This window comes from Duganella sp. Leaf61, assembly GCF_001421905.1.
Taxonomy (GTDB): Bacteria; Pseudomonadota; Gammaproteobacteria; order Burkholderiales; family Burkholderiaceae_D; genus Rugamonas; species Rugamonas zoogloeoides.
The window spans coordinates 1-56,317 of the sequence record NZ_LMLM01000004.1 but is presented as its reverse complement, the minus strand read 5'-3'; the positions used below and the strand labels follow the sequence as shown (position 1 = coordinate 56,317).

Sequence of the window (56,317 nt, the reverse complement as noted above, 5' to 3'; positions counted from 1 at the left end):
CCAAGAACGTGCTCGGGCTCGATGCCAGGCGACTGACGCCGGCGCAACGCCTCAATGACGGCCTCGACTACGTCCCCACCAACAAGAACGTGCTGTTCGGTCACCACTTTGCCGCCATTGCCGGCGCCGGTCCGCTGGTTGGTCCGGTACTGGCCGCGCAGATGGGCTACCTGCCCGGCATGCTGTGGATCCTGGCGGGTGTGGTGTTTGCCGGCGCGGTGCAGGATTTTATTGTCCTGTTCATTTCCATGCGCCGCGACGGCCGCTCGCTGGGCGACCTGATCAAATCCGAACTGGGACAAATTCCCGGCATGATCGCCCTGCTCGGCACCTTCATGATCATGGTGATCATTCTGGCCGTGCTGGCGCTGATCGTCGTAAAAGCGCTCACCCATTCGCCGTGGGGCAGCTTCACGGTAATTGCCACCATCCCGATCGCGCTGTTCATGGGCGTGTACTCGCGCTTTATCCGCGTGGGCCGCATCGGCGAAGTGTCGATCATCGGTTTTGTGCTGCTGATGGCAGCCATCTTCGGCGGCCAGTACGTGCAGGAACATCCTGCCCTGGCGCCGATGTTCGACTTCACCGGCACCGAGCTGACCTGGATGCTGATCGGCTACGGCTTCGTGGCGTCGGTGCTGCCGGTGTGGCTGCTGCTCGCGCCACGTGACTACCTGTCCACCTTCCTCAAGATCGGCACCATTGTCGGCCTTGCAGTAGGCATTATCGTGGTGGCTCCTTACCTGAAAATGCCGGCCATGACCAAGTTCATCGACGGCACCGGACCGGTCTGGTCGGGTACTTTATTCCCGTTCCTGTTCATCACCATCGCTTGCGGCGCCGTGTCCGGCTTCCACGCGCTGATCGCTTCGGGCACCACGCCCAAGATGATCGAAAACGAAACCCACGCCCGCTACATCGGCTACGGCGCCATGCTGATGGAATCGTTCGTGGCCATCATGGCGCTGGTCGCCGCCTCAACTATCGAGCCCGGCATCTACTTCGCCATGAACAGCCCGGCCGCGCTGATCGGCACTACGCCCGAGTCCGCCGCTGCCGCCATTTCGCAATGGGGCTTCTACGTGACGCCGGAAATGCTGGTGCAAACCGCCAAGGACGTTGGCGAGCACAGCATCATTTCGCGTGCCGGTGGCGCGCCGACCCTGGCGGTGGGCATGGCCCACATCCTGTCGAGCGTGATCGGCGGCCAGGCCATGATGGCGTTCTGGTACCACTTCGCGATCCTGTTCGAGGCGTTGTTCATCCTCACCGCCGTCGATGCCGGCACCCGCGCCGGCCGCTTCATGCTGCAAGACTTGATGGGTGCATTCGTGCCGGCCATGAAACAAACCGAAAACACGTTTGCCAACCTGGTCGCCACCGGCCTCTGCGTAGCAGCGTGGGGCTACTTCCTGTACCAGGGCGTGGTCGATCCGCTGGGCGGCATCAACACCTTGTGGCCGCTGTTCGGTATCGCCAACCAGATGCTGGCGGCCATCGCGCTGATGCTCGGTACCTGCGTGCTGTTCAAGATGAAGCGCGGCAAATACGCATGGGTGACCATCGTGCCGACCATCTGGCTGCTGCTGTGCACGCTGACCGCAGGCTGGCAGAAAATGTTCCATGCCGATCCGAAAATCGGTTTCCTGGCGCATGCGGCCAAGTACCAGGCAGCGATTGACGAAGGCAAGATCCTGGCCCCGGCCAAGTCGCTGGCGCAGATGCAGCAAGTGGTCTTCAACGATTACCTCGATGCGGGCCTGGCTGGCTTCTTCGTGATCGTCGTGCTGAGCGTGCTGGTGTTCGGCATCCGCACCGTGATGAAGGCGCGCGCCAACAACTTGCCGACGGTGAACGAAAGTCCACTCGTCCTGGCCAAGGTGTAACCATGCTGGGCGACATCGCCAAGGCCGGCCGTTACCTCGGGCAGAGCATGCGCCTGATGATGGGCCTGCCTGATTACGACACGTATGTCAGCCACCGGGAGGTGACCCATCCGGGCGAGCCGGTGATGACGTACGAGGAGTTTTTCAAGGAGCGGCAGGAAGCCCGCTACGGCGGGGCCGGCAAGCGCGGCGGTTGTTGCTAGGCGCTGCGGCATCAATCAAAACGGCATTGTTCGCAATGCCGTTTTTTTTTCGTTTCCCCGGGAACTTTTTGGCGCGTGCGTCGTCAAATAAGCTCAGCCACACAGATGGCTACTTCCGGGAGACACATGACATCCTCATTTTCCTATGACAATGCCTTTGCCCGTAACATCGGCTGGGTGACCCATGCCGAGCAATCGGTGTTGCGCGACAAGCGCGTGGCGATAGCCGGGCTCGGCGGTGTTGGCGGCGTGCATTTGCTCACGCTGGCGCGCCTGGGCATCGGCAATTTTCACGTGGCCGATTTCGATACCTTCGATGTCGCCAATTTCAATCGCCAGGTGGGCGCTACCGTCTCCACGCTGGGCCAGCCAAAGGCCGAGGTGCTGGTGCGCATGGCGCGCGATATCAATCCCGAGCTCAACATCGTCAGCTTTACCGACGGCGTCAACGAAGACAACCTGCTCAAGTTTTTGCTGGGCGTGGACCTGTATGTCGATGGCCTCGATTTCTTTGCCTTTGCGGCGCGCCAGGCCACCTTTGCTGCCTGCGCGGCGCGCCACATTCCCGCCATTACCGCCGCCCCGCTGGGCATGGGTACCGCTGTGCTCAACTTTTTGCCGGGCCAGATGACGTTCGAGGAATATTTTTGCTGGGGTGACCTGTCCGAGCGCGAAAAGGCGCTGCGCTTCCTGATCGGCCTGGCGCCGGCCGGCTTGCATGGCGACTACCTGGTCGATCCGTCCACCATCAACCTGGCGGAACAGCGCGGCCCATCGACCATCATGGGATGCGAGCTGTGCGCCGGTGCGGCCGCCACCGAGGCGTTGAAAATCCTGCTCAACCGGGGCGAAGTGCTGGCCGCGCCGTACGGTTACCAGTTCGACGCCTACCGCAACAAGCTCACCCGCACCTACCGCCCCGGCGGCAACCGCCATCCGTTGCAGCGTATTGCCATGATGCTGGCGCGCCGGCGCATGGCTGAGGCGACCTCATGAAGCCGCCGCACCAGCTTGATCCGACGCTGGAAAAAATCCTCGACCTGGCGCGCTGGGCGCCCAGCGGCGACAACACCCAGCCGTGGCGTTTTGAGATACTCGATGCGCGCCGGCTGGTCGTGCACGGCCACGACACGCGCGACCATTGCGTGTATGACCTCGACGGCCACCCGAGCCAGATCTCGATCGGCGCCCTGCTCGAGACCATGGCGATTGCCGCCAGCACATTCGGCTTGGCCACCCGCATCGTTCCCCACCTGGACGCGCCGGCCCACCGCCCCACGCTCACCGTCGAATTCAACGACCATGCGGCACTGGCGCCCGATCCGCTGGCCGCGCACATCCTGGCGCGCAGCGTACAGCGGCTGCCGCTGAGCCGGCGCGCGCTCACGGCCAGCGAGAAGGCAGCACTGACCGCCACGCTGCCGGGCGGCTACGAGGTCATCTGGCTGGAGGGAAAGCAGCGCACGGCCGCGGCCGGCTTGATGTTTCGCAATGCCAAGCTGCGGCTGACCATGCCCGAGGCGCACCAGGTACACCTGGCCGTGATCGAGTGGAATGCGCGCCACAGCGCCGATCGCATGCCCGACCGCGCGCTTGGCGTCGATCCCTTCACGGCAAAAATGATGCGCTGGGTGATGCACGACTGGCGCCGTGTCGAGTTTTTTAACACTTGGCTGGCGGGCACGGTGGCGCCGCGGTTGCAGATGGATCTGATCCCCGGCCAGGCCTGCGCCGCCCACTTCGTGCTGGCGGGGCTCCATCACCCGCACCGGACTGCCGACTACCTTGCTGCCGGGCGCGCCATGCAGCGTTTCTGGCTTACGGCCACGTCGCTGGGCCTGCAGTTGCAACCGGAACTGACGCCCCTGATTTTCTCGCGATACGTGCGCGACGGCCGGGTATTTTCCGGCACGCGCGGCATGCAGCAGCGGGCCGCCACGCTGTCGCGCGAGGCCGAGCAGCTGGTGGGCAAGCCCGTGTGGGAACGCGCCGTCTTCATGGGGCGCATCGGCGCAGGGCCGCCGGCCCAGGCGCGCTCGCTGCGCCGGCCGCTGGCCGAGCTGATCATCGCGCCGTAACCAGCGACACCGGTTCTTCACCCGGCAAGCAACGAGCAATCGCTAGCGCGCCACCATCATCAAGTTGTCATCGAGCAGACCACCATGCGAGCGATTCCTTCTCATCATGTCGTTGTGTTCCTGTGCCTGTTGTGTGCAAGCCTGGCGCTGGCGGTCACCAGTGCGGCGGGGTTGGCGCTGCTGCCGCTGGGCGACTTTCGCGGCGTGCTGGTCGTGTTGGCGGGCGTGCTACTGCTGTACCTGTATGCCTTCGTGGTGTACCGCCTGTTCTTGCGATTGCTGCCGCTGCGCGAAGGCGACGTGGCGCCGGGATCGCAACACGAGCTCATCGCCAACGTCAACATGCTGTTCTACCTGCTGCTGTTCAACTCGCTGGTACGGTCGCACGTGGTGCCGGTGCCGCTGATGCGGCTGGTGTACCTGGCGCTGGGCGCGCGGCTGGGCACGAACACCTATAGCGCCGGCGCGCTGCTCGACCCGCCGCTCACGCGCATCGGCAGCAACACCATCATCGGCCATGACGCCGTGATCTTCGCCCACGTGATCGAAGGCGAACGGCTCGAACTCAAGGCCGTGGTCATCGGCAATACCGTCACCATCGGCGCCACCGCAGTCATCATGGCCGGGGTGCATATCGGCGACCATGCCATCGTCTCGGCCGGTGCGGTGGTCACCAAGGATACCCGGATCGGCGCCGGCGAGGTGTGGGGCGGCATGCCGGCGCGGCGCCTCAAGGCTGCACCTGCCGCGCAGGTTGAAGCGTGACGGAATTTTTTACACTTCATCGTATTAAAACGCGCCGCGCGCGCGCAAGTACTTGATTCCACGGCGATCCCAAGCACTGGCAAGGCTTTTGCTCAAGAGCTGGCATGGTCCCGATTTCCGGGTGCCACCTACCTCTGGGAGCAACCATGAAAACATGCAAAACCGCGCTGGCCGCCGCAACGATCGCGGCCGCACTGGCCGCCCCGCTCACCGCCAGCGCCGGCCCGGTAGTCGGGTTCGATCCGACCGGCACCGGCAACTACAGCGTCTATGCCGACCTGTGGACCAACGTCACCGATACCGGCCTGGCTACCGGCTTCATTCCCGGCCTCACGGTCGGTCCCGGCGGCGCTGCGCCGTACCTGACCGAGCTGCGTTCGCAGATGGTGGTTGGCACCATGTCCAACAGTAATATCCCGGCCATCGTCACACCGCCCGGCCTCAACCAGTCGTTTGAAATCAGCAAGGTCGTGCGTTTCCAGGAGCTGGTCGATTTGCAGACGCCCACCAGCGCGCACTTCACCCTGCCGCCATCGCAATCGGCCGCCATGGACGTCGATCCGCTGCGTGCCGGCGTACAAAATCTGGCCATCTATTTCGACCAGATCACGCCCGGCGCCGGCAGCAGTAAATCCGTGCCCGGCAATGGCGTGGGCTCCGTAGCCTGCTATGGCACCGGCTCCACCTCGGCCGGCTGCGGCACGGCGCCTGGCGACCCGGACGGCGACGGCATCATCATCCTGTCCGGCCACCTGGTGTTCAACGACGCCAGCTTCACGGCCACCGGCGCCGTCGGCACCGGGTCGTTCGATGCCCGCTTCGTGATCGACTACGTCGATGCCAACTACCTCGACATCGTCACCGGCTCGATCTTCCAGGACAAGACCACCGGCACCACCAACGTGCCATCGTTCTTCACCCCCACCATGATGTGGGACGGCAGCACGCCCACCACGGTACCGTTCCTGAAGGTCGATTCGTCGCAAACCTTTGCCGCGCTGGCCGTGCCCGAACCGGCCACGCTGGCCATCATGGGCCTCGGCTTTGCCGGACTGGCGCTGACGCGCCGTAAGTCCGGCGCCAAAGACGCGACGATGGCCGGTGGCGCCGGCCTGTGCCCAGCATAGTTTCAAGCCGTGCCAGCGGCTGCGTTGGGCGGATCGGGCGCCAGCCTGATCCGCCCTTTTTTTATGGGACTCGCAACCGGTCCAGCAACGACGCCAGTTGCCTGCCTGCGTCGTAGCCGGCGAAGTGTCCCGCCAGCCGCAACGCTGCCGCACGCGGCTCGACCTGGCTCAGCAGCGCCAGCGCAGCCTCGCGCACGGCCGCTTCGCTCAGGCGGTCGGAACGCAGCAAGCGCCCGGCGCCGCAGGCCAGCACGCCCGCCATGTTCAGGTACTGGTCGAGATTGCCGGCGATCCCCAGCACCGGCACGCCTGCCACCAGCGCCTGCTGACACGTGGGACTGCCGCCGTTGCACACCACCAGTTGCGCGCGCCGCGCCGCTGCCGCGCCTGGCAGGTACGGCGCCACCCGCGCATTGGCCGGCACCGACTGCGGGCTGGCGCCGCCGGCTGTAGCGGCAATCACCGTCACCGGCAACGACGCCAGCGCCTGCATCACAAGCGGCAACACCTGGCCCGCGCCCGAACTGCCCAGCGTCACGTACACGACCGGAGGCCCGGCATCGAGTTCGTTCCACCACGCCGGCAGCGGCGTGGGTGGCGACCAGGTGACCGCCCCCATGTAAGCGTGAGAGGACGGCAAATCACTCGAGTGAAACATCTGCGGAATATCGGCATACAGCACGTGGTCGGCGTCGGTGTACACGCGCCGCAAATCCGTCCCCAGCGACGGCAGCCCGTGTGTGCGCCGCACCCGGTTGAGCGGCCGGCTGTGCAAGGCGAACGCCAGCGGCTGTACCAGCCGGAACAGGCGATCAGCGAGTGCGATGGGCAGCACGCGCGCGAACGGCAGCGCCGGCACCTGGTAATGCTGGCGCACGTAGGGGCTCCAGTAGGCGTTGATCAGGCTGATGTACGGGATGCCGGCCAGTCTTGCGCTCACCGACAGCGACAACCTGAAATCGCCGACTACCACCTGCGGCTGCACCTCCCCCAGCACGCGCAGATCATCGGCCACGTACTGTTGCAAAGTGGCCGCATCGTACACAGGTTTTCCCGCCGCCAGCGCGGCCAGAAAGCGCTCGCTGGAAATGCTGTGCAGACGCAGGGGATCGATATTGCTGCCCTTGAAAAACATGTCATAGCCGGACGCGCACGCCACGTCAACCGCGTAGCGGGCGGAGTCCAGTGCTTGCGCCAGCGCCAGCGGGCGGCCCACGTGCGCCAGGGTTACGGCCTCGGCCATGAACAGGATTTTTTGTCGTTCCATCGTCATCAGCTTGCGTTGCCTTTGCCTGTGTTGTTTGAGATAGCGCAAACGTGCCCTGTTTAGATATAGATCAATATCGTTCTGACCTCAAGCCTATATTTTTCCTACTGGCACTAGTGATGAGCCCGCCCGTGCCGACGATTTCGGCGTCCACCGTTGGAGGGTTCCACCGCGATGTCCAACTACGAACGTTCCGGCCTGAGCCAGCGGCTGACCATCCTTTCCATGCTCTCGACCGGCAGCGCGCTGCTGCTGGTGTTCTTCACGTTTGCCGCCACCTCGGTGCTGCACGGCCAGGAAGTCGAGCGCGACCGACTGGCCACGCTGGCGGCGGTGATTGGCTCCAGCGGCGATGGCGCAGTCAGGCACGTCAACAGCAAGCAGCTCGCGCACCAATTGCAGGCGCTGGGCCACGATCACGATATGTTGCAAGCAGCCGTGTACGACCGCAACGGGTCGCTGCTGGCGCGCTACAGCTCGCCACGTTTGCGGCCGGACCAGGCCGCGCCGGACGTGATGCCGGCCGACGTACTGTCCGCTCATCTCGCCGTTGCCGTCGAGGCTGCTACAGCGACGCCTGATGAGCCTGCGCGCGCCGGCGCGGCATCGGCTGCCACGTTGCCGGCAACCGCTACCGTCACGCCGGACGACAGCCGCGGCAGCAGCCCGCTCTGGCAACCGGTCAACCGCGTGATGTGGCCGTTTGTCATCCGGGGCGAGCCGGCCGGCGTGATCCTGCTCGAACGCAGCGCCTTGCCGATGTGGTTCGAGATCCTGAAAAGCCTGGGCGCCGCCTGCGTTGCTGCCGTGCTCGCTTTTATGACAGCGCTGCTGGTCGCGGCCCGTTCGCGTGGCAGCGTGACCGAGCCGGTGGCGCGCCTGATCGCGGCCGCCCAGCAGGTCAGCCGCGGCCAGCCCACATTGCGCATCGTGCACCAGCGCGGCGACGACCTCGGCGCGCTGATCGACAGTTTCAACGACATGCTGGCCCAGGTGGAGGCGCGCGACGGCGCCCTGGCCCAGTACCGCGACCAGCTCGAACGCCAGGTGGGCGTGCGCACCGAGCAACTGGAAAAAGCCAAGAATGCGGCCGAGGCCGCCAGCCAGGCGAAGAGCGCCTTCCTGGCCACCATGAGCCACGAGATCCGCACGCCGATGAACGGTGTGCTGGGCATGACGGAACTGCTGCTGGCCACGCGCCTGTCCGAGCAACAGCGCCACTACACCAGCATGGTCAAGCGCTCGGGCGAGCACCTGCTGGTGATCATCAACGACATTCTCGACTTTTCCAAGATCGAGGCCGGCAAGCTGACGGTCGAATACATCCAGTTCAATTTCCGCGACCTGCTCGACGATATCGAGCACGTGTTCTCGCCCCAGGCTCAGGCCAAGGGCTTGCGGCTGGAACTGAACGTGGCCTGCGACATTCCGGTTGCCATCAGCGGCGACCCCAACCGGCTGCGCCAGGTGCTGTTCAATTTGCTGGGCAATGCTGTCAAATTTACCGACAGCGGCGAGATCGTGGTCAAGGTGGCGGTAGCGGCCGAGGACGCCCAGCGCGTGACCTTGCGCTTCGAGGTGCACGACACCGGCATCGGCGTCTCCAACGAGGCGCGCGGACGCATCTTCGATTCGTTCTCGCAGGCCGATGGCTCGACCACGCGCAAGCACGGCGGTACCGGCCTGGGCCTGGCAATCTCGAAGCAGCTGGTGGAATTAATGGGGGGCACGATAGGCGTCGATCATGCGTTGACGCAAGGTTCGATCTTCTGGTTCGCCGTACATTTCGACAAGCCGCGCGTCGATACCGACGATCCCATCCATACCTCCCACGGAATCCGCACCTTGATCGTCGATGACAACCCCACCAGCAGAGGCGAGCTGGAACGCCTGCTGGCGACCTGGCGCGTCCCTGCCGCCGCCAGCACCGCCACCGACTCCCTGCCCCGCCTGCGCCAGGCGGCAGCCGACGGCCAGCCCTACAACGTCGTGCTGCTCGACATGGCGCTGCCGCGCACCAGCGGCCTGGCGCTGGCGGCGGCAATCCACGCCGAACCGGACCTGGCCGGCCTGCGGATCATGCTGCTGAGTACAGAGCGCGATGCCGCCGACCGCGTCCAGCAACGCGCTGCCGGGGTCGCCTTCCAGCTGATCAAGCCACCGCGCGAATGCGATTTGCATTACTGCCTGCTTGCCCGTGCCGGCGCGTATGCCTGCCGGTATGCCCACACCCAGGCCGGCGCCTGCGCCCGTACAGACACCTGCGCATACACCTGCGCATGGCCCCGCGCATGCGTCCGTGAATTTGCTCGTAAATGCGCCCGCCGATTTGCCCACCTATTCGCCAGCCAATTCGCCCGCGAACTTGCACGCCATGCTGCCGCCGCTGGCTGCGGCCGTGGCGCCTGCAGCGCCGCCGGTGACGGCATTGAGCACTTCCGGCTCGCCGCCGCGCGCGCGCCGGGGCCGCAAGGTCTTGCTGGCCGAAGACAATCCGGTCAACGTCGAGGTAGCTAGCGCCATGCTCGAGAGCCTGGGCCTGGAAGTAAGCCGCGCCTGCAACGGCCAGGAGGCATTGCACAGCTTGCAGTCGGACGACTTCGACCTGGTGCTGATGGATTGCCAGATGCCGGTCATGGACGGCTTTGCCGCCACCACCGAAATTCGCCGCCTCGAACAGCAGCACGGCTACGCCCGCACCTTGCCCATTATTGCGATTACCGCCAACGCCCTGCAAGGCGACCGCGAGGCCTGCCTGGCTGCCGGCATGGACGACTACCTGAGCAAGCCGTTCACCCAGCAGGCGCTGGGCCAGACCATCGCCCGCTGGATCAACCTGCCACGCCTGGCGCCAGGTCTGCTGGCGGCGCAGGAGGCTGACGTCCGATCATTCCAGCCGGCCTCGCTGCCGCTTGCCGTTCCTGCGCCACTGCCAATGCCGGCCCTGGCCCCGCACGAGGTTTCTTTGACGGTGCCCATGCCGGCCAGCCCTGCCAAAGACAACGCGATCAATACCCAGGCGCTGGCCAATATCCGCGCGCTGAGCGCCAGCAACGGCGAAGCCCTGCTCGAACGCGTGCTGCACGCCTACCTGGCCGACACCCCACCCCACCTGCAAGCGCTGCACACCGCGATTGCCGCCGGCAACACCGACCAGTTGCGCAAGACCGCGCACACGCTTAAAAGCAGCAGCGCCAATGTCGGCGCGCTGGCCCTGTCGCAACGCTGCAAGGACCTGGAGCAACTGGGCCGCAACAACACCACCGCCGGCGCCGCCGAGCTGCTGGCGGACATGGAACGATCTTTCCAGGCCGTGCGGCAGGCATTGGGCGCTTTGCTGGAAAAGGAAACCTGATATGGCTACTCCCCCACCCCGTGCGCGCGGCCTGGTCCTGGTGGCTGACGACGATCCCGTGATGCGCCTGCTGATGCTGGAAATGCTGGCCCAGGTGGACCTGGACGCGGTGGAAGCCGTGGACGGCTTGCAGGCGCTGGCGCGCTACCAGGAACTGGCGCCCGACCTGGTGCTGCTCGACGTGGAAATGCCCGGCATGGACGGCTTTACGGTCTGCCGCGAAATCCGCCGCCTGGATACCCACCCGGTCGCACCCATCATCATGGTGACCGGCGGCGACGAGCTCGAATCGGTCACCAGGGCCTATGAAGCGGGGGCCACCGATTTCGTCTCCAAGCCGATCAACTGGCCCATCCTCGGCCACCGCGTGCTGTACGTGCTGCGCGCGTCCGACGCGATCACCCGGCTGCGCATTGCCGACGCCCAGCACCGGGCCGTACTGGCCGCCATCCCCGACACCTTTTTCCGCATGAACAAGGACGGCTACTACCTCGACTACGAACAGGGCCACGAGGCCAGCGACGTCTTCTCCAGCGACCTGTGCGTGGGCCGCCACCTGAACGACGTGCTGCCGCCCGACATCGCCCGCCGCATGCTGGACAAGGTACGCGTCGTGCTCGACACCCAGCGCATCAGCTCGCTCGACTACGAGCTGCCCGTCACCGGCAGCGCCGCACCGCTACGCGCGCGCCACGGCGAACACGCGGTGCCGCCGCCAGTGCGCCACTTCGAGGCGCGGCTGGTGGCCACCGGCCCCAGCGAAGTGCTGGGCCTGGTGCGCGATATCAGCGAGCGCAAGCGCACCGAAGAGCAGATCCGCCGCCTGGCCTATTGCGACAGCCTCACCGGCATTCCCAACCGCCAGGCTTTCCTGGAAACGCTGGAGGCCGAACTGGTACGCTCGCGCAAGGGCAACAAGAAGTTCGCGGTGCTGTTCATGGACCTCGACGCCTTCAAGCGCATCAATGACACGCTGGGCCACGACGTCGGTGACCACCTGTTGATGGCGGTCTCGGAGCGGCTGCGCGAAACTACCCGGCCCAGCGATTTGGTCTCACGCACCGAGGTCGGCATCAACAACCTGGCGCGCCTGGGTGGCGACGAATTCACTATCCTGATCCCGGATCTCGAGCGCGTGGAAAACGCCCTCAACGTCGCGCATCGCGTGAAGGAAGCCATGCGGCGGCCGTTCCAGATCGACGACCACGAGATTTTTGTCACTGCCAGCATCGGGATTTCGCTGTACCCGGAAGATGGCGAGGATTGCAGCTCGCTGCTCAAGTTCGCCGACACCGCGATGTACCACGCCAAGAGCTGCGGCAAAAACAACGCCAAGCTCTACAGCTCGTCGCTGACGATGCAGATCATGAGCCACGTGCAGCTCGAAGTGGGCCTGCGCAAGGCCTTGCAGAACGACGAGCTGTACCTGCTGTACCAGCCGCAGATCGCCGTGGCCAGCACCAGCATCGTGGGCGTGGAAGCGCTGGTGCGCTGGCGCCATCCCGAGCGCGGCATCATCTCGCCCACCGAGTTCATCCCGCTGGCCGAGGAAACCGGCCTGATCGTGCCGATCGGCGAATGGGTGCTGCGCACCGCCTGCCGCCAGGCCATGGCGTGGCAGGCGCCGGGGCAGCGCACACTGCGGGTGGCAGTCAACCTGTCGGCCAAGCAGTTCAAGGACGAGAACCTGACCCAGATCGTGCTCTCGGCCCTGCACGACACGGGATTGCCGGCCCACCTGCTGGAACTGGAACTGACCGAAGGCACGCTGATGGACGACGCCCGCGCCACCATGGTCACGCTGGAGCAGTTGCGCGGCATCGGCGTGTACCTGTCGATCGACGACTTCGGCACCGGCTACTCGTCGATGAATTATCTGAAACGCTTCAATGTGCGCGCCCTGAAGATCGACAAGAGTTTCATCAGCGGCCTGCCGCAGGACTCGGAAAACGCCGCCATCACGCGCGCCATCATCGCCATGGCGCATGGTCTCAAGCTGGCCGTGGTGGCCGAGGGCGTGGAAACCGTTGAGCAATTGGTGCTGCTGGAAGAATACGGCTGCGACCTGGCGCAAGGCTACCACCTGGGCCGACCGTCGCCGCCGGAAACCATCGTCCAGATGCTGGGCGGCGGTGCCGCGCCGGACAGCGCGGCTTCGTGAACTGCGCCAGGTGTCCTGCGGTCCGGTTGACGCGACAACCGAGATCCAGTGACCTGCTGCCCCCCTGCCCTCTGCCCCCTGCCCGACGACCATCAGCGGCGCGTTTGGTTCCGCGCCGCGCATTGAGGCAGCGCAGAGGGCGGCCTGCGCCACCGCATAAGATGAGCTGATCGCCACGCCAGCCCGTCTTTTCGCTATCTTCTCGCCATCTTCTCGCCACCATGTCCGCCAACCCTGCCGCCAACTTCGCCACCGCGCTGATCGAACGCCACCGCTTCGAGGAAGCTTTTGTATTCTGGCACGCGCGCCATGCGGACGATGCGCAGGGAGCACTGGCTGCGCTCGCTTCGCTATCGCGCCAGGCCACGCGCGAGCGCCAGCATCAGCTGGCGGCCGGCTACCACGCCATGCACACGGCGCTGCGCCGCGGCAGCCGCTGGTACCCGGGCATGCTGGCCAATCGCCTGCTGCCGCTTGCCGACGTTGCCGTCAGCAGCCACCGCCTGCGCCATGATGCCGCGCAACTGGCCTATCTGCACCAGCTGGGCGTGCTGGGCGACGCCTTCCCACCGATCATTGCCCGCTACCGGCGCCTGGCGGCCCGGCTCGAATCGCACCTGGACCGCCACGACCTGCTCAGCACCGATGAACAGGACGCCATCGACGAAGCCTACGACCGCATCATCCACCTGCGCCCCACCCCGAGCGTGGCGCAAGCTTTTTCCAGCCATGCGCTGGCGGCCGCGCGCCGGCCCCCACCAGCCCACGGCATCGTTGTCATCGACGATTTTTTGTCACCACATGCATTGGACGAGCTATGGCGCTTCTGCGTGCAATCGACGATCTGGTTCGGCGAACAGGGCCATGGCCGGCTGGCCGCCACCTACGACCACGGCTTCAATTGTCCGCTGCTGGTGCAGGTGGCGCACGGCGTGTTTGGCGATGACCGGCAATTGCTGGGACTGCGGGCGGGCAAGCACCCGCCGCGCCTGCCGGGCGAATCGCTGCATGGCGCGGTGGATGGATTGAAGGTGCAGCTATGGCTCACGCCCGATACGGCCAATCTCGACCAGGCCAAGGGCGGCCTGGTGATCCGCGACCACGACGGCTGCGCGCGCCACATCCCTTACCGGCAAAACCGCGCAGTGCTGTTCGATGCGCGCCTGGCGCACGGTGCGGCCAGTTGCCACTTCCGCGATGACCATGCCAGCGCCCGCATCGAGGTGGCCATGCTGTATGCCTGGACCGGCTATTACAGCACGCCTTCCTTCCGCATGGCGGCGATCTCGTCATCGCCATAGCCGAGCGTGCGCAGCACTTCGTCGTTGTGCTGGCCCAGGGTCGGGCCGATCCACTGGGTGCGGCCCGGGGTGGCCGACAGCTTGGGCGAAATGGCGGGCAATTTGATCGGCGTGCCGTCGGCAAACTGGTGCTGCTCGAACATCTCGCGCGCAAGAAATTGCGGGTCGGTCATCATGTCGCGCACCGAGTAGATTTTCCCGGCCGGTACGTCCGCCGCCTGCAGCACGGCCAGCGCGCTGTCGATGTCGTGGGTGTCGCACCAGGCCTGGATGGCGGCGTCGATTTCTTCGGTGCGCTGCACGCGGCCGTCGTTGCGCGCCAGCTGGGCGTCGCCGGCAAGGTCGATGCGGCCCATGGCCAGCATCAGGCGCTTGAAAATCGCGTCGCCGTTGCCCGCAATGACGATGTTCTCGCCGTCGCGGGTGGTGTAGGTATTCGATGGCACGATGCCGGGCAAGGCGCCGCCGGTGCGTTCGCGTACCACGCCCGCGTGGTCGAACTCGGGCACCAGCGACTCCATCAGGTTGAACACCGATTCGTACAGCGCCACATCGACCATCTGGCCTTCGCCTTTGAGCTTGCCGCCGGTCACATCGCGGTGGCGCAGCGCCATCATGGCGCCGATCACGCCGTGCAGGGCCGCCACCGAGTCGCCGATCGATACACCCACGCGCACCGGCGGGCGGTCGGCATGGCCGCTCACGTAGCGCAGCCCGCCCATCGATTCGCCGATGGCGCCAAAGCCCGGCAAATCTTTCATGGGACCGGTCTGGCCAAAGCCCGACAGCCGCACCATGATGGTGGCGGGATTGAGCGCCTTCAGTTGCTCGTAGCCGAGCTCCCATTTTTCCAGCACGCCGGGGCGGTAGTTTTCGACGATGATGTCGGCCTCGAGCGCCAGCGCGCGCGCGATGGCGCGGCCACGCGCGTCCTTCATGTTCAGCGTCAGCGATTTCTTGTTACGCGCCTGCACCGACCACCACAGCGACGTGCCATCCTTGAGCACGCGCCACTTGCGGATCGGGTCGCCGTCGCCGGGCGCCTCGATCTTGATCACCTCGGCGCCGAACTCGGCCAGCATGCGCCCACAAAAAGGGCCCGCAATCAGCGTGCCCAGTTCCAGTACCTTGATGCCCGCCAGCGGTAATGCCGTGGCGGCCGTTTGCTTGTCACTCATGTCGTCCTTCGGTCCAGCATGGCGCGGGCGATGGTGCCGGCGTCCACGTATTCGAGTTCGCCGCCCATCGGCACGCCGCGCGCCAGCCGGCTTACCTGCAGTCCGCGCGCCTTGAGCATTTCGCTGATGTAGTGGGCGGTAGCTTCGCCTTCGTTGGTGAAATTGGTGGCCAGCACCACTTCGGTGACCAGGCCGTCCGCTGCGCGGGCGATCAGCTTTTCCAGGTGGATGTCCTTGGGGCCGATGCCGTCGAGCGGCGAGAGCCTGCCCATCAGCACGAAGTACAAGCCTTTATAGGTCAGCGTCTGCTCGATCATCAGCTGGTCGGCCGGCGTTTCCACCACGCACAGCAGGCGGCGGTCGCGCGTGTCGTCCATGCACAGGTCGCAGACGTCTTCTTCGGTAAAGGTGTTACAGAGCGCGCAGTGATGCACGGCGTTGACGGCCTGGTGCAATGCGCGCGAGAGCATGTCCGCGCCTTCGCGGTCGTGCTGCAGCAGGTGGAACGCCATCCGCTGCGCCGACTTCGGGCCGACGCCGGGTAAACGGCGCAGCGCCTCGGTCAGGAATTCCAGCGATCTGGACATGCAGGTGCTAACTTAGAAAGGCATCTTGAAGCCGGCTGGCAGGCCGGGGATGTTCATGCCGGCGGTCATGCCGCTCATTTTTTCGGCCGAGGTAGCTTCTGCCTTGCGCACGGCGTCGTTGAAGGCGGCAGCGACCAGGTCTTCCAGCATGTCCTTGTCGTCGGCCAGCAGCGACGGGTCGATCGATACGCGCTTGACGTCGTTCTTGCAGGTCATCACGATCTTGACCAGGCCGGCGCCCGACTGGCCTTCGACTTCGATATTGGCCAGCTCGTCCTGCGCCTTTTTCATATTGTCCTGCATGGCCTGGGCTTGCTTCATCAAGCCTGCGATTTGGTTCTTCATCATGATAGGTCTCTCCGTGTTGAAATAGTAAGGGGAATCAGGCAGCCGAAGCCGCTTGCGGCTGCGGCGGCACGATGGACCCGGGCACGACCCAGGCATCGAACTCGGTCAGCATGCGGTTGACCAGCGGGTCGTTGGCAATGATTTCTTCGGCGGCCCGCTGGCACGCGGCGCGGAACGCTTGTGCCTCGGCGCTGGCCGTGTACCAGACCGGGCCCAGCTCGGTATCGACACGCACCGCGCGCCGGAACCGCTCCGACAGCGCCGTGGTCAGTTTTTCGACATTGCCCGGCGTGCGCCAGGTTTCGATCGGCACGCGCAGATTGAACACCACGGCGTTGCCATCGCTGCTGCAATTGATCAGTTCGGCCTGCATGGCCAGTTGCTGCGCCACGCCGCGCAGCGGCAAGGCGGCCGCCACCGCCGGCCAGTTACCGTCCCAGTCGAGCGCAGGCACCGGTGTTACCACGTAGGCGTACGGCGCCTTGAGCGGTCCCGCCGCCGCGCGGGCCGGCATGACGATTTGCTGCTCGTCGCCGTAAGTGGACGATGCCGATGGCGCCGACGATGGCAGCGATGAGGCGTAAGCAGTCGATGGCGGCGCCATCGGCGACGACAGTGCGGCAGACATCGGCGCTGCGATGGCGCTGTCGTCGGAAAACTCGGTGACCCACGACGGCATGTCGTCGTCGCTCGACTGTTCCTCGTGGTATTGCGGCGGTGGCGACACCACGGGAGCAACTGGCGCAGCGGGCGCCACTGCCGCCTGGCGTGCCGGCGCTTCGAGTACGGCGGCGCCGCCACCGGCGTCGGCGGGCGGCATGTCTTCCCACGGCGCCGGGCGCGCCGCAGTGACCGGGCTGCCATGGCTGGCGGCCGGCGCCTGCGGCGGGACCGCTGCCGGCGCCATGGCACGCATATGCGGCGCTGGCGCTAGCGCGGCAGCCGGGGTGGCGGCCGGGACAGGAGCCGGAGCCTGTGCTGGCGCAGCTGCCGACGGTGCTGGCGCAGGCGGCTGCGCACGATTGCCACCGGGACGCGACGCGGCACGCGCTGCTTCCAGCGCGGCGTTGATCGCCGCCCGCGCCGGACTGACCGGGCCGGACGGTACCGCGGACGGTGCCGGTGCTGCGCTGGCGGCAGGCGCATGGCCAGGCGTCGGGGTTGGAGCCAGCGCTGGCGCCGGCGCCCGTACCGGCATCGCCGGGGCTGGAACCGGAACCGGGACCGGGACCGGGACCGGGACCGGCACCGACGGCGGCGCCTCGTTACGCGCCATGGCAGCCGCGCCGGCCATCACCGCCTGCGGCGTCACGCTGGCGTGGCTGGCCTGGATATTGGCAGCCGCCCGCGCCGGCGGCGTGCCGGCAGAACCAGCGCCGGCAGCAGCGCGCGCAGCCGCCACGCCGGCCGGGCGCGACATTGCCGGCGCAGCGGCAGGTTGTCCCTCGGCGCCGCCTACGCCGGGCCGAAAGGCCAGCATGCGCAGCAAGGTCATCGAGAAGCCCGCGTATTCGTCGGGCGCCAGGCCCAGTTCGTTGCGGCCGTGCACGGCGATCTGGTAATACAGCTGCACCTCTTCGGCCTCGAACTGGCCGGCCAGGCGCACGATGTCGGCGTACTCGGGCAAGTCGTCGGGCAAGGCGGCCGGCACCGTTTGCGCCAGGGCAATGCGGTGCAACAAGGTACCGAGGTCTTGCAGCGCGCCGTTGTACGACAGGCTGCGCGTGGCCATTTCGTCGGCCACGGCCAGCAGGTCGGCGCCGTCTTGCCTGGCCAGCGCGTCGAGCAGGCGGATCAAATAGGACTGGTCAAGCGCGCCAAGCATGCCCTGCACCGCTTCGAGCGTCACTTCGCCGGCCGCGTAGGCGATGGCCTGGTCGGTCAGCGACAGCGCATCGCGCATCGAACCGTGGGCGCCGGCCGCCAGCAGGCGCAGGGCCGGCTGCTCGAACGTGATCTGTTCCTGGCCAAGGATGTTTTCCAGGTGGCTGATGATGTGGCCGGGCGGCATCTGCTTGAGGTTGAACTGCAGGCAGCGCGACAGCACCGTCACCGGGATCTTTTGCGGATCGGTGGTGGCCAGGATGAACTTGACATGCTCGGGCGGCTCTTCCAGTGTCTTGAGCATGGCATTGAACGCGTGGTTGGTGAGCATGTGCACCTCATCGATCATATAGACCTTGAAGCGGGCATTGCTCGGCGCATACACAGCCTGTTCCAGCAACTGCGCCATCTCGTCCACGCCGCGATTCGATGCCGCATCCATCTCGATATAGTCAACGAAGCGGCCGGCGTCGATTGCCGTGCACGCCTCGCACACGCCGCACGGGGTGGCAGTGATGCCGCCATTACCGTCCGGGCCGATGCAGTTGAGCGACTTGGCCAGGATGCGCGAGAGCGTGGTCTTGCCAACGCCGCGGGTACCGGTGAACAGGTAGGCGTGGTGCAGGCGGCCGCTGTGCAGCGCATGCGTGAGCGCGCGCACGACGTGCTCCTGGCCGACGAGCGTTTCGAAGTTCTTGGGACGGTATTTACGGGCGAGGACTTGATAGGACATACTAAGATTTTACCGTAGATAGCGATTACTAAGCGCGAAGCGGCAATTGTAGCAACTTGGGGCCCGCTTGGGCCAGATTAGATATGGCGCCCGGCCGGCCAGCCACCGCCCCGTCGCGGTCCAATTCTCGCTTACAATTGTCCTTTCGCCCAACACAATCACCCATGAAGAAACTTGCCCTGCTGTCCCTGATGGCCTTGTCCGCCATCGTCCTGCCCTCGCACGCCGCCGAGCGCGAGTGGGCCAACTACAAATCCATGGTCGAAGGCTTGCGCATCGACCGGTTCTATTCGGTGCCGGCCGCCGAGCGCGACAAGATCAAGCTCTATATTAGTGTGAAGCCGGTCAACAAGGAGATCAAGCCGCAGGACGTGGTGCTCATCGTGGTCAACGGCGCCGAACGCCAGACCCTGCCGCCGCTCACGCCCGAGTACCGGCTCGACTTCGGCGCGCCCAATCCGCGCTGGATGGACGGCACCACGCGCATCGTCACCACCCTGCCCGCCGGCGAGAAATCGGCGATCGGCTACGAAGGCCTGGTCGTGCTGCCCGCCGGCCTGCAATGGAACTACGCCACCATCATGGGCAGCGTGGGCCAGATGAACAATGCGATCAATACCATGGCCGGCGCCATGCGCTGGTTCGCACCGAGCGTGGAAGTGGTGGTATTCAAGTTCGCCAAGCCCGCAACGCTGAAGGTCGGCGCCACCGAGTACAAGACCAATGCAAAGCACATGATCATCCTGAAGCCGGAAGCGGCCTTGATGAAGGCAAATCCGTTGATGGTGGCGTCCGAACGGCCGCTGGAGGCGGAGCTGCGCGACGAGTAGTCGGCTGCAGGCGTAAAAAAAGCTGCCCTGCGGCAGCTTAAGCACCTACAAAAAAGCTGATCGAAGGCAGCTTAAGTCCATACAAAAAAAGCTGCCCGAGGGCAGCTTTTTTGCTGAATTAGGAGGCGAGCCTGATCTGCGGCACTTATGGTTAACGGCCGTGGCTGCTTCGTTCCCGACCTGACCAGGTTAGCCATGCCACAATGCGCAGGGGCCCGCCAGCAATCATTATAACCTACAGCCCCAGCTCCTGCCAAATACCATCCACGTGCGCTTTCACCGCCGGCGTCATGGCGATGGTGGTGCCCCATTCGCGATTGGTTTCGCCGGGCCATTTATTGGTGGCGTCGATACCCATCTTGCTGCCCAGGCCGCTCACCGGCGAGGCGAAATCGAGGTAGTCGATCGGCGTGTGGTCCACCAGGGTGGTGTCGCGGGTGGGATCGACGCGGGTGGTGATCGCCCAGATCACCTCTTTCCAGTCGCGCACGTTCACATCCTCGTCCACCACCACGATGAACTTGGTGTACATGAACTGGCGCAGGAAACTCCACACCCCGAACATCACGCGCTTGGCGTGGCCTGCGTACTGTTTCTTGATCTGCACCACCGCCATGCGATAGCTGCACCCCTCGGGCGGCAGGTAGAAATCGGTGATTTCGCTGAACTGCTTTTGCAGCAGCGGAATGAACACTTCGTTCAGTGCCAGGCCCAGCACGGCCGGCTCGTCGGGCGGCTTGCCGGTGTAGGTGGAGTGGTAGATCGGATCGCGGCGCATGGTGATGCGGTCGATGGTAAACACCGGGAAGCTGTCCTGCTCGTTGTAATAGCCAGTATGGTCGCCGTACGGACCTTCGAGCGCATGTTCGTAACCGGACGGATGGTTTTCGTCCGGGTAGATATGCCCTTCGAGCACGATCTCCGCCGAGGCCGGCACCCGCAACTCGCTGCCGATCGCCTTGACCAGTTCGGTACGACTGCCGCGCAGCAAGCCCGCGAACTGGTATTCCGACAGGCTGTCGGGTACCGGCGTGACCGCCCCTAATATAGTAGCGGGATCGGCGCCGAGCGCCACGCACACGGGATACGGTTTGCCCTTGTTCTGCAAGGCGTGTTCGCGGAAGTCGAGGGCGCCGCCGCGGTGCGCCAGCCAGCGCATGATCACCTTGTTCGGTCCCAGAACTTGCTGGCGATAAATGCCGAGGTTCTGGCGCTTTTTGTTCGGTCCCTTGGTGATCACCAGGCCCCAGGTGATCAGCGGCGCGATGTCGCCGGGCCAGCAATGCTGGATCGGCAACCTGGCCAGATCAACGTCGGCCCCTTCCCACACGATGTCGTGGCACGGCGCGCCGCGCAACTCTTTCGGCGCCATGTCCCACACCGCCTTGACCAGCGAGCCCATGCCCATCAGATCCTTGAAACCTTTCGGCGGTTCCGGCTCCTTCAGGCGCGCCAGCACGTGGCCGATCTTGCGCAATTCGCTGACATCGTCGGCGCCCATGCCCAGCGCCACCCGGCGCGGGGTACCAAACAGATTTGTCAAGACCGGCATGCTGTGGCCGGTGGGATTTTTGAAGAGCAAGGCCGGTCCGCCGGCACGCAAAACCCGGTCCGAGACCTCGGTCATCTCTAAATGCGGGGAAACGGGCGTCAAAATGGACTTAATTTCGTCCATTCGTTGCAGCTGGGAAAGAAAATCGCGTAGATCGGTATATTTCATCGTTTTTTAATATTTTCTTACAATCGGGTGCACTGTTTAAAAATACAGTTCAAGTGGTTGATTTTATTGGTTTTCTAGCGCACACATGGCAAAAAGCTAGATTTAAAAGTTATAGCTTTCAATTGCGTTAGTATTGACTTGATATAATAGCGCCCCTACAATCTGCCCTACTTGAAGAGAACACCGCCTCCGGGCTCGTAGCGACCACAATGTGTCCCAACGAAGTTGTTGCTCATTCATTCACGGAGTCGGGGCTCCACATGACATTTTAAGGAGTGTTTTCAAAAGGCGTCTGCCTTACCCCCGAAAGAGGTTGTATTGCAACTGATCCACTCCCACTGCGAGGGATCAGCTCAAGCAAGCAATTACGGCGTCCATGCCCGCACCCACAGTGCGATGGACGGTGATATTTCTGATGCACGGCATGAGCACCCCAACGGGCTGCGTATTTCTTTATGTCATACGCTGGCAGGGACCCGCTTTTACGGCATTTCAGAGGGGAACTCTATGATTAATCGCTTCACCGGTGCTTCCGCATTTGCCAGCACCATCCTGGCTCGCCAGCCAGCGGCGTGGTTGTCCAACACCCGCATTTCGGCCAAGGGCGTATTGACCACCGCCCAGCACACTTTGACCATTCTTGGTGTGACCGCTCTGGTTGTTATGGCAGTACTGTTTTTCCGTCCCGACCTGGCCAAATCGCTGAGCGACAGCCTGAACCCGGTTCCTGAAGCCGAACCAATCAGCCTGGTGGCGCCACCGCTGTCGGCCCTGATGGACGCTCCAGCGCCCGCCGCAACGACTGCCGCCGTTGCTTCGTCGCAGTTATCAAGCGAAGAGAAAGCCCTGCTGGGCACCCAGAAGCAGCAACGCTGGGTGACAGACTGGCTGTCCAAGCGCTATCGCGTAGCGGGCGACGCCACCAATATGCTGGTGTCCACCGCGTACCTGACGGCCCGTGAAATCAAGCTCGACCCGCTGCTGATCCTGGCCGTGATGGCCATCGAATCGGGCCTGAACCCGTTCGCGGAAAGCCCGATGGGCGCGCAAGGCCTGATGCAGGTGATGTCCAAGGTACACCACGAACGGTTCCAGGAAATGGGCGGCCTGCAAGCGGCGCTCAACCCGGTCGCCAACATCCGTGTCGGCTCGCTGATCCTCAAGGATTACGTTACCCGTGGCGGTTCGGTGGAAGCCGGTCTGAAAAGCTACGTCGGCGCGGCCGCATTCGCCCACGACGACGGTTACGGCGCCAAGGTGCTGGCCGAGTATCAACGCCTGAAACAGGTATCGAGCGGTAAAAAGGTGCCGACCATCACCCCGGTGATGGCGCAATCGAAGCCAGCGCCAAAAGCGGAAACGCCAGCGGCACCGGCTGCCCCGGCTGCCGATACGCAAATCGCTGGTCTCTAATATATAGAGCACATAAAAAAATGGCCGGGTCCTGTGGGGGATCCGGCCATTTTTTATGGGCAAAATAATTACGGTTTGACCGCCACCAGGTTGATCAGGGTTTCCTCGCGCACCGCCTTCGGCTTGATGCGCAAGGCAGTTTCCAGCAGTCCCAGGTCTTCCCTGCTCCACCACAGGTACGGATACGACACCGCGCTGTCGGGCACCGAGAAACCGGCCGCGCGCACCAGCGCCAGGTATTCAGGCGCGGTTTTTTGCACGTCCATCGGGTGGGCGAATAGCAGGCGGATGATCCACGAGTGGATGTAACGGCGGGTGGACTCGGCAAACAGCAGCACCCCGCCCGGCTTGAGCACGCGGAAAAATTCCTCGATGGCCTTTTCCTGGTCGATCAGGTGGTGGAAGGTCTGGTGGCAAAACAGCAGGTCCACCGAATTGTCGGGCAGCGCGATATTGGAACTCGAGCAGCATATGAATTCGGCGTTGATGCCGGCGGCCGCCACTTCCTTGCTTGACGCTTCGAGCATCTCCGGCTCGATATCCATGCCGATCAGGCGCGTTGGCGCAAAGCGCTGGTGCAGCTTGGGCAGCGAGCGCCCGTAGCCGCAGCCCACGTCCGCCACCACCTCGAAGCTGCGGCGGCCGGTTGCAGCCGTGGCAGGCATCAGGCGTTCGAGATCCTGCAAGGCGCGTTCGAGCACGTGAACGGTCCAGGTCTCGGTGCGCAGAAACCATTTGCCGAATGCCGTTTCCGGCACGTGCGGGTCGCCTGGCGGCTGCATCGTTTGTAAATTGGCGCTCATACTTTCCCTGTTTGGCTGTTTTGATATTGAAATTCGCTACGCTGCCAGCCGCGTACGGCTTGCGCGTCGATCACGTACAATGGCGGTCCTTCTTTGGTCGCTCCCCCTCGTCCGTGCCAGTATTCCGCATCCGTACACTGCTTGCCTTGCCACTCCTGCTGTCACTGTCGTGCCTGGGACTGAGTGCGGCTGCGCAGAACGCTGCGGCACGAGCGACAACGATAACGACGACAACGCCGGCACCAATTCGCTTCCTGCTCACCTTTGACGATGGCCCGGCCGCCGCGTCCAGCGGCAACTCCACCGTGCGCATCCTCGAGACGCTGGCGCAGAACGGCCAGCAACCCGGCATCAAGGCGGTCTTCTTCACCCAGACCCGCGCCTGGCACGGCGGCGGCACCGACGTGGGCCGCGCCCTGATCCGGCGCGAACACGACGACGGCCACCTGGTGGCCCTGCACAGCGCCACCACCTTCCATTCCAACCACCGCTTCATGAGCGGCCAGGCACTCGATGAATCGATGCAGGACGGTGTGGCAGACCTGCTGGCCATTACCGGCGTGCCGCCGTCCCTGGTGCGCCCGCCGTTCTGGGCCTACAACGCCGACACCCTGCTCACGTATCACGCTTACGGCCTGCAGATGCTGCTCACCGACCTCAATGCCAACGACGGCAAGATCTACGGCATCAACTGGAGCTGGCACAAGCGCGCCAATATGCTCAAGCACCTGGCCGAGACGCGCGTGCGCTGGGCCGCCGGCCACATGCCGGAAGTCGATGGCGCCACGCCGGTGGTCGTGACCTTCCACGACGTCAATACCTATACCGCGCGCCACCTCGAGGAATACCTCGCGATCCTGGTGGACGTGGCGCACGAACTCGATGTACCGCTGGCGGTCAGGCCGTTTTACGACAACCGCGAAGAACTCGAACGCGCCGCATTGGCCAGCACCGTGGCCGACGCCGCATCGCGGCCGCAACTGCCGGGCTTCTGGAACTGGCTCTGGCAATAAGGCTTCACATCAGCGTCACCAGATCGATCCGGGGCGCCTCATCCAGCCTGCGCGCGCTGCACACCACCACCGACAACTGGTCATGCGCAATCGCCACGAAGTGGCCGTCGGCCCCCAGCTTGAAGCGCGCTTCCTTTTCACTCCACGAGCGATAAAAACCGTCGACGCGTTGCGCGGTGGGCAGCGCCTGCCACCGGGCGATCTCCTGCGCATCGAACGCCTGCGCAGCCAGCGCGTCGAGATCGCGGCTGGTGTCGAGCAGTTCGATATCGAGGCCCAGCCGGGTATGGGCGCTGACCGCGCAAGCAACCCAGCGGCCGCTGTGCGAAATCGAAAACCCGCCCTCGAATCCCTTGGCGGCCGGCGCAGGGGCAGCGAGCAACGGCGCACCGGCCACCTGCTCTTCCAGCACCACCGCCCGCGCCGACACGTTCAGCACCTGTCCCAACGCCATGCGCGCCAGCACCCGTCCGATGACGAACTGGCGCAGGCGCTGCGCGCGCGCAAAGCGCTGACAACGGGCCTGCTCGCCCGGCGCCAGCCATTCGCGCCAGCGCGGCAGGTCGGCGTCAGCCACGGCGTCGGCATCGACCATGAGCAAGCTGGCGGTGGTCATCAACGCCTTACTTGGCCAGCTTGACGAAATCGGCCTTGAGCGCCACGCCGGCCATGATGGCGCCGTCGGCGCATTCATATTCGGTCACGCTGGAAAATTCCTGGTCCTTGTAGTTGGAGACGATATTCACCACCGCATCGGCGCCCAGTTCGTTGGCGCGCTTTTGCAGCGCCAGCATCGCCGACAGGAACACCCATTGGCAGGCCGTATCGGTCGATTTGTTAAAGCCGTTGGTGCGCTGGCTGGTCTTGTCGGAAGCGATCACGCTGGCGATCTTCGGCGTTTTCTGGCTGCCGAAATAAAACTTCACCGTATCGCCCAGGCGCTGCTGGGCGTTGTTGGCGGCCAGCGCATCGGCGATCGGCAGCTTGACCATGGTGTCGGCGGCAAATGCGTTGACCGACGTGGCGGACGACGCGACCAGCAGTGCGGCGATGGCAAACATTTTTTTCATGATTAACCCTTTCTATTTGTCGTAGCGTTTGAAAATCAGGGAGGTGTTGATACCGCCAAAGGCAAAGTTATTCGACATCACATACTCGCATTGCAGCGCACGGCCCGCGCCGGCGATGTAGTCCAGTTGCGCGCACTCGCCGTCCAGCTGGTCGAGGTTGATGGTGGGGGCGAACCAGCCCTCTCGCATCATCTCGATGCTGATCCACGCTTCCAGCGCGCCGCACGCGCCCAGCGTGTGGCCCATATAGCTTTTCAGTGAACTGATCGGCGTGTTCGCGCCGAACACCGCCAGCGTGGCCTGCGATTCGGCGATATCGCCCTGCTGGGTGCCGGTGCCGTGGGCGTTGACGTAACCGATGTCGTGCGGTTGCAGGCCGGCGTCGCGCAGCGCCAGACGCATGGCCGTTTGCATGGTGGCTGCATTCGGTTGCGTGACGTGGCAGCCGTCGCTGTTGGTGCCGAAACCCACCAGTTCGGCGTAGATGGTGGCGCCACGCTGCTGCGCGTGTTCCATGTCTTCGACGATCAGGCAGCCGGCGCCCTCACCGATCACCAGGCCGTCGCGGCCCGCGTCGAACGGGCGCGGCGTGGTGTGGCCGGCGTCGTTGCGGGTGCTGGTGGCGAACAGCGTGTCGAACACCGCCGCTTCGGTCGCGCACAGTTCCTCGGCGCCGCCGGCCACCATCGCCAGCTGCTTGCCGGCGCGGATCGCCTCGTAGGCGTAGCCGATGCCCTGGCTGCCCGAAGTGCACGCGCTCGACGTGGTGATCACCCGGCCGGTGATGCCGAAGAAGACGCCGATATTGACCGGCGCCGTGTGCGACATCATCTTGATGTACGTGGTGGCGTTGATGCCCTTGGTTGTGCGCTCCTCCATCATGCGGCCGAAGTCGCCGATGGCGCTTGGCGTACCGGCGGACGAACCGAACGACACCCCCATGTCGCCACTTTGCAGCAGCGGGTGTTCGAGCAGGCCGGCGTCTTGCAGCGCCAGTTCGCTGGCGCGCGTGGCCATCAAGGCCACGCGGCCCATGCTGCGGATGGCCTTGCGGTTGTAGCGCGGCGTGAGCTCGAACGGCGCAGCGGGCGCGCCCAGGCGGGTGTTCAAGCCTTCGTAGTCTTCCCAGTCGGCCATGCGCACCACGGCGTTGCGGTACTCGCCCAGGCGCGCGCGGATGGTGGCCCAGTCGTTGCCGATCGGGCTGATGCCGGCCATGCCGGTGACAGCGACGCGACGGCTCATGCCAGGCCGCCGTTGACGGAGATGACCTGGCGCGTGATATAGCCCGCTTCCTCGCCGATCAGGAAACTGACGGCGGCAGCCACTTCTTCCGGCTTGCCCACGCGGCGCGCGGGAATCATCTTGAGCGCTTCGTCCATCGGCACGTCGCCGATCATGTCGGTCTCGATCAGCCCCGGCGCCACGCAGTTGACGGTGATGGCGCGCTTGGCCAGCTCCAGCGCCAGCGCCTTGGTGGCGCCAATGATGCCGGCCTTGGCGGCGCTGTAGTTAACCTGACCGCGGTTGCCGATCAGTCCCGACACCGAAGCGAGGGTGACGATGCGCCCGGGTTTGCGGCGCTGGACCAGCGGCATCACCAAGGGATTGAGCACGTTGTAGAAGCCATCAAGGTTGGTTTGCAGGACGATGTCCCAGTCCTCGCCCGACATGGCGGGGAACGCGTTGTCGCGCGCCACGCCGGCATTGCATACCACGCCGTAGTAGCAGCCGTGTTCCGCGATATCGACTTCAAGCGCAGCGGCGGTGGCGGCGCGGTCGCCGATATCGAACTGCAGCACGCGCACGGCGCGGCCCATGGCCGCGATGTCGGCGGCCACGGCGTCGGCTTCGGCACGCTGGCTGCGGCAATGGAGCACCACGTCGTAACCGTCGCGCGCCAGGCGCAGCGCGATCGCCTTGCCGATGCCGCGCGACGAACCCGTGACCAGCACGCTCATGGACTTATTCTGATTCATCCTGCTTTTCCATCTTCGAGAAATTGATTGACATTATCGGGCTGGAACACTGTCACCGTGGCGGTAGCCAGGGCCGGTGCACCTTGACCGGCAGCGGCTGCATCGATCCTGCAGTCGAAGGCGCCCAGCCCGTTTTCGCCTTGCAGCACGCGGTGCACTTGCACGTGCAGCACGCTGCCCGGTACAAAATACGGCACGGCGGCCTGGTACTTGCGCGAGCCGAGCAGGAAACCGACCTTCACCGCCTCGTCGCGCCGCAGGGCTTTCCAGCCCGCGTGCGCGGCAATCGCCTGCGCCATGTATTCGATGCCCACCCAGGCGCCCACGCCTTCGCCGGTGGCCAGCATGCTGCTGGCGTGGATGCGCACCTCGGCGCACAGGTTGTCGTCGTCCGCGCTCACCACGCGGTCGAGCAGCACCATGGCCCCCGAGTGCGGCAGCAGGTCGCGGACCGGTGGCAGCGGTGGCAGCATCATGACACGCGTCCCAGCAGCAGCGCCGCGTTGGATCCGCCAAAGGCAAAGGAGCTGCTCAGCACCCGCCGCAGCGGCCGGCCCAGCGCCGCGCCGGGCGCCACCAGGTTCAGGCGCGGCAGATCGGGATCGGGCACGCCGTCCCACAAGTGCGGCGGCAAGCGGCCTTGCCGGTTATCGTCCTGCATCGCCAGCCAGCACAGTGCCGCTTCGATGGCGGCCGCCGCGCCCAGCGTGTGGCCCGTGAACGGTTTGGTCGAACTGACCGGCACGTCCGTGCCGAACAGCGCAGCGATCACGCGCGACTCCATGGCGTCGTTCTGCGGCGTGGCCGTCCCGTGCATATTGATGTAATCGATCTCGCTGGCGGCAACGCCCGCACGCTGCAAGGCCTGCGTCATCGCCAGCGCGGCACCGGCGCCGGTGGGATCGGGCGCGGACATGTGGTGGCCGTCGGACGATTCGCCCCAGCCCATCAGGGCAACCGAGGTGTCGTCGTCTGCCTCGGCGGTCATCAGGAACAGCGCCGCCCCCTCGCCGATATTGATGCCGTGGCGGTTGGCGCTCATCGGGTTGCATGGCGCCGCGCTCACCGATTCGAGCGACGCAAAGCCGGCCACCGTAAATGTGCACAGCGAATCGGCGCCGCCGGTCACCACGGCGTCGCACAAGCCCATTTTGATCAGGCGCGCGGCGCTGGCCATGGCCTTGGCGCTCGACGAACAGGCGCTCGAATGCGCATACGCCGGTCCGGCCACGCCCAGTTCGTGCGCCAGCATGACGGCCGGCGAACCCATTTCCTGGCGGTCGTACTGGAAGTCGGCGGGCAGCGCGCCCTCGGTGGCATAGGTGCGGATCGCGTGCTCGGTCTCGCCGATGCCCGAGGTGCTGGTGCCGATCACCACGCCCACGCGGTCGGCGCCGTGGCGCGCAACCGCTGCATCGACTGCCGGGCGGATTTGCGCCAGCGCGGCCAGCACCAGCGCGTTGTTGCGGCTTCGCAGGGCTGGCGGCAGGTGGTCCATCGACGGCAGTTCGTCCAGCACCCGGCCCAGCGGCAGTTCGCGGTCGGGCGTCCAGGCGCGGGTGGGCGCCACGCCAGCTTCGCCGGCGAACAGGCGCGTCCTCACCTGCGCGTGGCCGGCGCCCAGTGCGCAAACAATGCCGCAGGCGTTAAGGTAGTAATTCGACATATGTTTCAATCGGCGGCAAACTGAATGGTGAGCTTATAGTGATATCGCAGGTTTTCCAAGACCACCGTGCCACTCCAGCGCGGCTGGCCGCTGTAGACTATTTTCATGATAGCTTCGTCGTCGAGGTACAGCGTGCGGGTGGTGCCTTGCTCGGCAATACGCCAGCCGGCCGGCAGCGCGGCAGCCACCGCCTCGGCCGGCCACAACGTCAGTTGCATGTCTTCCAGCACATCCTCGGCCTTGACCTGCGACGGCAGCATGATATGGCGCCACGACGTCAGTTCCTTGCCGTCGTAATGCAGGGTGAGCACGCGCTGGCCCATGGCCAGGCCGACCACGTCGATCGCGTCCGGCTCCACCTGCAAGGCCACGTCCATGTCGTCGGTGCGGCCGGCCCGTTCGACTTTCAGGTGCTGCTGCACGCTGATCGACGCGCCCAGCGCGGCGGGCGGCAGCTTCAATCCAAGCCGGGCCTGCGGCGGCGGTGCGGTAGTGGCGCAGCCGGCCAGCACCAAGGCCGCCAGCAACGCTGCAGCTTTGTGCATCAACCAGCGCATACCGCCTCCAGCGCCGCCAGCCGGCGCGGCGTCTCTTTCACGTACGGGTTGGTCTGGTCCCACGCATAGCCGGCCAGGATCGACGCGATCATGCGCTTGATTTCCGGGCGCTGCTCCTGGTGGAAGATGATGGTCTGGAAGCCGCCCGCGTACCACGATTCGACAAAGGCGCGGAAGGTATCGACACCCTTGCGCAGCGGTGCGCCGTAGTCGGCCTGCCAGTCCACGGTTTCGCCGGCGAACTGGCGCTGCAAGGCGGCAGCCGCCAGGCTGGCCGACTTGAAGGCGATGGTCACGCCCGAGGAGAAGACCGGATCAAGGAACTCGCCGGCATTGCCGAGCAAGGCGTAGCCCTCGCCCCACAATTTATCGACGTTGGCCGAATAGCCAGTGATCTGGCGCGCCGGCGTATCCCACACGGCGTCGGCCAGCAGCGCATGCAGCGACGGTTCTTCCGCGATGATCGCCTGCAGCCGCTCGGTGGGCGTGCCCTGGTACTGGTCGAGGAAGCTGGTTTCGGCCACCACGCCCTGCGAGCAGCGCCCGCCGGCAAAGGGGATAGTCCAGAACCACACGTTGCAATGCTTGGGGTGAACCGTCACGCGGATCTTGTTGCGGTCAAAGTGGGCGCCCCGGATGCCGTCTTCCACGTGGGTGAAGATGGCGCCGCGCACCGGGAAGTTCGATGGCGTTTCGAGCTTGAGCAGGCGCGGCAAAATGCGCCCGAAGCCGCTGGCGTCGAGGATGAAGCCGGCGCGCAACTGGTATTCGGTGCCGTCCGGCTTTTTGACGGTGACCAGGGCCGGTGCGCCATCCCGCCCCGGCACGATGTCGAGCACCTCGTGGCGGTAGCGCACCTCGGCGCCGAAGCGCTCGGCCTCTTTCGCCAGGATATGGTCGAAGTGGGCGCGCTGCACCTGGTACGTGGTGCCCCACCCTTTTGAATGCTTGTCGCGGAAATCGAAGTCCGTATAGCAGCCGTCGCGCATGAAGGCGGCGCCGTTCTTGAACTGGAAGCCCGCCTCCACCACCGCTTGCAGCATGCCGGCCTGCTCGAGGTACTCCATGCTTTGCGGGAGCAGGCTTTCGCCGATCGAAAAGCGCGGGAACTCTTCGCGCTCGATCACCAGCACCTGGCGGCCCTGCTGACGCAACAGCGCGGCGGCAACGGAACCGGCCGGGCCGGCGCCGACGATCAGGATTTCTACGGATTCAGGCTGCACGCCGGTCATCGCGCAGTTCATCAATGCATCAGACATGTTTGCTCTCGGAGGTGGTGGAGGTGGTGGCACCGAAACAGGGAACGATCAGCCAGACCAGCGCCGTCCCCAACAGCATGGTCAGGCCGAACGCCTGCAAGGCCGGGGTATGACTCAGGCCCAGCAGGCCAAACGACAAGATGGTATTCGCAGCAGACATGCCCACCGCCAGCCACGGCGTGTGGTCGCGCCGGTCCGGGTGTTCCTGCATGAAGATGCCGTAATCGACGCCTACGCCCAGCAGCAGCATCAGCGCCAGCACGTGGAACAGCTGCAGGTTTTGCGAGGCAAAGCCCAGGATCGCCAGCGCGGCGATGCTGGCGATTGCCGTGGGCGCCAGCACGCGCCAGGTACGGCCGCGATAGCGCGGGAACAGCAGCACGAACACCACTGCGTACGCGCCCAGCACCACCCAGCTCATATTGACGCGATAGCGGCCCAACACCGACGAAATCTCGGCCACCTTGTCCACCCACTGCACGCCCTGCACGCTATCGGCCGCACGCATCACCTGCGGCACGGCGGCCATGCCAAGGCCGCGCAGCGCCACGATGCTGGCATAGCCGCCGTCGATCTGGCCCAGCCACAGGTGGCGCCACGGCTCGCTGGCCGGCGTTTTGAGGAAGTCGTCCATCGCCAGCGGCGCGCTGGACGCCAGCAGGCCGGCGCGGGTGGCGGCGATCCATGCTGCGTCCTCGCCGGTCTCGCGCGCCAGTCCCTGCAAGGGGCCGGCGTCGCCCAGCAGTTTTTGTTCGACCAGCGCGCGGCGCGCGGCTTGCGTGGCGGCCGACGGCACCCAGTTCGACATGGCCTGGTAGCCGGAAATCTGCCTGGTCGCGATCAGCGGGTCGAGGCGCGCCTTCAGCTGTTCTTCGCGTTGCAGCACCTGTTCGGCCGACGGTGCGCGCACCAGGAAGTACTGCACCGGCGTGGGTGCGTCGAGCAGCTTGCTCAACTTGATCTGGTCGGCGATCAGGTGCTTCGGCGGATTTTGCAGCAGGCGGATATCGTCGTTGGCGCCCAGGCGGCTCACGCCGTAAGCGGCGGCCACCGCGAACACCAGCACCGCCACCAGCGTGGCGCGATTGACGCGCAGCAGCGGCCAGGCGCGCAACGCGGCGCCGTAGCCACGCACCAGCGCCCCGCTTTTCAACGTGCGGCTGCCAATCAACGCCGGGAACCAGCACACCACCGTCAGCCACGCGAACACCAGTCCCAGCGCCGAGAACACCGCCATCTGGCGCAGGCCCGGGAACGGCGTCAGCGCCAGTCCCATGTAGCCGATCACCGCCGCCAGCAGCGTGAAGCACAGGCCCGGCATCAGGCGGCGCAGCAGCGCGGGCGAATCGAGTTGTTCGCCGGCGGCCAGGCGATTGCACAGGAAGTAGATACCGTAGTCCTGCGCCACGCCGATCAGGCTGGCGCCAAACACCAGCGTCATCAAGTGGATCTGGCCGAACAGCAGCCAGCACACCGACAGCGCGCCGAGGAAACCCACGCCGATCGACAGCAGGATCAGCGAAATCGGTTTGAACGAGTGGAACGCAAACCACATCAGCGCGATGATGCCGAGCAGCGAGCCGATGCCGATGGTGGACACCTCGCCGCTGGCCTGGGCGCTGGCGTTGGCCGCGTGCAGGATCACGCCGGCCTGGATCAATTCGACTTTCGGCGCGGTTTTGCGGGCAGCATCTGCGGCCTGTTGCAGCAGCGGCAGCACGGTTTCCTGCGCCGTCATCGACAGCGCAGGCACCTTCAACGTCAACGGCAGCAGCACATACTGTTTGTGCGCATCGGCCACGAACAAATGGCCATCGCGCGGACGCACCGGGGTTTCCTGGGCGCGCTCCTGCACCCAGCCGCCGAACAGACCGAAAGGATCTTCCTGCCACGAGCCCAGCTTGGGGCCGCCGAAGGGGCTGTACAGCTTGGCCAGCGCGGCATCGAGCCAGTACTGCGCGGGCTGCGTGCGCAGTTGCGCTTCCTGCTCGGCCGTGAGCAGGGTCAAACGATGCTGCTGGAAAACCGACAGCCAGTCGTTCTGCGTTTGCTCGTCGATGGCAGCGGCCGCGAATAAATCGCTGCGCGTGCCAAGCACCGCCTGGTATGCATCGGCTGCGCGTTTCGCATCGGTCCAGTCCTCGGCGCCGACCAGCACGATCACGCGCTGCTGGGCCGCATCGACCATGTGTGCGAACGACGCCTGCAACACCGGATCGCGCTCCTGCACCGGCAGCAGCGCCATGATGTCGGTATCAGGCACGATGCGCTGCACCAGCCACAGGTAGGCGTTATGCCCGAGCAGCAGGCACACGGCCAGCGCCCACAGCGCCGCGAGTTGTCGGGTACGCGTCAAAACAGCGCCGCTTCCTCGGCGGTCAACGCCGATTCACCGGTCTTGATGTCGGAGAAAACGATATTGGTGCGGTCGCCGCTGTTCTCGCTCATCACGATGTTTTTCACGTACGCGCCGCCTTCGAGCTTGATGGTGCCGATGGCCTTGTCCAGCGCCGCCTGTTTGGCCTTGAGCGATACGTTCCAGCTGGACGCGTCCACCGTGCCATCGACCTCGAACAGCGATTCGAGCTGCGCCAGGTCGCCCGACAGCAGCGAGAACAACACGTTGTTAATCATGCGCACGGTCGGCTCGGTCTTGGCGTCGAGCCGCATGGCCACGCGGTCGCCCTGGTAGTTGACGATTTCGTCGCGCGTCAGGCGCATCGTGCTCGGGAAGGGTTTCAGGGTACGCCACAACACGCCCTTGCCGGCCACCACGCAAAAGCGCCCATTGGAGGCCAGCGGCTTCTTCATGCCGGCCAGGGTCTTGGTCTGGTCGAAGCGGCCGCACATGATGGCCGGCTTGGCCAGCATGGCCTGGATTTTCGATACTTGTACCGCTGCTTGTGCCGGAAAGGTCGTCATGACCAGGGCAGCCACCGCCAGCGCGGCGCGTATCATTTTGCTTGCGTTCATACAGGTTCCAATCCCAGTTTTTCAAACAGTACCGACGGCGACACGAAGCACATCTCTTTGGTGGCGATATCGACCGCCACCATGGTGGTGCTGGCGCGGTTCAGGCGCTTGCCGGTTTCGGCGTCGGTGATCAGGTAATCGATCTTGAGGCGGTTTTCCCACTCGACGATATCGGCGCGCAGCTTGAGCTTCTGGCCGAATACGGCGGAGCCCACGTAGCGCAGCTGCATGTCGATCACGGGCCAGGCATAGCCGGACGCCTTCATCTGCGGGTAGTTGTAGCCGATCTTGTCGAGCAGCGCGCAGCGCACCACTTCCAGGTATTTCACGTAGCGGCCGTGCCAGACGATTTCCATCGGATCGAGGTCGAAGAACTGCACCTGCATCTCCACTTCCGCAAACCAGCGGCTCTCTTTCGCCTTACGCATACAGGCTCCAGGCCTGGTCGCGGATACGGTCGATCAAGACGCGCAGGTCCGGTTCCAGGCGGCGGTCTTCCACCACTGGCGCCACGTCAAGCCCCAGCGCTTCCTGCATCACAGCCAGTTGCGACTGCGGCAGCACGTCGGGCGTCGCCTGACAGCGCAGCCAGACGCCCTGGCGCACCGTGATCAGCAAGGCAGCCACCACCTGTTCGGTCAGTTCCAGCACGCGCAGGCAATCGCGCGCAGCGATGGTGCCCATGCTGACCTTGTCCTGGTTGTGACACTCGGTCGAGCGCGAGAACACTGACGCCGGCATGGTCAGCTTCAACGCTTCGGCAGTCCAGGCCGAAGCGCTGATTTGCAGCGCTTTGAGGCCGTGGTTGATCGGCGCGCGGTCGCCGGTGGCGCCGGACAGGTTGGCCGGCAGGCCGTGGTTGTAGCGGCTGTCCACCAGCAGCGCCATTTGCCGGTCCAGCAGGTCGGCCAGGTTGGCCACCGCGTTCTTCATGCCGTCCATGGCAAAGGCGATATGCCCGCCGTAGAAATGGCCACCGTGCAGCACGCGTTCATTGTCGGCGTCGATCAGCGGATTGTCGTTGGCGCTGTTGAGTTCATTTTCGATCATGGTGCGGAACAGCGGCAGCGTATCGGCCAGCACGCCGATCACGTGCGGCGCGCAGCGGATCGAGTAGCGGTCCTGCAGACGCTTGCCGTTGCGTTCCCACTCGGTCGTCGGCAGGTCGCTGCGCAGCCACGCCGCCACCTGCTGCATGCCGGCGTGCGGCTTGGCCGCGAACAGCACTTCGTCGAAGTGGTGGGCGTTGCCGTCCATCGCGAACGAGGCCATGGCGGTGATGCGGGTGGACAGGCGCACCAGGTACTCGGCGCGGTCGTAGGCCAGGCAGGCCAGCGCGGTCATCACGGCCGTGCCGTTCATGATCGCCAGGCCCTCTTTCGGGCGCAGGCGCAGCGGCGTGATGCCCGCTTCCGCCAAAGCCTGCGCCGCCGGCACCTGTACACCGTCGCGCCATACTTCGCGCTCGCCGCACAGCACCGCCGCCAGGTATGACAAGGGCGTCAAGTCGCCACTGGCGCCCACCGATCCTTCGGACGGGATCAACGGCAGCAGGCCGGCGTCGAGCAGGCGGGTGATTTGCAGCAGCAGCTCCACGCTCACGCCCGAGTAGCCCTTGGAGAGCGACGCCAGGCGAGAAGCGAGAATCGCCCGCGTTTGCGCCGGCGTGAAGTACTCGCCCAGGCCCACGCCGTGGTAGGTGTACAGGTGGTGCGGCAGTTCGGCCACCAATGCCGGCGGCACGGTCACGGTGCACGAGTCGCCGTAGCCGGTGGTTACACCGTAGATGGTGCCGTCTTCGCGCAGCAGGCGTTCGAGGAACTCGGCGCCGCGCGCGATGGCGCTGCGAAAGGCCGGATCGTCGGAGAGTACGGCGGTCGCACGGCCATGAGCGATATCGACGATGTCTTCGAGCGTGAGCCGCTCGCGGCTGAAGTGCACCGTGCGCGGCGATGGTTGAAGTCGGGCTGTGTCAGCGAGGTGCATCGGGAGATTCCAGTTCGGGTAAATGCCAAAAATCATAGAAGTTAAACCATTCGAGCGGCGCCTGCATCGTATGGTGCTCGAGCCGGCGCGCATAGTCGCCGGCCAGCTCGGCCAGCGCGGCGTCGCGGTCCTTGCGCGGAATGCGCACGCGTTCGCGGAACGTTTCGAAATAGACGTGCGCGCGGCGACCGCGGCGCATGGAAAAAATCAGGTACACCGGGCATTGCAGGATGCCGGCCAGGATGTGCGGTCCCACCGGGAATGGCGCCGGGGCGCCAAGAAAATCGGCAATCGCCACGCGGGGATTGTGCGAGACCGGCACGCGGTCGCCGGCGATCACCACGAATTCGCCGCGCGCCACGCGCTCGGACAGCAGCATGGCGGTGGCCGGCGACATCTCGGTCACCTGCATCAGATTGAGGCTGCTGTCCGGATTCAGGCTGGCCAGCATGTCGTTGAACGCCTGCGCGTGCCTGGTGTGCACCAGCACCGTGAGCTTGATGTCATGGCGCTGGCGCGACAGCACGCGGCACAGTTCCAGGTTGCCCAGGTGGGCGCAGATCATCAACCCGCCCTGCCCCGCCGCCACGGCGTCGGTAATCAGTTCGCCGCCGTGCAGCTCCACGTCGTCCACCGGGTACAGGCCGCCCCATAACAGCATCTTGTCGAGGATGCTCTCGCCGAACGCGGCGAAGTGGCGCATCACGCCCGGCAGCTTGCGTCCCGTATGCGCCTGCATGCTGTCCAGGTAGTCGCGCGAAGCGCGCCGTGGCAGCGGCTTGGTGAGCACATACCAGGCCAGTACCGGGTACAGCACGATGCGAAACGGCCAGCGGCCGAACACCCGGCACACCCAGAACAGAAAGCGCATGCCGGCGACGAAACTGATTTCGTTGATCGACGCCCAGTGCAGGCCGCGCGCGCTCATGCCGACCGCCACTTGCGCGCCAGCAGGCGCGGAATGCGCGGCAGCATGCCGAAGAACAGTTTGGTGTGCATCCACGAGATCTGCACATTGTCGCGCCACACGCGAAAGTGCGACACGCCGTCGGCCGGGTAGCTGACGTGGGTGGGCACGTTGACCACCCGCGCGCCGTCCCAGAACAGGCGCACCAGGATGTCGGTGTCGAAGTTCATGCGCGCACCGATGTGCTGGCGCGCCACCAGCGCACTGACTGCGGCCACCGGGTAGACGCGGAAACCGCACATGGAGTCGATGATGTCGAACGACAGCGTGTTGATCCATACCCAGATATGGGTGGCGTAGCGCCCGTACAGGCGCGCCTTCGGCACCGATTCGTCATATACCGGGTGGCCGACGATGATGGCCTGCGGGTGCACCTTCGCCTGCGCCAGGAACATGGGCACGTCGCCGGTCCGGTGCTGGCCGTCCGCATCGATTTGCAGCACATGCGTGTAGCCCAGTTGCGCCGCGCGCGCAAAACCGGCCAACACGGCGGCGCCCTTGCCCTGGTTGACGGCCAGGCGTACCACCGTCACGCGCTGCGGATGCGCCAGCGCCAGTTGATCGAGTACCGCCGCGCAGCCGCTGTTGCTGCCGTCATCGACCAGGATCACCGGCACCCCATGCGCCAGCAAGCCATCGACGACGGTGGCGATCGCATGTTCGTGGTTATACACCGGGACCACGATGCAGGGATTGAACACATCAGGCATTGTCCTGCTCCTCGGCCAGCATGATGCGCCCGCTCGAATGCTGGCTGCCTTCCGACACGTAGCGGAAATTCAGGCTGCCCTTGGCCGTGTCGTGCACCAGTTCGAGTTGCACCGCCATGTCCGGTCGCACCACCTGCTGGAACTTGAGCAGATTCACACCGGTGAAATTCGGCGGCAGCGTGAAGTACTGGCGGCCGTAATGCAGCGCCCACTCCACCTGCACCACGCCCGGCAGGATGGGCGCGACGTCGAAGTGGCCGTCGAAATACAGCAGGTCGGCCGGTGCCGTCACTTCCAGCAGCACGCGGTGTTCGTCGCGTTCGAGTTCGCGCACGTGCGGGAAAACCGGTCGAGGGACAGGCTGAGGGGCAGTTACCGGCGCTGGGGCAGCATCGAGCAACGCCTCCAGCGCTGCCAGCGTGGTCTTGCCCTGGGCGTTGACCGGCATGCGGTCGAGGTAGCGCCAGCGGCGCGGCAGGGCCACCGCTGCCACGGCGGCCGCCAGCGCTGCGCGCAGGCGGTTGTTGAGTGCCACCTTGCCTTCACGGGCGAGCAGTTCGGCGCCAGCAGCGGTAGGCACGACAAATGCGGCGATCCGCTGGCGGTCGCCAGTCGGCGCCACGGCCGCCTGCGCGTCAGCGAGCACCCCGCCTCTCGCTGGCGCAGCATGCACTGCCGGCGTTGCAGCTGCCGGCTCGCACACGATGACACGCGCCTCGGCCGCCAGGCCCGACGCCAGCAAGGCCGCCTCCATGGCGGTGAGCGACACCCGCTTTTCCTCGATCTTGACGATACGGTCGCTGCGCCCGCGCAGCACGAAACCGGCATCAGCGGCATCACCGGCCGGCGCCGCGCGGTCGGCCAGCACCAGCCAGCTGTCGTCGGGCAGATGCGGCGAGCGTACTTCCAGCGCGCCGTCCTCGCCCAATCGCCAGGCCACGGTAGGGAATGCGCGCCAGGCGTCGTCATCGAGATGGGCGCGCTGGCGCCAGGCCACGCCGCCGGTTTCCGAGCTGCCATACACTTCCACCGGCACCTTGCCCAGCAAGGCGCCAGTGGCCAGCGCGGTGTCCGGCGCCAGCGGACCGCCGGACGAGAATACGGCGCGCAGGTTGCGCGCGGCGCCCGACCAGTCCAGGTGTTCGGGCAGCCGCTTCAGGTGCGCCGGGCTGGCCACCAGCACGCAGGCGCCAAACGCCAGCGCCGGGGCCAGCTCTTCGTGGAAGCCCAGGCTCAGCGCATGCACCATGCGCCCCGTGGTCAACGGCCACAAGACCTTGAACAGCAGGCCGTAGATATGCTGGTGCGACACCGTCGCCACGACCGCCGCGTCGCCGGCGGTGGCGCCGAACAGCACGTCGAGCGTGGCTACTTCGCTGGCAATCTGCGACAGTTTTTTGGGGATGGCCTGCGGTTCGCCGGTGCTGCCCGAGGTGAACACCACCAGCGCCGCCGCATCCACATCGAGCGCGCCGGCTGGCAGCGCGCCCTCGTATGCGTGGTTAGACTGATCCGGCTGCAACGGCGCCAGCGCCGCCGGATACTGACCCAGGAAGCCATCGACGGAACCCCGCAACGCCGCGCACGTGGCGTCGAGCGTATCGGCGCCGAGCCAGATGGTTTTACCGGCATGCCAGGCGCCCAGCAGCGCCGCGCCGAAGTCGATGCTGTCGTCGAGGTACAGGGCAAAGTTGGCGCCTGCTTGCGCGCGCAGCAACGCATGCCAGGCGCCGGCACGGGCCAGGAATTCGCCGGTCGTCACCAGCGTGCCGGCGCGCCAGCCCACCGCAGCGGCGGCAGGGCGTGCCGCCAGCGCTGCGGCCAGGTTGTCGAGCGACGTAGAAAACAGGTCAGACATGATGCAAGCGCTTGAACCGCAGGCGCACCAGGTATTCGGCGCCGAACAGGACCGCCATCAGCGCGTACGACACCACGCCCGTGTACAGCGACCACACAGCCTCGCTGGCCCACAGCGCGGTACCGAGCGCGATGGCGCCGTTAATGATGAAAAAGCCGCACCATACCTTGGTGACGGTGCGCATATACGCTTGCGCCGGTGGCGGAAAATCTTCGCCGCGCAGGCGCGCCATGCGCTCGACCGCCGACATCGGCGTGGTCAGGCTGTAGGCAAAGCCGCCCAGCATGGCGGCGCTCACCAGCACCGGGTAGAGTTTGAGCGGCAGCAGCAGGTTGCTCCAGATGGCGCAGGCCACCAGCGCCAGCGCGCCGGCCACCGACCAGCGCGCGGCGCCCGACAGCCGTAGCGACGGCAGGCGCGTGACGGCGGCGGCCAGCAGCAGCATGGCCAGCCAGCGCGGCTCCACCTTGCCATGTCCGAGCCAGATCGCCAGCGGATACAGCAGCGTCAACGCCACTGTCAGTGCAGTCATCAACATCGGGTTACGCGGGCTCCGTCATCCCGGCCAGCGCATCGACGACGTCGCCGATGGTGCGGATGGTCTTGAAGACTTCGGGTTGCAGGCGCTTGCCGGTCAGCTGCTTGAGCTTGACGGCCAAGTCCACCGCGTCGATGCTGTCGATATCGAGATCGGAATACAGATTGGAATCGGCGGTAAGCTGCGCCTTGTCCAACTCGAACATCTCGGCCAGCAGATCGATGACCCAATGCTGCAACTGCTCTTTGCTCATCGCGTTCAAATCAATCATGTCGTGCTCCCTTATTTCTTGCGGTGGGTCGCGATCATCGCCGCCAGCGCCTGCACCGAGGCGAAGTGGCGGCGGGTGTCCTCCGAATCGGCGGACAGGGAAATGCCGTACTGCTTCTGCAGCGCCACGCCCAGTTCCAGCGCGTCGATCGAATCGAGGCCGAGGCCTTCGACGAACAGCGGCGCAGCGCTGTCGATGTCGTCGGGGGTGATGTCTTCCAGTTGCAGGACATCGATGATCAGTTGTTTCACTTCCAGTTCAAGCATGGCTTCGGTACTTCCCCGTAAAATAATTTTGTAAAAATTCTGTTACCTGGCGCGCTGCCAGCACTTCGGTCGCGCCCTCGCCGATAAAGCCGGCGATCGCCACATCGTCCTGCACGTCGATGCGCAGCAGCACCCGGCGCGGCGGCACTTGCCACCATTTTTCACCCTTGCCCAGCGTGGGCGGATCGCAGCGGATCAGCACCGGCGTGATGTCGCGCGCGCCGCGCACGGCGATATTGGCGGCGCCGCGCTTCAAGGCGATCACGCCGTCGGCGCCGGTGCGCGTCCCCTCCGGGAACACGATCAGGTTGTTGCCGCGCCTGAGCGAGGCGATGCAGTCGTCCACCAGTTCGGCGCCGCCGGCATTGCTGATGTAACCAGCCGCCCGCACCGGCCCGCCCGTAAACGGGTTGTTCCACAACGCGCCCTTGACGATGCAGTCGGCGTTTTTCACGAACGCCATCAGGAACACCGTGTCGATCAGGGTGGGATGATTGGCCAGGATCAGCAAACCGCCCCGCTCCAGCTTTTCCAGCCCGGTGATCTCGTAGCGCAGCACACCGGACGCGCGCATCATGTCCACGTAAGCGCGGAAAGCGCGCCGGATGATTTCGCGCGCCGCGCGCACCCGCCGCTCCGGCTGGCGCACCAGCACATTCAATAGCGGGAACACCAGCACCCGCATCAGCACCCCGCCGATGCCGAACACCGCGAAACTCAATCCGGTCGCCAGCACCCGCCAGCAGCGCGACAAGCCGGCCAGCATCGCCTCAGGCTCCGGCCGCGTTGACACCGGCATCGCCGTTACCGCGCGTCCAGTGCCAGCGCAGGCGGCCGTCACAGCGTTCCATGGCCGCCGCGCCGCCCAGAAGAAAGCGCGCCACCGCCAGCCCACCCGGCAAATCGACCGTCGCCGCGTCGTCACTGGCGACCCAGCGCAGCGTGACGGAAGCGCAGGCCGCCGGTGCGCAAGCTACCGAAGCATCGGCCGCCGATGCGCCGGCCGCAGGATCGCCTGCCGCAGGATCGCCTGCCGCAGGATCGCCTGCCGCAGGCTCCACCACCGGCGCGGTCAGCAACCACGCCCACGCGTGCGCCTGCTCGACACCGTCGCGAAACGGCATGAACAGTTCCGGCAGCGGCGCGTCGCACGCGACCAGCAGCACCGAGGCGGCGCCGTCGGCCAGCAGGCCGCACGCCTCGATCACCGCGTGTTCGATGGTGGCGCCGCCGGCCGCCAGCGCAATATGGTTGGCGCGGTCCTTGCGGGCGATCGTCAGCAGACCGACATGGGCGTTATGGACCGACATGCTGAACGCGGTGGGCGACAGCGGTTCGCCGCGCGCCAGGTCGGACAGCAATTCCACCGCCCGCGCCACCTCGCCATGGCGCGAACAAAACACGACGGGAACATCGGTGCGGCCGTCCAGGCATTCGTATGCCACTTCCAGCGCCATCTTGCCGAAGAAGCCGGCGCGGCGGCGCAACATGGGCGGCATCGCTTTTACTCCCGGCTCTTCGCCGAGGATGATCGGCGCGGCCACCGGCGCCTGTGCCCATTGCGTCCACGCAGCCAGCGTGGTCAGTCCCGGCGCCCAGTAAGCGTGGCGGGCAATGGAAAAGGTGACGCCGTCGTTGCGCATGTTGACAATAAATCCAGAGCGTTGAGATTGGGGAGGGTACGAACTCGCGCTCACATGCCTGCAAAAATGCCCGCCGAGGTACGGGTGAAATTATAAACGACTGCCCTCTGCCCATAGTGCAATAAATATCTACGAGGCAACTTAATTGGGGTTTTCTTGTTCCTTTTTGTGCAACCTCAAGCGTAGATTCTCACCGAATGTCACAAATCAAGGAAAAGTGGCGAAAAAAAAGGCGGTCCGCGCAATTGCGGCACCGCCAGTTAAGCCAGGAATAAGAAACCTTGTGTCAATTCGACATCAGAATACCCACAGCTTGTCAGCCGGCATTTGCAGCCAGTAACGCCCCGGCTCGAGCTTGTATTTCGAGTAGGCGCGCAACCCCGCCGCGCTGCTGTCGGGCGACTTGAACAGGCACTCGAAGCGGTCGCCCAGGTACATGCAGGTCAGCAGTGGCATTTCGATGGCGTTGTCCACCGCCGTGGCGCTGATTTTCACCTCTTCCACGCGGATGATGGTGGTGGGCTCCGCGCCAGCCTGGCCGGCGCCGCGCGCGGTGCCCGTCAACCGGGCGCCGTTCACATCGAGCTGCACGTGGCTGCCGTCGCGCGCCACTACCTTGGCCGGCAGCTTGTTATTACTGCCCATGAACTCGGCCGTGAACAGCGTTTCCGGCGTTTCGTACATGCTTTGCGGCGTGCCTTGCTGCTCGATCTTGCCGTTATTGAGCAGCAGGATGCGGTCCGAGATCGCCATCGCTTCGGCCTGGTCGTGGGTGACCATCAGCGCCGAGAGGCCCAGGCGCACGATCAGTTCGCGCAGGAAGGCGCGCGCCTCTTCGCGCAGCTTGGCGTCGAGGTTGGACAGCGGCTCGTCGAGCAGGATCACCGGCGGGTTGTACACCAGCGCGCGGGCGATCGCCACGCGCTGCTGCTGGCCGCCCGACAGCTGGTGCGGATAGCGTTCGGCCAGGTGGCCCAGGCCCAGGTTCTTCAGCACATCGGCCACCTTGTCCTTGATCTCGGCCGCGCCCATCTTGCGCAGCTTGAGGCCATAGGCGACGTTGTCGAACACGGTCTTGTGCGGCCACAGCGCATACGACTGGAATACCAGCCCCAGGTTGCGGTGCTCGGCCGCCAGCTCGAAGTTCCTGGCGCCGTCGTACACGGCGCGGTCGCCGATGGCGATGGTGCCCTGCTTGGGGCTTTCCAGCCCCGCCACCGCGCGCAGCAAGGTGGTCTTGCCGCTGCCCGAAGGGCCGAGCAACGCCACCACTTCGCCTTTTTGCAAGTGCATCGATACGCCCTTCAGGATCGGATTGGCGGTGGCGCCGGTGCCGTAGTCGAGGTGCAGGTCGTTGACAGTGAGTTCATTCATGGTCAGGTCTCGTTTCATTGTATGTTGATGACTGTTAGTTATGCAGCTCAGTTATGTAACTTGACGCCGAAGCGCAGCGCCACACCGAGGCCGATGGCCACCAGCGAAATATTGATGAACGATAGCGCCGCCACCAGGTCGGTGGAGCCGGACGCCCACAACGACACCAGCATCGCGCCGATCACTTCCGTGCCCGGCGACAGCAGGTACACGCCGGTCGAATATTCGCGCTCGAAGATCAGGAACACCATCAGCCACGCGCCCAGCAGGCCGTATTTGATCAGCGGCAGGGTGACGTCGCGCGAGACCTGGCCACGGCTGGCGCCCACCGCGCGCGCCGCCTCTTCCAGCTCCGGGCCCACTTGCAGCAGCGCGGTGGAAATCAGGCGCATGCCGTAGGCCAGCCACACCACAGAATACGCCAGCCACAGGGCGAAAATGGTCGAGCGCAGCGACCGCAGCACTGGAATTGCATTTTCGCTGAGCCACACGGCCATGCCGTTGTCCATGCCCTGCAGGATGCCGTCGAGCCAGTTCGGCACGAACAGGAACACCCACAGGAACGACAGGCCGGCCAGCAGGCCCGGCACGGCGCGCGGCACCAGCACGCTGTAGTCGAGGAAGCGGCTGATCATGTCCGGCTTGCGGTGCATGGCCAGCGCGATGGCGCAGTAGCAGATCACGGCCAGCGCGCCGCCGACCACGCCGATCAGGATGGTGTTGACGATGCCGCGCACCAGCGACGGCTGGTCGAGGATTTCGCGGAAGTGCTGCAAGGTCAATACGTCGACCAGGCGCACGCCCTCGCCCCAGTACTCGACGAACGAGCGCAGCACGATGCCCGACAGCGGCATGATGATGGTAAACATCAGCCAGCCGAAGATCAGCGCAAATGCCAGCCATTTCCACTGGCCCAGCGGCATGACCTTCGAGCGGGCGCCCTTGCCCTTGATCGAGACGAACTTGTTGGCCGACTTGAGCAGGTAGCGCTGCACCATCACCAGCGGGAACGTCACCATCACCAGGCACACGGCCACCGCCGCCATCAGGTGGTACGACGGGATGCCCAGCTTGTTGGTCAGCTTGTACAGGTAGGTGGCCAGCACCATGTGGCCTTCCGGGTCGCCCAGCACCAGCACCAGGCCGAATACTTCGAAGCCGAGGAACATCACCAGCACGCCGGCATAGGCCAGCGCCGGGGTAATCATTGGCAGCGACACGCCGAACATCACCTGCAACGGCGAGGCGCCGGCCACGCGGGCCGCTTCTTCGACGTCCGAGCCCAGGCTCTTGAGCGCGGACGAGGCGTACAGGTACACGTGCGGCACGTGGGTCAGGCCCGCGATGATGACGATGCTGGTAAACGAATAGATATTCCACGGGATGAAGCCCAATAAATCCTTGGCCCATACCGAATAGAAACCCACCGGCCCCATTGCCACCACGTAGCCGAAGCCCATCACCATCGGCGACACGAAAATCGGCACCAGCAGCGCCGGCGCGATGAAGCCCTTGCCTGGCAGGTCGGTGCGGATCATGAGGAAGGCCAGCATGCCGCCCAGCGGCACGGCAATTGCCGTCAGGCCCAGCGCCAGGTACAGCGCATTTTTGGCGGCGGACGAAAAATCGGGATCATCGAAAATGAAGCGGTAGGCGTCGAGCCCGAACTGCTTGGCCGGCATGAAGAACGGCGCGGTCAGAAAGCTCTGGTAAAAGATCAGGAACAGCGGCAGGAAGATGGCGGTGGCAGCCAGCACCACCACCAGGCCGCGCAGCCAGTTGATGCCCGGGCCGCGCCGGCCGCTGCCGGGGAGAGTGAGAGTTTGCATAGGATTTCCGTTTGTGGACAAACGAGGCGAAAAGGGGCCCTCGCCCGCGCCATGGTGGACGCGGGTTCGGGCGCTTGCTTAAGGGACTAAGAGACTACAGCCAGGCGCTTACTTCTTGCCGGCCGTGTCCTTCCACTGCTTGAGGAAGGCCATGCGCTTGGCCGGGGCCAGGTATTCCATCAGGCTCGGATGCACGGGCACCGGCTTGACGTTGTCCTTGCCGACCTGCTTGATCAATTCGGCGGACGTGGCCTCGCCGGTCACATCTTCGCGAATGGCGAACAGTTTCGATTCGTTGGCGATGATGTTCTGGGCGCGGTGCGACAGCATGTAGTCGAGCCACAGCTTGGCGGCGTTGGGGTTCTTGGCGCCCTTGTTGATGAACAGCACGCGCGAGAGCACCAGCGTGTAATCCTTCGGCATCACCACGCCGATCGACGGATCGGTCTTGGCGCGCACCAGCGCGTACGAACCCACCACGTTGTAGCCGATCAGGTTTTCACCGGACGAGATCCGCTCCATCATGGTGCCGGTGGACGACTGCACCCGCACCTTGGCCACGCCGAAAGCGCCGAGGAGATCGGTGAACTTCGGATTGACGCGCGCGTCCTGCGCCATCAGCATGAAGCCCACGCCCGATTTTTCGATATCGTAGGTGGTGACCTTGTCCTTGAACTTCGGCTGCTGGATCAGCTTGACGAAGTCGGCGTGCGTTTGCGGCACTTCCTTCGGATCGAGCAGGCGCTTGTTGTAGACGATGGCAGCCGGCTCGAACGTGGTGCCGTAGGCCTGGTCTTCCCAGATCGACCATGCCGGCAGCTTGGCGCTTTCCACCGACTTGTACTTGAGCGCATAGCCTTCCGACGCCAGGCGCATTTGCAGGTCCATCGCCGACGACCAGACGGCGTCCGCAGTGGTGCCGCCGGCGGCCACTTCGGAGATGAAGCGGTTATACACTTCGGTGGAATTCATGTCGTTGTATTCGACCGAGATGCCCGGATACAGCGCGCTGAAGTCCTTGACCAGCGGCTGGGTGGCCTTGCTGTCGGTGGCGCCGTACACCACCAGCTTTTTCTCTTTTTTGGCGCCGTCGATGATCTTCTGGTAGTCGGCCGGATAGCCGGCCGGTACCTGCGCCAGCGCGCCGGTGGCGATCAGCATCAGGGTAGCGCAGGCAGCGATGGTGGTCTTGAGTTTCATGGTTTTAGTCTCCGTTATTTATATATGTAATTTTTAGCGCACCAGGCCGAACTCGGTGGCGCGTTTGCCGTATTCGTCCACGGCCTTGCTGACGTACTCTTTCAGGGCATCCCCGGTCAGTGCGAACGGGTACAGTCCCGCGTCGGATCGCAATTGCGCAAACTGCGGGCTGGCCAGCATGCGGTCGAAAGCGACCACCCACTTGCGGTACTCTGCGTCGGGCACCTGGGGGCCCATCCACACGCCGCGTATCAGCGGCCACACCACGTCCACGCCCTGCTCGCGCGCGGTGGGCGAGGACGCCAGCACGCCGGGCAAGCGCTGCGGCGAAAGCACCGCCAGCACCCGGGTATTGCCGCCGGCGGCGTACAGCACCGCCTCGCTGGCGTCGCCCGAGACTACCTGCACGTGGTTGGCATGCATGGCGGTAAACGCTTCGCCGCCGCCTTCCAGCGCCACGAACCGCAGCACCTTGGGATCGATGCCTGCGCTCCTGACCAGCAACGCCATCTTGAACCAGTCCTGGCTGCCGGCGGTGCCGGACAGTCCGATCAGCACACTCCTGGGATTGCGCTTGATTGCCGCCAGCAGGTCGCCCAGGTTCTTGTACGGCGAATCGGCGCGCACCGCGATCATGCCGTAGTCGGTACCCAGCGCCGCCACCCAGCGCACATCGCTCACCTTGGCCTTGCCGAATTTTCCTTCGGCCAGGTAGAGCAGCGAGCCGCCCGAAAAAGCCACCAGCGTATTGGGCTTGGCGCGCGGCTGCGCCACCAGCGAGTTCCACGCCACCGCGCCGATGCCGCCCGGCAGATACCGGATGGTCATGTCGGACAGCGTCGGGGTGGTGTCACCGGCTTCGTCGAGTCCCTTCAAACCTTTTTTGGCCAGCTTGCAGGTCAGGTCCATGGCGCCACCCGGCTTGGACGGCACGATGCATTCCAGGTTGGCGGCGTGGACCGCGCTACCGAACAGCAGCGCAGTGCAGAGCGCCAGCATGGCATGGATGGACTTGGAGGTTTTCATGGGTAGTGCTTTCCGGGTGCGGTCACCAGATACTAGAAGCGGTGCTGCATGCCGACGGTGACGCCGCGCTGGGTGCTGGCATAGCCGGCGTCGTCGCGCGAAAGTCCGGTCAACTGGCCGTTCTTCGCCTTGGCGTAGGCGGCCGATACATGCAGGTCGGTGCGCTTGGACAGCGCATAACGGTACCGCGCCACGTACATGGTGGGGTCGGCGTCGCGGCCGGCGGCCACGTTCTTGACGTCGATATGGTACACGGCGCCGGTGATGGTGGTCACCTCGTTCGGCTTGTACGCCACGCCGCCCCAGGTGGTGGTGGCTTCCACGTCGGCGGTGAGCGCGCGGCCGGCGCGCAGGTTGTAGTCGCGGCGTACGGCCCAGAACTTGAGCGGACCGGTTTCGTAGTTGGCGCCCACGTGCCAGACCGTGTTTTCATCGCGGTTGCCGGTGGCGACCACTGTGTTGCCGTTGTTGCGCTCCCAGGTGGCCATGAAGTTGGCGGTACCGGAACCGATAGCCAGCTTGTACGCGCCGGTCACGCCGGCCTTGGCGCTGTCCTCGGTATTGCCGGCCTGCTCGCCGAAAGCGTAGTTGGCGCCGAAGCGGAAATTGCCGAAAGTGCCCGCATACTTGATCAGGTTGTCGTAGCCGGTGGTGAACCCGTATTTGCTCGGCCCTGTGGCTGGCCCCGAGGTGGCCCACGAGTAGAACGGCGCAAAGCCCATCGGATCGTAGGCGATCACGGTGTCGTACACGCTGGTAAACGAGCGGCCGATGATCACGCGGCCGAAGGCGCCGTCCAGGCCCACGTAAGCCTGGCGGCGAAACAGCGCGCCGTCCTGGCCGCCGCTGTCCATCAGGATGCCGCCTTCGAGGTTGAACACGGCCTTCAGGCCGTTGCCCAGGTCTTCGCTGCCGCGAAAGCCCCAGCGCGACGTGTTCATGCCGCCGGAAATGGTCTTGGCGACGCTGCCGCCGTTGGCATCGGCATGGTTCAGGCTTTCGACGCCGACGTCGAGCAGGCCGTAGAATTGCACGTTCGACTGGGCATGGGCGGAACCGGTGGCAGCAGCGGCTGCGATCAGGGCGGAAATGGCAAGGCGTATCGCGGCGCGCGATGGGGCGTGGTGCATGGTTTGTCTCCGTGGATATAATTATTAGTGATGTCTGTTATAAACATCTGGTATCCACTATAAGATTTGCTTCCTTTCAAATAGCTTTCATCGCCGTAGCGCGTTCACAAATAGCAACAGCCCTATCTTTTTGCCACGCGCCCGACGATGATGTCGGCCACAACATCAGTCATAACCTCAGTCACAACACATCATGCGCATACTGTTAGTGGAAGACCATACCGAACTGTCGCACTGGCTGGCCAAGGCCCTGCGCGACGCCAACCTCACCGTGGAATGCGCAGACAACGGCGCCGACGCCGACGCCCTCCTCCATACCCAGGACTACGCGCTGGTTATCCTCGACCTGACACTGCCGCGCATGGACGGTCTCGACGTGCTGCGGCGCCTGCGCGCGCGGCCGGCGCCGCGCGGCCAGACGCCGGTGATGATCCTCACCGCGCGCGGTGGCCTGGACGACAAGGTGCAGGGCCTGAACCTGGGCGCCGACGACTACCTGCCCAAGCCGTTCGAACTGGCCGAACTGGAAGCGCGCGTGAAAGCGCTGCTGCGCCGCCGGATCGGCAGCGAGGCGCTGGTGTATTCGTGCGGCGCGCTGGCGTTCGACACCGTCACCCGCCTGTTCAGCTACGGCGGCGCGCCGCTGGCGCTCACCCCGCGCGAGCACGCGGTGCTCGAAACCCTGATCACCCGTACCGGCCGCGCCGTCTCGAAAGAAAAGCTGTTCGACGAAGTGTTCGCGCTGGCCGACGACGCCAATATCGACGCCATCGAACTGTATATCCACCGGGTCCGCAAGAAGCTCGACATCGCCGTGCCCGACGCCGCCGTCATCACCACGCTGCGCGGCATCGGCTACCTGCTGCAACCCAAGCCGGCAGCCTGATCCCCCCATGCCAGCGAGCGTCCCCGCCCCGTCGAAAACGCCCGGCAGCCTGCGCGGCCAGCTGCTGCGCTGGCTGCTTGGGCCCTTGCTGGCACTGGTGGCGCTCAACACCGTCTTCGTGTATCGCAACGCCCTCGATGCCGCCGACGTGGCCTACGACCGCTCGCTGCTGGCATCCACCCGGGCCCTGGCCGAGCGGGTGTCCATCGTCGGCGGCAAGGTGGTGGCGGACGTGCCGTACGTGGCGCTCGACAGCTTCGAGACCGACACCATGGGCCGCATCTATTACAAGGTGTCGGGCATCCGCGGCGAGACCGTGTCCGGCTACGGCGACCTGCCGCCGGTGCCGGCCAACGTGCCGCGCTCGGAAACCTACCCGGCGCTGGTGCGCTTCTATCACGCCAACTACAACGGCCAGCCGGTGCGCATCGCCGCGCTGCTGCAACCGGTGTACGACGATTCGATGCGCGGCATCGCCCTGATCCAGGTGGGCGAAACGCTGGAAGCGCGGCGCCTGCTGTCGAACCAGATCCTGTTCGACACCCTCACCTGGCAAGCGTTGCTGCTGCTGGCCCTGGCGCTGCTGGTCTGGTTTGCCGTGCGGCTGGTGCTGCAACCGCTGATGCGCCTGAAAAGCGCCGTGGAAGCGGGCTCGATCAACGACAGCACCGACGTCGATCCGGCGCTGGTGCACAAGGAAGTGCGTCCGCTGGTGGCGGCGATGAACCATTCGCGCGCGCGGCTGCAGCACTTGATCGCGAGCCAGCGCCGCTTTATCGCCGATGCTTCGCACCAGTTGCGCACCCCGCTCACTGTGCTCAAGACCCAGGCCGAACTGGCCTTGCGCGAGTGCGACCGCGCCGGCAGCGATCCGGAACAGACCCGCGCGGCCCTGCGCCAGATCGTGCAAAGCATGGCCGCCACCACCGACTCCACGGTCAACCTGGCCAACCGCCTGCTGACGCTGGCGCGCATCGAACACGGTGGCGACGCCGAAGGCGCGGCAACGCTGGCCGCGCCGGTATCGCTGCGCGACATCGCGCGCCAGGTGGGACTGGAGCTGGCCATGGCGGCGGTGGCCAAGCAGATCGACATGTCGCTCGATGCCAATGGTCCGGGCATGGTCGATGGCCAGGCCCTGCTGCTGCACGAGATGATCGCCAACCTGGCCGACAATGCCCTGCGCTACACGCCGCTGGGCGGCAGCCTGGCGCTGACGGTGCACGAGGATGACAGCGGCGTGGTGCTGGAGGTGTCCGACAGCGGCCCCGGCATTGCGGCGGCCGAGCGCGAACGCGTGTTCGCGCCGTTCTACCGCGCGGCCGCCACGCTCGAACGCAATCCCGGCGGCGCCGGTTTGGGACTGGCCATCGTGCAGGATATCGCCACCGTGCACGGCGCCACCATCACCCTGGGCGACACGCCCGGCGGTGGCTTGCTGGTAGCAGTACGCTTCGCCCCCGGCACTGCGGTTAAAATGCCGGCTTAACCTTAGGAGCTGTACATGATCACCAAACAGGATATGGTCGACCTTTTCGCCGACATGAAGCAAAACGCGCCGTGGGACATCACCAAGCCGCTGCTGTGGGGCTACTTCTTCTCCGACCAGGACCAGGCCAAGCTCGAACGCGCAGCGCCGCTGCTGCAAGCGAAGGGCTACCAGGTTGTGGGCATTTTCGACTCCAAGCCCGAATCCGACACCCCGGCGCTGTGGTGGCTGCACGTGGAAAAAGTGGAAAAGCACACGGTCGAGTCGCTGGACGTGCGCAACCAGGAATTCTACAAATTTGCCGACGAACAGCAGATCGAAACCTACGACGGCATGGACGTGGCGCCCGCGCCCTGAATCACGCCATGCAATATTGTCAATCAAACAGGCACGTGGACCGGTTTCGCCCTATGATGCGGGGTTGACCGTTCCATAACCGACCACCATGCTCTCGAAACTGTCGTTTCGCCAGCTGCTGTTGGGCGTTTTCCTGTTGATCGCTGTGTTGCTCAGCGCAGCGTCCCTGCATGCGCTGTGGACGCTCGACCGCCTGACCGCCCACAGCCGCGACAGCGGACACCACGCGCTGGCCCTTACCCGCCACACTCAGCAACTTGCCGAGCGCAGCGTTGCCATGACGCGCAGCGCGCGCCAGTTCCTCGTTTTGGACGACCCCGCCTTCCGCGAGCGCTATGCCGATGCCTGGCGCGAAGCACGCGCGTCGCTCGATTCCTTGCAGCAAGGCTTGCCGCGCGCATCCACCCAGCAGTTTCAGCGCTGGCGCGAAGCGGGCGAACAAGCGTGGGACTTGCTGCAAGCCCCGGCCCGGCCGCGCAGCACCGCCCGCCAGCAGGACCTGGAGCGGGCGCTGGCGCCGCTGCCGGAAGTCGATGATTATCTTGCTGCGGAAGTAAAACAGGAAGTGGATCGCCGCAATGCCGCCCTGCTCGACGAGCTCGACCAACGACGCGCGGTGCTCGGTGCGCAAGTGGTCGCGTCCATCGTGCTGGCCGCGCTGCTGGCTGGCGGCTTCGGCCTGTGGCTGTCGCGCCCGCTGGCGCAGATCGAGGCCAGTATCGACTTACTGGGCGAAAACCGGCTCGACAAACCAATCACCGTGCGCGGCCCCGCCGATCTGCAACGCGTGGGCCAGCAACTGGACTGGCTGCGCCAGCACCTGGCCCAGCTGGAAGAAGACAAGGCGCGCTTCATGCGCCATATCTCGCATGAACTCAAAACGCCGCTGGCGGCGCTGCGCGAAGGCGTGGCCCTGCTGGAAGACGGCGTGGCAGGCGAGCTCACCGCCAACCAGCGCGAGATCGCCGGCATCCTCAACCAGAACACGGCAGCGCTGCAAAACCAGATCGAAGCGCTGCTGCGCTACAACGAAGCCAGTTTTGACGCCGACCATCTGCACCGCGCACCAACCGACATGGCGGTGCTGGTGGCATGCGTGATCGACAGCCAGCGCCTGCAATGGCAGGCGGCGGGCCTGACGGTGAACTGCCAGGGGCTGGCGCGGCCTATCGCGGTGGACGCTGATAAAATGGCGGTTGCGGTCAGCAACCTGCTGTCCAACGCGGTACGCTTCAGTCCGCATGGCGGCCTGGTGTATTTCCGTCTTGGCGAGCGCGACGGCAAGCTGCTGCTCGACTGTAACGACCAGGGGCCGGGCGTGGCGCCGGATGACGCCGCCCGCATCTTCGAGCCGTTTTACCAGGGCGAGCGCCAGCCGCCGGGCGCGCGGCACGGCAACGGCATCGGCCTTTCCATCGTCCACGAATATATCGCCGCCCACGGCGGCAAGCTGCAACTGCTGCCCACGCGGCGCGGCGCGCTGTTCCGTATTGAACTACCTTATCCAACCTGATGACTTCCGGAAGACTCGCTCAAAAAATGCCAGCCTCGACCATGTCCGATGTTTCCGTCCACCACCGCGCCGTGCGCTGGCAGCTCATCTTGTGCCTGTTGCTGTGCGCGGGCCTGGCCGCCTGCACCACCCGCCCCCGGGTGCCGGCCCTGTCCGTTACGCCCGCGCCCGCGCTGGAGGCGCCGCAGCCGCTCGACGACATTGGTCCGCTGCTCAATTATCACCAGGCGCTGCGACGGATGAGCCAGGGCGAGCTGTTGAAGGAACTGAGCGGACTGATGCAACAAAAACGCACCCCGCGCGTGGCGCTGCAAACCGGCATGGTGCTGATGCTCACGCGCGGCAGCGGCGACTTGAACCGCGCCCAGGGCCTGCTGGACAACGTCGCCAATTCCACCGAGGCCGCCGCTGCGCCTTACAAGCCGCTGGCGCTGATGTTGTCCAGCTATTGCGGCGAAGCGCGGCGCCTGGCCGAGCACGTGGACAAGCTCAATGCCCAGCTCACCGCGCAGCAAAAGGACAGCCAGCGCCGCATCGACCAGCTCAATGACATGGTCGAGGGCCTCAAGAATATCGAACGCACGCTGCCGCTGCGCCCGTCCGCCAGCACCGCGCCGGGAGTGGTCAAATGAATGGTGAAGTGAAAAGCGCTCCGGGCCACGGCGCCCACCTGCTGGTGGTCGATGACGATGCCGACCTGCTGCGCCTGCTGTCGATGCGGCTGACCGCCAACGGCTACCGGGTGACCGGCGTGGGCAGCGCCGAGGCGGCGCTGGCGCGGCTGTCGATCGAACTGCCGCGCCTGGTCATCAGCGACATCCGCCTGCCCGACCGCGACGGCATGTCGCTGTTCCAGGAAATCCGCAGCAGCCACCCGGCGCTGCCGGTGATCCTGCTCACCGCCCACGGCACCATTCCGGACGCGGTGGAAGCGACCACGCTGGGTGCGTACGCCTACCTGACCAAGCCGTTCGACGCCAAGCTGTTATTGGAGCGCATCGCCCAGGCGCTAAGCCTGTCCGCGCCGGCCGCCAACGTTGCCGACAGCGATAACGCCTGGCGCGCCGGCCTGATCAGCCGCAGCCAGTGCATGGACGAGCTGCTGGCCGAAGCGCGGCTGGTGGCCGCGTCCGACGCCAGCATCCTGATCCGGGGAGAGAGCGGCACCGGCAAGGAATTGCTGGCCAACGCCATCCACCGCGCCAGCCGCCGCGCCAAGGCGCCGTTTATCGCGGTCAACTGCGGCGCGATCCCCGAGGCGCTGCTCGAGTCGGAGCTGTTCGGCCACGTGAAAGGCGCGTACACGGGCGCCATCGGCAGCCGCGAAGGCCTGGTGCAGGCGGCCGACGGCGGTACCCTGTTTTTGGACGAGATCGGTGACATGCCGCTATTGCTGCAAGTAAAACTGCTGCGGGTGTTGCAGGAGCGCGTGGTGCGCCAGCTGGGCTCGGACGTCGGCCGGCCGGTCGATGTGCGCATCCTGTCCGCCACCCATCGCGACCTCGATGCGGCCATGGCCGAGGGCCAGTTCCGCGAAGACCTGTATTACCGCCTGAATGTGATCACGCTCACCCTGCCGCCGCTGGCGCAGCGGCGCGAGGACGTCACGCCGATGGCCACCCAGTTCCTGCACAGCCTGGCAGCCAAGTACGGCAAGACCGTGCACGGCTTCGCCCCGGACGCGCTCGAAGCGCTGACCACGGCCTCCTGGCCCGGCAACGTGCGCCAGCTCTATAACGTGGTCGAACACGTGTGCGCACTGGCTACCGCGCCGCTGATCCCCTTGTCGCTGGTGCAGCGCGCGTTGCGGGTGCCGTCGCTGGAAGTGCTCAGCTACACGGAAGCAAAGCAGCGCTTCGAGCGCAACTACTTGGTTCAATTGCTGAAACTAACCGACGGCAACGTCGCCGACGCCGCGCGCCTGGCCGAACGCAACCGCACGGAGTTTTACCGGCTGCTGCAAAAATACGACCTCGACGCCGCCACTTTCCGGTCCGGCGCCAGCCTTGTCGCTCCCGAACGACAAGATTAAATCCTTAAAAATCAATCACTTGGTAAATGGCGGCCAATAGTTGTCGCCATTTCCCGACAAAATCCCCGCCTTCCGGCTGCAAAAGCCGCCGCCCCGCAGTTTCCACACAGAATTTTCTAAGCAACTCGTTGATTTTAAATGTCTTTATAGAGCTGGCACGGCGTTTGCTAAGTGTTGGATAACGTCACAGACGTCTTATCCCCAAACTCGATAAAGGAAGATCATCATGATGACCAATAAACTGCTCGCCCGCCTGATGGTAGCCGCTACCCTGACCGCCGCTGCTGCGACGGGTACCGCTTTCGCCGCAGGCCAACAGGAAGGTGCACTGGCTGGCGCCGCCAAGTCCGGCACCGCAGCCACTGATGAAGCCATCACCAGCAAGATCAAATCTTCGCTGGCCGATCAAAAAGAAGTTGGCGTGACTACCACCGACGGTGTGGTCGTGCTGAGCGGCGCGGTGCAAAGCACCGAAGCCGGCACCAAGGCTATCCAGGTCGCCTCGGCCGTGCCAGGCGTGAAGGAAGTCAAGAGCGAGCTGACCGTGGCCACCAAGTAAGCGCCACGCTCACCGAATCCGGGGATAGCAATATCCCCGCCCGTCATTACCCCGTAATGGCAATGCAGTACCCTGTAAGTCGTTTATGACCCTGTTGTAGTACCCCTTTGTATCACCTTAGTAACTGACCCTTTGCCGGATAGTGTGCGTAGCACTATCTGGCTTTTTTTTGCCGGAATATCTCTAGGGATATGTTTACATTGGGACGGTCCGCTTTCGCCCCTTAGCGGACCTTCGCCATTGAAACGCTATTTCCCTCCAGTGCTTATCCACTCCACAAATTCCCGCAAGGTTTCTTCGAATAAGTCGATGTGAACGCTTATGCAGCTTAACGCAGCATTCCCTTGAACGAAAAGAATCCGTATCCGGCCACCTTCTCGGAGAACGAAAGACTTCGAGTCGTCGAATGATTCCCCCCCGTTGGTAAGAAAATCGAATTTGAAAAATAGGTTAGCGTCAGCGGAAATTTCTTCGTTGGACCTGTAGTGGTCTAATGTACCCGGACACTGATTTAGGCGAGAATGCTCGCCATGGAGAGGTGTTTGATGAGCAAGCAAAGACGTACATTTTCCCCTGAGTTCAAGCAG

Annotated in this window: 52 protein-coding genes and 1 other RNA gene (1 of these 53 cut by a window edge); 20 read left to right on the top strand and 33 right to left on the bottom strand. The window is 65.0% G+C overall.

Translation table 11 applies throughout. The features are described 5' to 3' along the window. The 6 genes from ASF04_RS06700 to ASF04_RS06675 form a co-directional block, all read left to right on the top strand. On the top strand, positions 1 to 1,886 hold the 3' portion of the coding sequence (locus ASF04_RS06700; RefSeq protein ID WP_056139282.1) for a carbon starvation CstA family protein. Its footprint begins 190 nt before the window's first position; 1,886 of the gene's 2,076 nt are visible here — the last part of the coding sequence; the start codon falls outside the window, past its left edge; the stop codon is at positions 1,884 to 1,886. Positions 1,887 to 1,888: 2 nt separating this feature from the next. Then, positions 1,889 to 2,089, top strand: coding sequence for a YbdD/YjiX family protein (locus ASF04_RS06695; RefSeq protein ID WP_019922558.1), 201 nt, complete (start codon positions 1,889 to 1,891; stop codon positions 2,087 to 2,089). A gap of 126 nt (positions 2,090 to 2,215) precedes the next feature. Continuing rightward, on the top strand, positions 2,216 to 3,085 hold the full coding sequence (locus tag ASF04_RS06690) for a ThiF family adenylyltransferase (protein WP_056139280.1): 870 nt from the start codon (positions 2,216 to 2,218) through the stop codon (positions 3,083 to 3,085). After that, entirely contained in the window at positions 3,082 to 4,167 is a 1,086-nt protein-coding gene (locus ASF04_RS06685) for a nitroreductase family protein (RefSeq protein WP_056139278.1), read from the top strand. Before ASF04_RS06690 ends, ASF04_RS06685 begins: the two co-directional genes overlap by 4 nt. Before the next feature lie 84 nt (positions 4,168 to 4,251). Next, positions 4,252 to 4,932, top strand: coding sequence for a DapH/DapD/GlmU-related protein (locus tag ASF04_RS06680; protein ID WP_056139276.1), 681 nt, complete (start codon positions 4,252 to 4,254; stop codon positions 4,930 to 4,932). A gap of 146 nt (positions 4,933 to 5,078) precedes the next feature. After that, positions 5,079 to 6,059 carry a PEP-CTERM sorting domain-containing protein gene (locus ASF04_RS06675; protein WP_056139274.1) on the top strand — a complete coding sequence of 327 codons (981 nt, stop codon included), beginning with the start codon at positions 5,079 to 5,081 and terminating at the stop codon, positions 6,057 to 6,059. A 61-nt stretch (positions 6,060 to 6,120) separates the two neighbouring features. Here the strand turns inward: ASF04_RS06675 and ASF04_RS06670 are convergent, their stop codons facing one another. Continuing rightward, on the bottom strand, positions 6,121 to 7,326 hold the full coding sequence (locus tag ASF04_RS06670) for a glycosyltransferase (protein ID WP_229204951.1): 1,206 nt from the start codon (positions 7,324 to 7,326) through the stop codon (positions 6,121 to 6,123). A gap of 174 nt (positions 7,327 to 7,500) precedes the next feature. Here ASF04_RS06670 and ASF04_RS06665 point away from each other — a divergent pair, with 174 nt between their 5' ends. From ASF04_RS06665 to ASF04_RS06655, 4 genes are all read left to right on the top strand, one after another. Beyond that, positions 7,501 to 9,843 (top strand): ATP-binding protein, encoded by a 2,343-nt coding sequence (locus ASF04_RS06665; protein ID WP_056139271.1) that lies wholly within the window; start codon positions 7,501 to 7,503, stop codon positions 9,841 to 9,843. Then, positions 9,755 to 10,681 (top strand): response regulator, encoded by a 927-nt coding sequence (locus ASF04_RS28675; protein WP_373922126.1) that lies wholly within the window; start codon positions 9,755 to 9,757, stop codon positions 10,679 to 10,681. The genes ASF04_RS06665 and ASF04_RS28675 overlap by 89 nt, the downstream gene beginning before the upstream one ends. A 1-nt stretch (position 10,682) precedes the next feature. Further along, complete coding sequence (locus tag ASF04_RS06660) at positions 10,683 to 12,842, top strand: bifunctional diguanylate cyclase/phosphodiesterase (RefSeq protein WP_056139269.1); 2,160 nt, start codon at positions 10,683 to 10,685, stop codon at positions 12,840 to 12,842. A gap of 221 nt (positions 12,843 to 13,063) precedes the next feature. Next, a complete protein-coding gene (locus tag ASF04_RS06655; protein ID WP_056139266.1) occupies positions 13,064 to 14,143 on the top strand; it encodes a hypothetical protein in 1,080 nt (359 codons plus the stop codon). Here the strand turns inward: ASF04_RS06655 and ASF04_RS06650 are convergent. From ASF04_RS06650 to dnaX, 4 genes are read right to left on the bottom strand one after another with little or no spacing between them, the layout of a single operon-like run. Beyond that, positions 14,095 to 15,321, bottom strand: coding sequence for a CaiB/BaiF CoA-transferase family protein (locus ASF04_RS06650; RefSeq protein WP_056139264.1), 1,227 nt, complete (start codon positions 15,319 to 15,321; stop codon positions 14,095 to 14,097). The genes ASF04_RS06655 and ASF04_RS06650 overlap by 49 nt on opposite strands. Further along, positions 15,318 to 15,908: a recombination mediator RecR gene (gene recR / locus ASF04_RS06645; RefSeq protein ID WP_056139262.1), complete on the bottom strand. Its 591-nt coding sequence runs from the start codon at positions 15,906 to 15,908 to the stop codon at positions 15,318 to 15,320. Before recR ends, ASF04_RS06650 begins: the two co-directional genes overlap by 4 nt. A gap of 12 nt (positions 15,909 to 15,920) precedes the next feature. After that, the gene (locus ASF04_RS06640; RefSeq protein WP_019922569.1) at positions 15,921 to 16,256 is read right to left on the bottom strand and encodes a YbaB/EbfC family nucleoid-associated protein; all 336 of its coding nucleotides are present in this window, start codon (positions 16,254 to 16,256) and stop codon (positions 15,921 to 15,923) included. A 34-nt stretch (positions 16,257 to 16,290) separates the two neighbouring features. Continuing rightward, complete coding sequence (gene dnaX / locus ASF04_RS06635) at positions 16,291 to 18,813, bottom strand: DNA polymerase III subunit gamma/tau (RefSeq protein ID WP_056139260.1); 2,523 nt, start codon at positions 18,811 to 18,813, stop codon at positions 16,291 to 16,293. Between the two features lie 164 nt (positions 18,814 to 18,977). Here dnaX and ASF04_RS06630 point away from each other — a divergent pair, with 164 nt between their 5' ends. Beyond that, positions 18,978 to 19,643, top strand: coding sequence for a hypothetical protein (locus ASF04_RS06630; protein ID WP_056139258.1), 666 nt, complete (start codon positions 18,978 to 18,980; stop codon positions 19,641 to 19,643). A gap of 121 nt (positions 19,644 to 19,764) precedes the next feature. Here ASF04_RS06630 and ffs read toward each other — a convergent pair. Together ffs and ubiD are read right to left on the bottom strand one after the other, a co-directional pair. Continuing rightward, positions 19,765 to 19,863, bottom strand: an RNA gene (gene ffs / locus ASF04_RS26560) — signal recognition particle sRNA small type. A 15-nt stretch (positions 19,864 to 19,878) separates the two neighbouring features. Beyond that, positions 19,879 to 21,363: a 4-hydroxy-3-polyprenylbenzoate decarboxylase gene (gene ubiD, locus ASF04_RS06625; RefSeq protein ID WP_082488593.1), complete on the bottom strand. Its 1,485-nt coding sequence runs from the start codon at positions 21,361 to 21,363 to the stop codon at positions 19,879 to 19,881. 507 nt (positions 21,364 to 21,870) lie between these two features. Between ubiD and ASF04_RS06620 the strand changes: the two genes are divergently transcribed. Further along, positions 21,871 to 22,776: a transglycosylase SLT domain-containing protein gene (locus ASF04_RS06620; RefSeq protein ID WP_082488592.1), complete on the top strand. Its 906-nt coding sequence runs from the start codon at positions 21,871 to 21,873 to the stop codon at positions 22,774 to 22,776. A 68-nt stretch (positions 22,777 to 22,844) separates the two neighbouring features. On the opposite strand, the gene ASF04_RS06615 is transcribed toward ASF04_RS06620, so the two are convergent. Then, positions 22,845 to 23,579: a class I SAM-dependent methyltransferase gene (locus ASF04_RS06615; RefSeq protein ID WP_056139252.1), complete on the bottom strand. Its 735-nt coding sequence runs from the start codon at positions 23,577 to 23,579 to the stop codon at positions 22,845 to 22,847. A 146-nt stretch (positions 23,580 to 23,725) separates the two neighbouring features. On the opposite strand from ASF04_RS06615, the gene ASF04_RS06610 reads away from it, so the two are divergent. Continuing rightward, entirely contained in the window at positions 23,726 to 24,592 is an 867-nt protein-coding gene (locus ASF04_RS06610) for a polysaccharide deacetylase family protein (RefSeq protein ID WP_229204950.1), read from the top strand. A gap of 4 nt (positions 24,593 to 24,596) precedes the next feature. On the opposite strand, the gene ASF04_RS06605 is transcribed toward ASF04_RS06610, so the two are convergent. From ASF04_RS06605 to ASF04_RS06485, 25 genes are all read right to left on the bottom strand, one after another. Next, positions 24,597 to 25,208 (bottom strand): 4'-phosphopantetheinyl transferase superfamily protein, encoded by a 612-nt coding sequence (locus tag ASF04_RS06605; RefSeq protein WP_056139249.1) that lies wholly within the window; start codon positions 25,206 to 25,208, stop codon positions 24,597 to 24,599. A 7-nt stretch (positions 25,209 to 25,215) separates the two neighbouring features. Next, on the bottom strand, positions 25,216 to 25,662 hold the full coding sequence (locus tag ASF04_RS06600) for a hypothetical protein (protein ID WP_056139247.1): 447 nt from the start codon (positions 25,660 to 25,662) through the stop codon (positions 25,216 to 25,218). Positions 25,663 to 25,674: 12 nt separating this feature from the next. Further along, complete coding sequence (locus tag ASF04_RS06595) at positions 25,675 to 26,907, bottom strand: beta-ketoacyl-ACP synthase (RefSeq protein ID WP_056139245.1); 1,233 nt, start codon at positions 26,905 to 26,907, stop codon at positions 25,675 to 25,677. Beyond that, on the bottom strand, positions 26,904 to 27,641 hold the full coding sequence (locus ASF04_RS06590) for a 3-ketoacyl-ACP reductase FabG2 (protein WP_056139243.1): 738 nt from the start codon (positions 27,639 to 27,641) through the stop codon (positions 26,904 to 26,906). The genes ASF04_RS06595 and ASF04_RS06590 overlap by 4 nt, the downstream gene beginning before the upstream one ends. Beyond that, positions 27,638 to 28,117, bottom strand: a complete 480-nt coding sequence (locus ASF04_RS06585; RefSeq protein WP_056139241.1) for a hotdog family protein — start codon at positions 28,115 to 28,117, stop codon at positions 27,638 to 27,640. The genes ASF04_RS06590 and ASF04_RS06585 overlap by 4 nt, the downstream gene beginning before the upstream one ends. Further along, positions 28,114 to 29,307 carry a beta-ketoacyl-ACP synthase gene (locus ASF04_RS06580; RefSeq protein WP_056139239.1) on the bottom strand — a complete coding sequence of 398 codons (1,194 nt, stop codon included), beginning with the start codon at positions 29,305 to 29,307 and terminating at the stop codon, positions 28,114 to 28,116. Before ASF04_RS06580 ends, ASF04_RS06585 begins: the two co-directional genes overlap by 4 nt. A 5-nt stretch (positions 29,308 to 29,312) precedes the next feature. Further along, positions 29,313 to 29,852: a DUF3261 domain-containing protein gene (locus ASF04_RS06575; RefSeq protein ID WP_229204949.1), complete on the bottom strand. Its 540-nt coding sequence runs from the start codon at positions 29,850 to 29,852 to the stop codon at positions 29,313 to 29,315. Continuing rightward, on the bottom strand, positions 29,852 to 31,096 hold the full coding sequence (locus ASF04_RS06570; RefSeq protein ID WP_200931071.1) for an NAD(P)/FAD-dependent oxidoreductase: 1,245 nt from the start codon (positions 31,094 to 31,096) through the stop codon (positions 29,852 to 29,854). Before ASF04_RS06570 ends, ASF04_RS06575 begins: the two co-directional genes overlap by 1 nt. A gap of 19 nt (positions 31,097 to 31,115) precedes the next feature. Continuing rightward, a complete protein-coding gene (locus ASF04_RS06565; protein WP_056139236.1) occupies positions 31,116 to 33,479 on the bottom strand; it encodes an MMPL family transporter in 2,364 nt (787 codons plus the stop codon). Continuing rightward, positions 33,476 to 34,096, bottom strand: a complete 621-nt coding sequence (locus ASF04_RS06560; protein ID WP_056139234.1) for an outer membrane lipoprotein carrier protein LolA — start codon at positions 34,094 to 34,096, stop codon at positions 33,476 to 33,478. The genes ASF04_RS06565 and ASF04_RS06560 overlap by 4 nt, the downstream gene beginning before the upstream one ends. Continuing rightward, a complete protein-coding gene (locus ASF04_RS06555) occupies positions 34,093 to 34,524 on the bottom strand; it encodes a thioesterase family protein (RefSeq protein ID WP_056139232.1) in 432 nt (143 codons plus the stop codon). Before ASF04_RS06555 ends, ASF04_RS06560 begins: the two co-directional genes overlap by 4 nt. Further along, positions 34,517 to 36,082 (bottom strand): histidine ammonia-lyase, encoded by a 1,566-nt coding sequence (hutH, locus tag ASF04_RS06550; protein ID WP_056139231.1) that lies wholly within the window; start codon positions 36,080 to 36,082, stop codon positions 34,517 to 34,519. The genes ASF04_RS06555 and hutH overlap by 8 nt, the downstream gene beginning before the upstream one ends. Beyond that, positions 36,069 to 37,010, bottom strand: a complete 942-nt coding sequence (locus ASF04_RS06545) for an acyltransferase (protein ID WP_056139400.1) — start codon at positions 37,008 to 37,010, stop codon at positions 36,069 to 36,071. The genes hutH and ASF04_RS06545 overlap by 14 nt, the downstream gene beginning before the upstream one ends. Further along, positions 37,007 to 37,759 carry a glycosyltransferase family 2 protein gene (locus ASF04_RS06540; protein WP_056139230.1) on the bottom strand — a complete coding sequence of 251 codons (753 nt, stop codon included), beginning with the start codon at positions 37,757 to 37,759 and terminating at the stop codon, positions 37,007 to 37,009. The genes ASF04_RS06545 and ASF04_RS06540 overlap by 4 nt, the downstream gene beginning before the upstream one ends. Continuing rightward, a complete protein-coding gene (locus ASF04_RS06535; RefSeq protein ID WP_056139229.1) occupies positions 37,752 to 39,617 on the bottom strand; it encodes an AMP-binding protein in 1,866 nt (621 codons plus the stop codon). The genes ASF04_RS06540 and ASF04_RS06535 overlap by 8 nt, the downstream gene beginning before the upstream one ends. After that, complete coding sequence (locus tag ASF04_RS06530) at positions 39,610 to 40,155, bottom strand: hypothetical protein (protein WP_019922591.1); 546 nt, start codon at positions 40,153 to 40,155, stop codon at positions 39,610 to 39,612. The genes ASF04_RS06535 and ASF04_RS06530 overlap by 8 nt, the downstream gene beginning before the upstream one ends. 4 nt (positions 40,156 to 40,159) lie before the next feature. After that, positions 40,160 to 40,426, bottom strand: coding sequence for an acyl carrier protein (locus ASF04_RS06525; protein WP_056139228.1), 267 nt, complete (start codon positions 40,424 to 40,426; stop codon positions 40,160 to 40,162). A gap of 11 nt (positions 40,427 to 40,437) precedes the next feature. After that, entirely contained in the window at positions 40,438 to 40,692 is a 255-nt protein-coding gene (locus ASF04_RS06520) for a phosphopantetheine-binding protein (protein ID WP_019922593.1), read from the bottom strand. Beyond that, complete coding sequence (locus ASF04_RS06515) at positions 40,685 to 41,458, bottom strand: 1-acyl-sn-glycerol-3-phosphate acyltransferase (RefSeq protein WP_056139226.1); 774 nt, start codon at positions 41,456 to 41,458, stop codon at positions 40,685 to 40,687. Before ASF04_RS06515 ends, ASF04_RS06520 begins: the two co-directional genes overlap by 8 nt. A 4-nt stretch (positions 41,459 to 41,462) precedes the next feature. Further along, entirely contained in the window at positions 41,463 to 42,335 is an 873-nt protein-coding gene (locus ASF04_RS06510) for a beta-ketoacyl synthase chain length factor (RefSeq protein ID WP_056139224.1), read from the bottom strand. A 297-nt stretch (positions 42,336 to 42,632) separates the two neighbouring features. Next, the gene (locus tag ASF04_RS06505) at positions 42,633 to 43,709 is read right to left on the bottom strand and encodes an ABC transporter ATP-binding protein (protein ID WP_056139222.1); all 1,077 of its coding nucleotides are present in this window, start codon (positions 43,707 to 43,709) and stop codon (positions 42,633 to 42,635) included. A gap of 47 nt (positions 43,710 to 43,756) precedes the next feature. Then, positions 43,757 to 45,538: an iron ABC transporter permease gene (locus tag ASF04_RS06500; RefSeq protein WP_056139220.1), complete on the bottom strand. Its 1,782-nt coding sequence runs from the start codon at positions 45,536 to 45,538 to the stop codon at positions 43,757 to 43,759. Positions 45,539 to 45,646: 108 nt separating this feature from the next. After that, positions 45,647 to 46,738, bottom strand: a complete 1,092-nt coding sequence (locus ASF04_RS06495) for an ABC transporter substrate-binding protein (protein WP_056139218.1) — start codon at positions 46,736 to 46,738, stop codon at positions 45,647 to 45,649. 33 nt (positions 46,739 to 46,771) lie between these two features. Further along, positions 46,772 to 47,764, bottom strand: coding sequence for a tripartite tricarboxylate transporter substrate binding protein (locus ASF04_RS06490; RefSeq protein ID WP_156368548.1), 993 nt, complete (start codon positions 47,762 to 47,764; stop codon positions 46,772 to 46,774). A 32-nt stretch (positions 47,765 to 47,796) separates the two neighbouring features. Beyond that, positions 47,797 to 48,894 (bottom strand): porin, encoded by a 1,098-nt coding sequence (locus ASF04_RS06485; protein ID WP_056139215.1) that lies wholly within the window; start codon positions 48,892 to 48,894, stop codon positions 47,797 to 47,799. Positions 48,895 to 49,087: 193 nt separating this feature from the next. Here ASF04_RS06485 and ASF04_RS06480 point away from each other — a divergent pair, with 193 nt between their 5' ends. The 7 genes from ASF04_RS06480 (at position 49,088) to ASF04_RS06450 (ending at position 55,730) form a co-directional block, all read left to right on the top strand. Beyond that, positions 49,088 to 49,780, top strand: a complete 693-nt coding sequence (locus ASF04_RS06480) for a response regulator (RefSeq protein ID WP_056139213.1) — start codon at positions 49,088 to 49,090, stop codon at positions 49,778 to 49,780. A gap of 7 nt (positions 49,781 to 49,787) precedes the next feature. Further along, complete coding sequence (locus ASF04_RS06475) at positions 49,788 to 51,269, top strand: sensor histidine kinase (RefSeq protein WP_056139211.1); 1,482 nt, start codon at positions 49,788 to 49,790, stop codon at positions 51,267 to 51,269. Between the two features lie 15 nt (positions 51,270 to 51,284). Then, complete coding sequence (locus ASF04_RS06470; RefSeq protein WP_019922603.1) at positions 51,285 to 51,626, top strand: ribonuclease E inhibitor RraB; 342 nt, start codon at positions 51,285 to 51,287, stop codon at positions 51,624 to 51,626. Between the two features lie 88 nt (positions 51,627 to 51,714). After that, positions 51,715 to 53,139, top strand: coding sequence for a HAMP domain-containing sensor histidine kinase (locus ASF04_RS06465; RefSeq protein ID WP_056139209.1), 1,425 nt, complete (start codon positions 51,715 to 51,717; stop codon positions 53,137 to 53,139). Between the two features lie 41 nt (positions 53,140 to 53,180). Then, a complete protein-coding gene (locus ASF04_RS06460) occupies positions 53,181 to 53,771 on the top strand; it encodes a hypothetical protein (RefSeq protein WP_229204948.1) in 591 nt (196 codons plus the stop codon). Continuing rightward, entirely contained in the window at positions 53,768 to 55,171 is a 1,404-nt protein-coding gene (locus ASF04_RS06455; RefSeq protein ID WP_056139205.1) for a sigma 54-interacting transcriptional regulator, read from the top strand. Before ASF04_RS06460 ends, ASF04_RS06455 begins: the two co-directional genes overlap by 4 nt. A gap of 226 nt (positions 55,172 to 55,397) precedes the next feature. Then, positions 55,398 to 55,730: a BON domain-containing protein gene (locus ASF04_RS06450; protein ID WP_019922607.1), complete on the top strand. Its 333-nt coding sequence runs from the start codon at positions 55,398 to 55,400 to the stop codon at positions 55,728 to 55,730. Positions 55,731 to 56,317: the final 587 nt, after the last annotated feature.

Excerpts from the sequence above, each read along its gene's own strand:
- ASF04_RS06695 (WP_019922558.1), top strand. The coding sequence starts at position 1,889 with ATGCTGGGCGACATCGCCAAGGCCGGCCGTTACCTCGGGCAGAGCATG.
- ASF04_RS06690 (WP_056139280.1), top strand. The coding sequence starts at position 2,216 with ATGACATCCTCATTTTCCTATGACAATGCCTTTGCCCGTAACATCGGC.
- ASF04_RS06685 (WP_056139278.1), top strand. The coding sequence starts at position 3,082 with ATGAAGCCGCCGCACCAGCTTGATCCGACGCTGGAAAAAATCCTCGAC.
- ASF04_RS06680 (WP_056139276.1), top strand. The coding sequence starts at position 4,252 with ATGCGAGCGATTCCTTCTCATCATGTCGTTGTGTTCCTGTGCCTGTTG.
- ASF04_RS06675 (WP_056139274.1), top strand. The coding sequence starts at position 5,079 with ATGAAAACATGCAAAACCGCGCTGGCCGCCGCAACGATCGCGGCCGCA.
- ASF04_RS06670 (WP_229204951.1), bottom strand. The coding sequence starts at position 7,326 with ATGGAACGACAAAAAATCCTGTTCATGGCCGAGGCCGTAACCCTGGCG.
- ASF04_RS06665 (WP_056139271.1), top strand. The coding sequence starts at position 7,501 with ATGTCCAACTACGAACGTTCCGGCCTGAGCCAGCGGCTGACCATCCTT.
- ASF04_RS06660 (WP_056139269.1), top strand. The coding sequence starts at position 10,683 with ATGGCTACTCCCCCACCCCGTGCGCGCGGCCTGGTCCTGGTGGCTGAC.
- ASF04_RS06655 (WP_056139266.1), top strand. The coding sequence starts at position 13,064 with ATGTCCGCCAACCCTGCCGCCAACTTCGCCACCGCGCTGATCGAACGC.
- ASF04_RS06650 (WP_056139264.1), bottom strand. The coding sequence starts at position 15,321 with ATGAGTGACAAGCAAACGGCCGCCACGGCATTACCGCTGGCGGGCATC.
- recR (WP_056139262.1), bottom strand. The coding sequence starts at position 15,908 with ATGTCCAGATCGCTGGAATTCCTGACCGAGGCGCTGCGCCGTTTACCC.
- ASF04_RS06640 (WP_019922569.1), bottom strand. The coding sequence starts at position 16,256 with ATGATGAAGAACCAAATCGCAGGCTTGATGAAGCAAGCCCAGGCCATG.
- dnaX (WP_056139260.1), bottom strand. The coding sequence starts at position 18,813 with ATGTCCTATCAAGTCCTCGCCCGTAAATACCGTCCCAAGAACTTCGAA.
- ASF04_RS06630 (WP_056139258.1), top strand. The coding sequence starts at position 18,978 with ATGAAGAAACTTGCCCTGCTGTCCCTGATGGCCTTGTCCGCCATCGTC.
- ubiD (WP_082488593.1), bottom strand. The coding sequence starts at position 21,363 with ATGAAATATACCGATCTACGCGATTTTCTTTCCCAGCTGCAACGAATG.
- ASF04_RS06620 (WP_082488592.1), top strand. The coding sequence starts at position 21,871 with ATGATTAATCGCTTCACCGGTGCTTCCGCATTTGCCAGCACCATCCTG.
- ASF04_RS06615 (WP_056139252.1), bottom strand. The coding sequence starts at position 23,579 with ATGAGCGCCAATTTACAAACGATGCAGCCGCCAGGCGACCCGCACGTG.
- ASF04_RS06605 (WP_056139249.1), bottom strand. The coding sequence starts at position 25,208 with ATGACCACCGCCAGCTTGCTCATGGTCGATGCCGACGCCGTGGCTGAC.
- ASF04_RS06600 (WP_056139247.1), bottom strand. The coding sequence starts at position 25,662 with ATGAAAAAAATGTTTGCCATCGCCGCACTGCTGGTCGCGTCGTCCGCC.
- ASF04_RS06595 (WP_056139245.1), bottom strand. The coding sequence starts at position 26,907 with ATGAGCCGTCGCGTCGCTGTCACCGGCATGGCCGGCATCAGCCCGATC.
- ASF04_RS06590 (WP_056139243.1), bottom strand. The coding sequence starts at position 27,641 with ATGAATCAGAATAAGTCCATGAGCGTGCTGGTCACGGGTTCGTCGCGC.
- ASF04_RS06585 (WP_056139241.1), bottom strand. The coding sequence starts at position 28,117 with ATGATGCTGCCACCGCTGCCACCGGTCCGCGACCTGCTGCCGCACTCG.
- ASF04_RS06580 (WP_056139239.1), bottom strand. The coding sequence starts at position 29,307 with ATGTCGAATTACTACCTTAACGCCTGCGGCATTGTTTGCGCACTGGGC.
- ASF04_RS06575 (WP_229204949.1), bottom strand. The coding sequence starts at position 29,852 with ATGCACAAAGCTGCAGCGTTGCTGGCGGCCTTGGTGCTGGCCGGCTGC.
- ASF04_RS06570 (WP_200931071.1), bottom strand. The coding sequence starts at position 31,096 with ATGACCGGCGTGCAGCCTGAATCCGTAGAAATCCTGATCGTCGGCGCC.
- ASF04_RS06560 (WP_056139234.1), bottom strand. The coding sequence starts at position 34,096 with ATGAACGCAAGCAAAATGATACGCGCCGCGCTGGCGGTGGCTGCCCTG.
- ASF04_RS06555 (WP_056139232.1), bottom strand. The coding sequence starts at position 34,524 with ATGCGTAAGGCGAAAGAGAGCCGCTGGTTTGCGGAAGTGGAGATGCAG.
- hutH (WP_056139231.1), bottom strand. The coding sequence starts at position 36,082 with ATGCACCTCGCTGACACAGCCCGACTTCAACCATCGCCGCGCACGGTG.
- ASF04_RS06545 (WP_056139400.1), bottom strand. The coding sequence starts at position 37,010 with ATGAGCGCGCGCGGCCTGCACTGGGCGTCGATCAACGAAATCAGTTTC.
- ASF04_RS06540 (WP_056139230.1), bottom strand. The coding sequence starts at position 37,759 with ATGCCTGATGTGTTCAATCCCTGCATCGTGGTCCCGGTGTATAACCAC.
- ASF04_RS06535 (WP_056139229.1), bottom strand. The coding sequence starts at position 39,617 with ATGTCTGACCTGTTTTCTACGTCGCTCGACAACCTGGCCGCAGCGCTG.
- ASF04_RS06530 (WP_019922591.1), bottom strand. The coding sequence starts at position 40,155 with ATGTTGATGACTGCACTGACAGTGGCGTTGACGCTGCTGTATCCGCTG.
- ASF04_RS06525 (WP_056139228.1), bottom strand. The coding sequence starts at position 40,426 with ATGATTGATTTGAACGCGATGAGCAAAGAGCAGTTGCAGCATTGGGTC.
- ASF04_RS06520 (WP_019922593.1), bottom strand. The coding sequence starts at position 40,692 with ATGCTTGAACTGGAAGTGAAACAACTGATCATCGATGTCCTGCAACTG.
- ASF04_RS06515 (WP_056139226.1), bottom strand. The coding sequence starts at position 41,458 with ATGCTGGCCGGCTTGTCGCGCTGCTGGCGGGTGCTGGCGACCGGATTG.
- ASF04_RS06510 (WP_056139224.1), bottom strand. The coding sequence starts at position 42,335 with ATGCGCAACGACGGCGTCACCTTTTCCATTGCCCGCCACGCTTACTGG.
- ASF04_RS06505 (WP_056139222.1), bottom strand. The coding sequence starts at position 43,709 with ATGAATGAACTCACTGTCAACGACCTGCACCTCGACTACGGCACCGGC.
- ASF04_RS06500 (WP_056139220.1), bottom strand. The coding sequence starts at position 45,538 with ATGCAAACTCTCACTCTCCCCGGCAGCGGCCGGCGCGGCCCGGGCATC.
- ASF04_RS06495 (WP_056139218.1), bottom strand. The coding sequence starts at position 46,738 with ATGAAACTCAAGACCACCATCGCTGCCTGCGCTACCCTGATGCTGATC.
- ASF04_RS06490 (WP_156368548.1), bottom strand. The coding sequence starts at position 47,764 with ATGAAAACCTCCAAGTCCATCCATGCCATGCTGGCGCTCTGCACTGCG.
- ASF04_RS06485 (WP_056139215.1), bottom strand. The coding sequence starts at position 48,894 with ATGCACCACGCCCCATCGCGCGCCGCGATACGCCTTGCCATTTCCGCC.
- ASF04_RS06480 (WP_056139213.1), top strand. The coding sequence starts at position 49,088 with ATGCGCATACTGTTAGTGGAAGACCATACCGAACTGTCGCACTGGCTG.
- ASF04_RS06475 (WP_056139211.1), top strand. The coding sequence starts at position 49,788 with ATGCCAGCGAGCGTCCCCGCCCCGTCGAAAACGCCCGGCAGCCTGCGC.
- ASF04_RS06470 (WP_019922603.1), top strand. The coding sequence starts at position 51,285 with ATGATCACCAAACAGGATATGGTCGACCTTTTCGCCGACATGAAGCAA.
- ASF04_RS06465 (WP_056139209.1), top strand. The coding sequence starts at position 51,715 with ATGCTCTCGAAACTGTCGTTTCGCCAGCTGCTGTTGGGCGTTTTCCTG.
- ASF04_RS06460 (WP_229204948.1), top strand. The coding sequence starts at position 53,181 with ATGTCCGATGTTTCCGTCCACCACCGCGCCGTGCGCTGGCAGCTCATC.
- ASF04_RS06455 (WP_056139205.1), top strand. The coding sequence starts at position 53,768 with ATGAATGGTGAAGTGAAAAGCGCTCCGGGCCACGGCGCCCACCTGCTG.
- ASF04_RS06450 (WP_019922607.1), top strand. The coding sequence starts at position 55,398 with ATGATGACCAATAAACTGCTCGCCCGCCTGATGGTAGCCGCTACCCTG.